Below are 57,671 nucleotides of genomic sequence, written 5' to 3' on the forward strand. Positions count from 1 at the left end.
CAGGATATCGCAATGGCCGGGATAGCGGATCGAGCGGTACGACACCGCCCGCGCCTTGCCGTCCAGCGTTTCAGGCAGCGTGCCCAAGCCGCCGGATGTGTTGAAACACTCATACTCGACCCCGTCATGACCCAGCAGTTCGTAATCTTCCAGCGGCGCGGTCTTGACCCGTTCGCCATTCACGATGGCATCGCACGGGTTGCAGTATTCGTTGATCAACCCGTCAGTGGACCATGTCAGATTGTATTTCAGCGCATTGGTCGGATAGAGCGGCAGAGCGCCGACCCGCATATGCAAACTGTCCAGCTCATCGAACTCCGACGCCAGCGCAGCCCCGGCGATACCGACAAAACCGGGGGCCAGTCCACATTGCGGCATGAAGGCTGTTGCGCTGTCCTTGGCCAATTCGCGCACGGCGTTGGTGGCCGCGACATCCTCGGTCAAGTCAAAGTAATGCGCGCCCGCAGACTTGGCTGCCTTCGCTATTTGCGGGGTCAAAAAGAACGGAGCGGCCGAGATGACGGCGTCGAAACCCGTCAGCGCCATAGCCAGTTGTGCCGCGTCGCTGACGTCGATCTGCCGGGTCGCTATACCTTGCCGGTTCAGCACCGACAGCGCTGACAGATCACGATCCGCAACCGTGACCGAGTAATTGGACGAAGACTTCAGCAGGGTCGCGATCATCTGACCGATCTTGCCTGCTCCGATGACACAGATATTCCAGCTCAAAACGCGCCTCCTCTTTCGTTTTTTTGAAAGTATGACGGGCGGCTTGTTCGATCCGCAGGGGCAATCTTGACGAAAAGACAAAAACTTCCGACGTTTTGGCGGGCATACCGACACAATGACAAGTTCGTAAATCTGTCCAGCCTAGCCGACTGGATCACGCAGCTTCACCCGAGGCCGTTCGGCACAGCAAAGACGCGCAGACATATCAACAATATCAGTGATTTTTACCCGTGAATAGGGTAGGGTTCGCTCTATTGGGCCGAAACCTTCGCGCTAATTCCTTGCAAAACCTCGGCCCGGCCAGCGCTGGGATCCGAATGGGCCGGTCTTGTTTGCGACAGACCGAAGGATGCCCGTCGCCAGCAAAGACCCGGTGTTGGTTTTGATGCGTTTCAAGACGAGTTCAGGGGGGAAAAGCGTGCCAAAAGATCCAATTGATAACTCAAAGACGTTCAATCCAACGGATGATGACTGGAAGCTCATCTACGCTGTGCTGTCCTCGGATGACACGTCTGCGATAAATTCGCACTTTGAATTCATCGAAGTTTCGCAGGACACGGTACTGCCCCCGCAAGGTATGTATGTCGTGCTGTCCGGCATCGTTCAGTTGCAGCAGGACGGGTCCGTTCTGGCCACCGCCGATACCGGCGACTATTTCTACGAAGAACACCTTGAGATTTTCGACATTCCCGTCAGCCTCGAGGCCGTGGCAACGCCCGGCACCAGGCTGGCCTACCTGTCCAGCAACCTGTGGTTTGAAATCCCGGTCAAAATCCGCGAAGCCTGTTATGCAACTCTGTTCGGCGATCTGGTCAGCGTGCATTTGCAGAATTTCCAGCAACCGATCAACTGTTGCAGCGTCACGGCGGCCGCGCTCAGCATGTCGGCCTTGGGCTTCAGTTGTGAGGTCAACGACATCTTCCGCGAGTGTGCCCTGCCCACATCTTTCGTGGTGAATGACGGGATTTCCTTGGGCGAGCTTTATGACGTCGCCTGCACGTTCATCCACTCGCAAGGCCTGCGCAAGAAGATACAGGTGCAGGCCTATTTCATGGATGAGGCCACGACCTCGGCCCGGTTGCTGCTTGAGGCGATTGACGAATCCAACCGGGTGGGCGGCGACAACGACATTCTGGTGGCGAATTTTCAGGTCGGCGTGGCGCATGGCAAACTGAACATGCCCGGCGGTCACTTTGCCATCATCGCCAAATGCAACCCCAGCACCGGTTTGGTGCACATGATGGATGTCCACCCCGAGAAATACGGCAAGCTGTGGGTCACGACGATTGACCGGCTTTGGGCGGGGATGTCGGACCGTGACGGAACCTCGATGCGGTCGCGGGGGATTTTGCGGTTCTCGGCATTGGAGGCGGTGAAGACCACGCTGCAAACGCTGCAACAGGATTGCAATTACGTGGACAGCACCGAATATCTGGCGAAAGACCCCAAGAAACGCCGCAACCTGTTCCGGCGGGCCAGCCCGAACATGAACTCGATGGGGGTTCTGGCCGAAAGCCTGAACATTCTGGGCGACCAGCAGGTCGACGAAGACAAGCTGCTGATTGCAACACAGGCCAATCTGACAGACGCGCTCAGCCGAGTGTCCACGGCCAAGGAAATGCACGCGCTGGCGCAACGCTATCTCAGCCAGACGCCTCACGTGCATTTAGGCAGCACCTTCCGTAGCTATGCGGAACGACCGAGCAAGGACGCCAAAACGCCCGAGGACTGGTTCCGGGATCAACTGCACAGCCTGAACGAGCACGACGATCGCCATCTGATGATCAATATCGATTTCAACCGTGTGCTGGGGTTCGAGGTCATCCGCCCCCCCGCGAATGTCTATCGCGAGACGGCCCTGCTGGAGGAGTTCTGGTGCCTCTGCATCGCCTATGACGAAAAGACCGATCTGGTAACGGTCGTGGACATGAGCCCTGCAACCTCGCAAGTCTGGCAGGCTCCGCGCGGGCATATTTTCCGTGGGCTGCGGGACCTCGGGAACCCGGCAATGCTGGTGATCGAGGAACATGAACCGCCCGAAGATCCCACGGATGTCGAACGCATCGTCAACACCCATCCGATTGTGTTGTTCTATGCGGACGAAGACCCGTGGTCCTATATGCTGCGCAGTATGCTGGCCAATATCGGTATCACCAGCGCCCGGCTGATCGACGTCGAAGGTCACGGGGCCAACGTGATGAAGATGCGGCGGCAGTTGACGATAATGACCGGGAAGGAAAACCCACCCTACCTGTTCTTCAAGGGCGAATGTCTGGGTCGCAGAAAAGACATTGTCGATGTGGTGCTGGATGGCAGCTTTCAGAAAAGCGTCAAGGAAGCTGGGCTACCGGTATTGCTGCGCCATGAATCGCCCAGTCTGGACAAGAACATCTTTGGTTACCCCAAGGGCGGGTTGACCGATGCGCCCAGCGAAAAGCGCAACGTACTGCTGTGTGCCTGCGGGTCATCGGCGGCGGACAAGGTTCCCGATCTGGTCAAGCGGATCAAGGATGCGGGGCATAACGTCAAGCTGATCCCCTCGGTCTCGGCCGAGAAGTTTTTCCGCGATATCGAGGTCGAAGAAGAAACCGGCAATATCAGGAAAACCAAGCCAAAGACGATCGAGGATTATATCTCGCATCACGACTATTACCGCGACGATGACGAGTGGAATTTCCGCTATACCGAGTTCGGCATGCCCCTGCGCGCCTCGCATCTGGCGCTGTGCGATTGGGCCGACTGCGTGATCGTGGCGCCGGTGACCTGCAACACGATGGGCAAGATCGCCAACGGGATTGCCGATAACCTGCTGACCTCGGTCTTTGTGGCATGGCAATACCGGAACAAACCGGTGATCCTCTGCCCCGCCTGCAACACAAACATGTGGAACAACATCACCACCCAGAACAACGTCGAAAAGCTACGTGATCTGGGGGTCGATATCGTGGGGCCACGAAAGGGCCGTTTGTCCAACGGCATGATGGGGATCGGCATGATGGCCACTCCGGACCAGATCATGGAGGTTCTGGACGAGGCGTTCGAGGAACTGGCGGATCAGGAACACAACATCTGCAAATGGGCGCAAGAGGCCGCAGCCTCGGACGAGTTCGCGCAGTGGACCCGTGTTTTCGACGCAATCGACAAGGGCATGGCCGGGATCGACATCGTGGATGACAGCAACGGCGATACGCTGCTGCACTATGCGGCGGGGGGCGAAGGCGAGCTGCACGAAAACGGGCAGGACCTTGGCAAGCCCGATCTTGAGGCCGCGCAGGAGTTGATAGATCGCGGCATCGACGTCAACGCCACCAACGACCACGGGTTTACCAGCCTGCATGTGGCGGTGATGAACAACTCGGCCAAAATGGTCGAAGTGCTGCTGGGCGCGCCGGGTATCGACGCCAGCAACTGCATCAACTTCCTGCGGGACCCGAAAAACGCCAAGGACGTGAAACAGGTCAAACCCAAGATACGGGCCATGCTGGACGACTGGGCCAACGCCCACACCGTCATCGCGCCTGAGGAAGACCACGACAATGATCTGATCGACGACCGCGAACGGACCTATCTGTATTTCACTTACGGGTCGCTCAAGAAAGGGTTCCCCAACCACGATGCCCACGCCGAGGTGCTGGACGATTTCGTGGGAGAGGCCGTGACCCGGCAACGTATGCCCCTGATCGTCCCGCACGAGCCGCATTGCGACAATCCCAACTGCGGTTACCTGCACCGGATGGCCACGCTGGTCGATCAGAAAGGGCGCGGCGAACCGATCCGGGGTGAGGTCTATCGCGTCTCATCCTCGGGGCTGAAAGAGTTGGACAAGCTCGAAGGCTATCACGGCCCCGGCTCGCCCGAGAATGTCTATGTCCGCAAGCGGATCAACGTGCTGATGGACGGGGTCAAGAAGCCCGCCTATGTCTACGTCATTGCACATCCGACCAAGTATCTGGACCAATGGGCCGACGGCACGTCGGGCATCGTGGCGGAATACACGCTGGACATGGCCACGGGCACGCCGAAACCGGGGTTTCATCCAACGCCCTAGTTGAGCATCTCGATCACGACTGCATCCTCGGGGTCAGCCTTGAGGCTGAGGTTGTAGGCCGTGATCGCCACCGTGCACAGCAATACAAAGGGCCAGAACGCGGCCTTTGGGATCAGGTTGTCCCGGTAGTGAATGAACCGCAGGGACGGCACGGCCTCGGACGCGAACAGGTAGGTGTTCACTGACACGGCCAGCAGCAGGAAATACATCAAGAAAAAGAACGACTCCATGTAGATCACCGGCGATCCGGCAAAGCCTTCGCGCAGTTGCACATGCGCCAGCAGGATCACGAAGAACAGAACCGAGCAGGTGCCGATCACGCTGGAGGTGCTGAAATCATGCCGCTCGATCAACTCGGGTCGGCGCGTCACGGTCATGACCGCCCCGAACAGCAGCATGGTAACGACGATCAGGGGGATCATGTGAACGACGAAAGCGTTGCCGAAGTTGCGCTTGATGACAAAGTTATAATGCAGCTCGGGCAGGTTGGTCTGGAATTCGGTATCGCTGATGCCCAGCGTGGTGCCCAGATCGGACAGGCGATAGTCGAAATAGGTATTCTCGCGTTCCCACGTGCCCAAGACGATGCGGTTGTCGATCCCGAATATGTCGTCGGGGCCGGTGGCCGGATATGCCGCGAAATCGGGGATCAGTGCCACGGAGGTGTCGAAACTGGCAGGCCAGAACCGGACCCACACGGTTTTATGGTCGAAGGGATAACTGGTGTAGTCGAAATTCTGCCGTAGGGTTTGTTCAAAATACCAACCGATCAGTTCTTCGCCGTCCTGATCCATGCGATAGGCTTCTTCGATCATCCCGCTGGCGGCGTCCGAGGCATCGGGCAGCACGAACCCAACCGCGTCGCCTGTCGGTTTGATCGCGTCATGCACGCCGTCTTGGTAGTGCTGCCAGACATATCCGGTGACATGGACATCGCTGGCATCGGTGAACACAAAGGACTTAATGAATATACCGGTCCTGACCTGATACTCCGGCACATTTTCCAAGTCTTGCAGGTAGTCGTCGACCGATGCCTGATCAGGCAGTTGCGTCGGGTCGCCCTCGAAATGGTTCAGCGCTACCAACAGCCTGAACAACAGCACAAGCAGTCCAAGCGTCAGGGCACCGGAGATAAACCAAACCTTCTTTTCGATGCTCATTCAGCCCCTCTCAAACATGGTCCAGTCGTCCGACCAGGGACTGTGTGATGCCCATTTCAGAGAAACCGGCGCCCAGCGCCTCGAACTCTTCATGTGCGCTTAGCGGGATGCCCCAGCCACCGCATGCGGCCAGAACCTTGGTGTGCTGGATCGACAGGTTGACCATCGGCAAAGGCTCATCGGCGGTGAACCGGGCTAGGGCGTCGGCATACTCGGTGGCTCTGTCCCATTCCTGCCGCGCCAGCATGACGGCGCTTGCGTCGGGATAGAAATGCAAATGGCTGTGCCCAACGCAGCCCTCGGCAATAATCTGTGCGCCCAGTTTCAGGTGTTGATCCTGTTTGTCAGGGTCTGTTTCAGCCAAGGCCAGTGCCGACAGCGCCTTTGGCCCCACGAAGTTGCGCCCATGTTCCAGCGCAATATCCACGGCCCGTTGACCGGTTTCGCGCGCCTGATCCATTTGCCCGGCATAGACCTGTGTCCGCGCCAGATGCTCCAGCGCCTGCGCCTCCAGCCGCTTGGCCCCCACACGGGCGGCGATTTCGGCCGAGACGGTAAACGACTCCAGCGCACCGTCCAGTTCACCCAAAAAGGTCTGTGCCACGCCAAGACATGTTTGGGCCACACATTCCGGCACGAAGGCAAAGTACTTCTGCGATATGTCTATGGCCTCCTGCGCATCCACCTTGCCTTGCGCCACGTCGCCGGAATAGCTGCGCGCAACGCTGAGATTGTGCAGGTTGGCCGCCATGTCCCGCACCAACCCTTCTTCGCGCGCACGTTCCACGGCCTGCGTGTAAAACCCGGTCGCCGACTGCATGGTTGCATTCATGAAATTGGCATCGCCAAACCCGCTAAGCGCGCCAACCTCCAGCCGCGCTGATTGCAGTTTACGAGCCAGATTCAGAGCTTTTTCATTGCTGGCCATTGCCTTTTCAACTTGACCCAGCGGGAAATAGATATTGCCGCGCACATAGTTGATCTGCGCGATGTCCCGTTCCGATCCACAGCGTTCAGCAGCGGCCTCGGCGATTTCGAGACTATCCAAGGCCTCTTGGTACAGACTCGCCTGCCGGTCAGTTTGCGCCAATCCGATATAGGCGCGGCATGTCTGTTCATCGGTCTCGGCAAGGTTGGCCGCCTCTTTGAACTCTCGCAGCGCGTCTTCTGAATATCCCTGCAGCCGGTGCGTTTCCCCCCGCGCGCACAACAGATCGAACCGAACACCAGCCGGGGCCGGTAGGTCCAGGGCGCGCTCGATCAGGGGGCTGGCCTCATCATATTGAAAGCCCTGGATCAGGTTTTCGGCGGCCTCAAGATAGGCTTGTGCTGCGTTGCTTGCGCCTGCACGATCCAGATGCTGGGCGCGCAGGGTCGCATCCCGGTCTTCAAACCACTTGGCAGCCTCGCGGTGCAGCCGCGCGCGTTCGGACTTTACCAGCGTGGCGTAAGACCCATCCCGGATCAGGGCATGCGCAAACATCAGGTCTGCCCCGGCTTCGCGGATCAAGGCCGACCGGATCAGGGTCGAGGTATCCAGATGCCCTTTACCCAGAATGAAGTTCAGAACCTCGGGCCAGAAGCGTTGCCCCAGAACCGAGGCCGCCTGAATCGCGGATCGGCTGGGCGGGTCCAGCGCATCCAGCCGCGATTGAACGATGCCTTGGATACTGCCGGGAACCGAGTCACGCTTGAGCACGTCGATATTGCGCAACAACTGCTCCAGAAACAGTGGGTTGCCACCTGCCCGGCGCACGCAGGCGTCCAGAAGTTCGGGGTCGATGCCGGTGAATTCCTCGACCAGTTGGCGGGCCTGATCATCCCCCATCGGTGCCAGTTCCAGCTTGGACACCAGCGCGCCTTCGGTGCCAAGCTGCCAATCGCGATCAATCGGGTCGCCTTCGACTCGGCTGGTCATCAGCAACACGCAAGGCAGATCGCGCGTTGCGGCCGCGATATGGGCGCAGGCCGTCAGGATGTCGGGCGTCGCCCAGTGAATATCCTCAATCTGGATCAACAGCGGGCTGTCTTGACTACAGGCGGCAATCAATTCGTCAATCACCTGACGCCGCCCACGCAGGCGCGTGGCGTTGTCCATGACCGCATAAACTTCGGCCAGTCCGGGATCCTGCTCCAGCTCCAACAGCGCGTTTAGATGCGTGGCATTGGATGGTGACACCCAGCCCTTGCCGATTGCGCTTTTGGCCACTTCTGCGCAGGTCTCGGCGTTGTCGGTTGCCTCAAGCCCCAACATGCTGCGGGCCACGGATTGAATGGCTGAATGCCCCTCGCGCGCGCCGAAATCCATGACGACACCGGTATGCACGGCGTAAGACAAGCTGTCGGCAAGCTCGGCAACCTGTTCGGACAGATGCGTTTTGCCGATACCCGGTTCACCCAGAACGATATGGACCTCGCCCTTGCCGTGCCGCTGGCACCGGTCAAACGTGGCCGAGAACAAAGACATCTCGCGCTCGCGGCCCACAAACCGATGACGGCGCGAGCGGATGTTCCGCGCCAACCGGTCCAACCGCCAGAGCTCGATAGGCTCGTTCAGTCCCTTGATGGCCTTGGCGCCCATGGACTCGCCCACGAAAAGCGGACCCAACGCGCGCTGAATGTCGTGTGACACAAGCGTTTCACCCGGCGCAGCCATATCCGTCACCCGCGAGGCAAGGTTCACCCCATCGCCGGTTACGGTGTATTCGGTATGGGCCTCGCTGCCGGTTGTGCTGGCGATGACCTGCCCCGACGCGATCCCGATGTGGCAGGACAGGGGCCGGGTCAGTGTGGGCAGAACCGCATGAATCTCTAGCGCCGCCCGCGCCGCGCGTTCGGTATCGTTGGTGTGCGAGATCGGCGCACCGAACACGGCCATCACCGCGTCGCCAATATGCTTGTCGATCCGGCCGCCGTATTTCTCGACGACGTGATCCACCTTGTGAAAGAACTCGTTCAGCAGCGCGTGCATGTCCTCGGCATCCAACTCGCTGGACAGCCGCGTAAACCCGGTCAGGTCCGCAAACATGACCGTGACTTGTCGCTTGGCAGGCTCAAGCGGGGTTTGCGGTTCATAGGGCTGAACAAGATCGACCCGCTCAAGTTCGGAAATCGCGCGCAAAAGACGCCGGCGGTCACCGACGGCGGTCACTCCGATTTCGATCAGGTCTTCGCCCGTCAGATCGGGCAAAATCGCGAAATCAATTTTGTTATCCAAAAAGGCTTGCGCATAGTCAGACAAACCAAGTGCGCTTAGCCAGTCCCTAAGGTCCTGAGACATATCACCCCTCTGAAGCCCCCAACTTCAGACACAGGCGTAGCACAGCAGACCCGTCCGAGTCTGCAATCGTTAACGAATTTAATTTTCGGCGCTGCCCAAGGCCCGTAAACCGGGCGTTGGGGTCAGGTCTCTGCTTCCAGCCCCTCGGTCGACAGATCGTCGAGTTTAGGCATCAGGCGCAGCAACTCGCCTGCGTATTCGGTTTGCGGATTGGCAAACAGATCGTTGGTCTCTTGTAGTTCGACCACCTTGCCCTGTTTCATCACCGCCACCCGGTCACACATCTGGCGCACCACCGGAAGGTCATGGCTGATGAACAGCAGGGTCAGACCCAGATGTTCCTGCAAATCCTTCAGGATGTTCAGGATTTGAGCCTGAATCGACACGTCCAGCGCACTGGTGGGTTCATCGCAGATCAGGAACCGCGGTTGCGTGGCCAAAGCCCGTGCAATCGAAATCCGTTGGCGCTGACCGCCCGAGAACTCATGCGGGTATTTCGTGCCCGCTTCATGACCCAGACCCACCTGATCCAACAACTCATCCACGCGGCGCTTGATGTCGGACCCCTCCATCAGCTTGTGATGTCGGATCGGTTCGGCCACGATCTCATCCACGCGCATCCGAGGGTTCAGCGAGGAATACGGATCCTGAAAGATCATCTGGATGTTTTTGCGATAGGCATCCAGCGCGGCCTTGTTGGTCAGGTCGCTGACCACCTGCCCCTGAAACGTGATCGACCCGCCATCGACCGGATACAACCCCGCAATCATCCGCGCGACGGTGGACTTGCCCGAGCCGGACTCGCCCACAACGCCGAACACTTCACCGGCGCGAATGTCAAAGCTGACATCGTCCACGGCGGTGAAATAGGTGCGATCCCACGGAAGCAGCCCGCGCTTTTGCAGGAACTTCTTGGTCAGGTTGCGAATTTCAAAGACCGGTTTGCTGGTGTCATTGTCCACCTTGGGCCAGTGACGGGCCATATCCTCGATCGCAAAGCGGGTCTCGCGCCCGCCATAGCTGATCTGCGGAAAGCGGTGCAGCTTCAGCGTCGGACGCGGCACGGCGGCGATCAGCGACTTGGTGTATTCGTGGCTGGGCTGGCCCATGACCTGCGCGGTCGGGCCGCTTTCGACCACTTTACCCGCATACATCACCGTCACCTTGTCGGTGGTGTCGGCAATCACGCCCATGTCGTGGGTGATCAGGATGACGCCCACTTGCCGTTCGGTCGCCAGTTCCTTGATTAGGTCCAAAATCTGCGCCTGAACGGACACATCCAGCGCTGTGGTCGGCTCATCCGCGATGATCACGTCGGGTTCCGTGCACAGCGCCAGCGCGATCACCACCCGCTGCCGCATCCCGCCCGAGAACTGGTGCGGATACTGATCCAGCCGCGTGTCAGGATCAGGAATGCCCACCCGGTCGATCAGGTCACGGGCGCGTTTGTTCGCCTCGGCGTCCGAACCACCCAGATGGGCCTGAATCGTCTCGACCAGTTGCTCACGCACGGTAAACAGAGGGTTCAGCGAGGTCAGCGGGTCCTGAAAGATCATCGAGATCTTCTTGCCGCGCAGCCCACGCATCGCCTCGGCGTCCAGGCCGCTGATCTGGTCTCCGCTCAGCTTGATCGTACCGCTTGCGATGCGACCGGGGCGGTCCAGCAGCCCCATGATGGCAGCGCCGATGGTGGATTTACCGGCACCGGATTCGCCCACCAGCCCGTGGATTTCACCCGGTTCCACCGACAGATCCACATGATCCACAGCGGTGAACAGTTTACGGCGGGTCGGGAATTCGACCGTTAGGTCATTGATCGTCAGAAGGCTCATGAAATCACCGCAGCTTGGGGTTCAACGCGTCGCGCAGCCAGTCGCCCAGCAGGTTTACGGACAAGGCCAGCGCCAGAAGGGTGCAGGCCGGGAAGAACAGAATCCACCACTCACCCGAGAACAGGAAGCCCTGCCCGATGCGGATCAGTGTCCCCAGCGAGGGCTGGGTCGGAGGCGCGCCGACACCGAGGAAGCTCAGCGTAGCCTCGGCAATGATCGCCAGCGCCAATGAGATCGTGGCAATCACCAGAACAGGGCTGAGAACGTTGGGCAGGATATGGCGGAACATGATCGGGACAGACCCGCGCCCGATCAGGCGCGCGGCCTGAACGTATTCCTTGTTTTTCTCAACCAGAGCCGCGCCGCGTACCACGCGCGCGAATTGCACCCAGTCGGAAAGCGCAATCGCGATAATCAGAACATAGATCGCCATCTCGTCGCGATATTCCGGCGGGGTGACGCCCTTGGCGATACCAAAGATCAGCATGGCGACCAGAATAGCCGGGAAGGTAAGCTGCACATCGGCAATCCGCATGATCAGCGTCTCGATCCAGCCACCGAAATAGGCCGCGACCAGCCCCAGCACGACACCAATGATCATTGCCAACAGCACCGCAGCCGCGCCAACGAACAGGGAAATCCGCATCCCGTACAGGATGGTCGAGAAGACGTCGCGCCCCTGATCATCCGTTCCCAACAGGAATGTCTCTTGCGTGAACGCGTTGGGCGTGCCGGGCGGCGTAAACCCGTTCATAAGGTTCAGCGAGGCCGGGTCGAACGGGTTATAGGGCGCAATCAGCGGTGCAAAGACCGCAGCCAGCACCAGAACAATCACAACCAGAGTCGCGATGATCGCCACGGGAGAATGCCGGAAGGACCACGCGAAATCACTGTCCCAGAACTTGGCAAACCGCGATTTTTCAGAGGCTTTGGGGGTATCGAGAGTATCGGTCATGTGGCCCTCGCGTCGACACGCAGGCGCGGGTCAATGGCATAGTAAAGAAGATCGACAATCAGGTTGATCGTCACGAACATGACCGAGATCAGCATCAGATAAGCGGCCATGACGGGAATATCGACGAACTGGATCGCGTTGATGAACAACAGACCAACGCCCGGCCACTGGAACACCGTCTCGGTGATGATGGCAAACGCGATGATCGAGCCCAGTTGCAGACCGGTGATGGTGATCACCGGCACCAGCGTGTTTTTTAGCGCGTGGCGGAAGTTGATAACCCGGTCCGACAATCCGCGCGCACGGGCAAAGCGAACGTAATCGGCACGCATCACCTCAAGCATCTCGGACCGCACCAGCCGCATGATCAGCGTCATCTGATACAGGCCCAGCGTGATCGCCGGAAGGATCAGCGCCTTGAGCCCCGAGGTCGTCAGGAACCCGGTGGACCAATTGCCAATCATAACGGTTTCGCCCCTCCCAAAGCTGGGAAGAAGGTCAAGTTCGACCGAGAAGATATAGATCAGCAATATCCCGATCAGGAAAGTTGGCAGGGACACCCCGATCAAACTGACCGTCATAATGACATTCGCGGCCACCCCTTGTCGTCGGATCGCGGTGAAGACGCCCAAGGCAATGCCCAATGTGATCGCCAGAAAGCCCGACACGAAGGCCAGTTCCAGCGTCGCGGGTGCGCGTTCTGCGATGATGGTCGAAACAGGGCGGCCCTGACGGTACGAGACACCAAAGTTCCCTTGCACAGCCCCCTTCAGAAACTTGAAGTATTGAACCGGAAACGGCTGATCCAGACCAAGCTCGGTGCGCAGGCGATCAATGTCAGCCTGCGTGCGTTCCTGTCCCAACATGTTGTCGATCGGATCGCCGACAAAACGGAACATCGAAAACGCGACCAGACCCACGACCAGCAACACGATCACGGATTGGAACATCCTTCGGACGATATATGCGAACATTCACTTTCCCCATTGATCTTTTTGTCTACGCACGCCTTGACCAGATGGTCAAGATGTCGCGGGTAACAGCGACCGTCTATCCTGCTGGGCCGTCCAGTCGACCTCTGGCCCCAGCGGGACAATACCCAGAGGATTTCTCAGCTCGGATGGTGAGAAATACCCTGCCTTATAGATGTCTGGCTTGACTGTCCGCCCGATCTCGGGTCGTGCATAGAGATCTCGCGCGTATCCCCACAGGTTTGGGTAGTCAACCAGTCACCGCAAATTGCAGCGGAATGCATAGTGATACGCCACATCAAAGCGCGCAAGCGTCGGAAACAGGCGCAGGTCGGCTTCGGTCAGAACGTCACCGCAAAGATAGCGGTTGGTTTCCAGATGCGATTCGATCTCGTCCAACATGGCAAAGACGTCCTGAAACCCGGCTTCATACGCCTCTTGCGTGCGCGCAAACCCGGCGCGATAGACGCCATTGTTCAGGCGCGGATAAATCTTTGCGTTCCAGTCGTCGATCTGGTCCAGCTTGTCCGGCGGGGCAAGGTTCGCCCCATAGCCTTCAAGCGTGCCCAGCATTCGCACCAGATCGGCGGATTCATTGGAAACAGCGCGGTTTTCGGCGCGATCCCACAGCAGGGGCACCGTAATCCGCCCGGTATAGGCGGGATCAACCTTGGCATAGACCTGATGCAGCGCGGTGACGTTGAACAGAGGGTCGGAATACTCACCCTCGGCGTCATAGACCCAACCATCGGGCGTTCGGCGCGGGCAGGCATAAGCGACCGAGATTAAATCCTCCAGACCCTTTACGGCGCGGGTCAGCAAAACCCGATGCGCCCAAGGGCAGTTCCACGCGGCATAAAGATGGAACCGACCCGTCTCAAACGGGCCGTCCGGCGGCGCGTTGCGGATGGTCGACGCCTGACGGCGGTATGCGCCGTCAAGCCTTGTATCCGGGGCGGGGTCTTCCGTGTGGTAGACCCCGTCGATCATCACACCCATGTGGTCAGTTCACCGTCACCCAGCGCAGGATAAAGAAGTTGTCCGGGCGCTGCGTCAGCTCAACATTGCTGCGCGTGCCCCAGACCAATGGCTGCACGTACATCGGAACATAGACCTGTTCGTCCTGATAGATCTGGGTAACTTCGTCCAACATGGCCTGGCGTTTGGTTTCGTCCAGCTCCGATTGAATCATCGGCAACAGCTCATCCACGCGCGCGTTCGAGTATCCACCAAAATTCCAGCTACCCAGCTTCTTTTCTTCGTTCGGCGTGGCCACGAGGAAACGAACGGGGTGCTCGGCGTCGAAGGTGCCCGGGCTCCAGCCCAGCAGGTACATGTCGTAATTGTCCTCGCGCAGTTCCGGCCAATAGTTGCGGACGGGCATGGCATCCAGTTCCGCCGTGATCCCGATCTGCGCCAACATGCTGACAATCGCCTGACAGACGGCTTCGTCATTCAGATAGCGGTCATTGGGGCATTTCAGGCCAAACGAGAAACCGTCGGCATAACCCGCATCGGCCAACAGCGCCTTTGCACCCTCGACATCAAAGGCCGGGCGATCAGCATTGGCTGCGGAATATCCGCTCATGGCCGGACTCACGAGTTGCGAGGCGGCCTCGGCATTGCCGCGCATGATCGTGGCAAGAATGGCGTCGACATTTACGGCTTGTGCAATGGCCTGACGCACACGCACGTCACGGAACGGGTTCGGGTTGCCCGCGTCATCGGTGTATTTCAATGCTTCGGCTTCGTGATCAAAGCCCAGCATGATCACGCGCGCCTCGATCCCCTGAATAACGTCGACATCGCCATTTTCCTTCAGGCGCGCAACGTCCTGAATGGGGACGGGGTTGATCATATCCACATCGCCCGACAGCAACGCCGCCACAGCGGTCGCAGGATTCTGGATCGGATTGAACTCGGCGCGGGTGATGTTGTGCTCAACCTCGCCCCACCAGTCACCATGCGGCTCTAACACGGTCTTTAACCCCGGTTCCCGCGCGGTCACCTTGAACGCGCCGGTGCCATTGGCGTTGATCGTGGCATAGTTGCCGGATTCCTTGTCGGGCACGGCCGCGTCATTCGCTTCGGTCCAGCCCTGATCCATGATCATCCAGTTGGCGATTGAGGACGGAAACAGCGGATTGGGTGCAGTGGTCATGATGTCGACGGTGTAATCGTCAACCACAATCACCTCGCTAACCGGCGCGAACCAACTGCGGGTATCGGCGGCCTCGCCCGAGGCGCGCTGATAGCTGAACAGCACATCCTGCGCATCAAAACTGCTGCCGTCATGAAAGGTCACACCCTCGCGCAGCTTGAACCGCCAGCCGTCGCCTTCTCCGATCGGCTCCCAGCTTACGGCCAACGCAGGCTCGACCGTCATGTCCTTGCCGCGCCGCACCAGCCCTTCGTAGACATTGTTGAGAAAGCCCAGAACCGGAGCCGAGTTGACGGCGTGCGGGTCCATTGTTTGCGGATCGGTGGTCGAGGCCCATTTGAACTCGGCGGCCTGAACGCTGGTCGCAGCCAGCAGAGCCAGGCCAATGGCGCTGTTTCTGAGGATCATGTGATGTCTCCCTGTTTTCTGCGGCTGAGTGTTCTTGGTTTTTCGCGTTGGCGCAAGGAATTCTCAGACCGGCTTCAAAACAAAACAGGGCGCGAAGAATCGCGCCCTGCCTGATCACGTATCAGAGTGATTTAGTTCAGAGTGAAATACTTGAACTTAGCGGTGTCATCCGGTGCAACGCCCGTGCCGACATTTGACTTCATACCCCAGTTCAGAACCTGATGGTGGATCGGGATGTAAAGCTGTTCGTCCTGAACGACCTGCCAGATTTCAGCAATCTGCTTGTCACGCTCGGGCAGGTTGGTTTCCGATGCCAACGAGACGATTTTGGCGTCCAGATCCGGGTTAGAATAGCGCGTGCCGTTCCACGAACCGTACTTCTCGCCCTTGGTATGAACCAGGAAGTTGAAGATGTATTCGGAATCGTAGGTCGGAACACCCCAGCCCAGCATGTAGAAGTCGGTTTCCAGGTTGTTGATCAACGGGAAGTGCTGTGCCTTCGGCTTGGCATCCAGGTTCACAGTCACACCGATCTGGGCCAACATGCCGACAGCCGCCTGACAGATCGCCTCATCGTTGATGTAGCGGTCATTCGGGCAGTTCAACGTCAGAGAGAAACCGCTCGGGTATCCGGCTTCGGCCATCAACGCCTTGGCTTTCTCGATGTCAGTGGTCGACGAGCTGTCCATGCCCTCATCCCAGCCGTTCACGAACGGGGGCGAGATCATCCCGGCAGGAGCCGACTGGCCCCGCATCACAACTTGCTTGATCGCATCGCGGTTGATCGCCATCGACATCGCCTGACGCACACGCACGTCGGACAGGGGGTTCTTACCGTCCACGTTGTCCGAGGTCAGATCCGCATCGCCCATGTTCATGCCGAAGAAGATAACCCGGTTCTGCGGCGCGGTACGCACGTCCAGACCGTCAGTGCCCGCAACACGCTCGAGGTCTTGCACCGGAACGTCCTGAATGAAATCAACCTCACCCGACAGCATGGCCGCAACGCGTGTAGCTGCGTTCTGAATCGGGGTGTAGATGATCTCGGTCACCTGCATGGGGAATTCGTCTTTGCCCCAATAGTCTTCGTTGATCGACAGAACCGTCTTAACGTCTGGCTCGCGGCTGATCAGCTTGTAGGGGCCGGTGCCGTTTGCGTTCTTGGCTGCATAGGTGTCTTCGCCGCCTTCATAATCCTGCACCTTGACGGCGTTGTTCGCCTCGGCCCAGTCCTTGTCCATCATGAACATGTTGGTCAGGTTGTTGGGCATGATCGGGTTCGGACCATCGGTCTCGATCTCGACGGTGTATTTGTCGGTCGCGCGCACCTCTTTCACCGAGGCCAGCAGTTCCTTGTAGTCCGAATCCGGCGTCATCGCGCGGTTCAGCGAGAACACGACGTCGTCGCTGTCGAACTCGGCACCGTCGTGGAAGGTGACGCCTTCACGCAGTTTGAACACCCAGATGTTCGGGTTTTCTTCGGACGGGCCCCATTCGGTCGCCAGAGCGGGCACCATCGCGCCCGTCATGTCGCGCATGACCAGCGGTTCCATGATCTGGTGCGCCAGAGCAGAGGTCGGGCCTTCGTTCTGCGCATGCGGGTCCAGCGTCAGTGCATCACCAGCACGCGCCCAGCGCAGGGTTTCCGCCGATGCGCCTGCCGCCATCATTGCAGTCGCGCTGGCGGCAAGCATCAGGTTTCTTAGGATCATTGTTTTCTCCCCAGTTTTCGTTAACGCCGTCGTTTCAACGGCCGACCTTTTCTTCGGTCTTGGTGAACCTGATCATCCAGATCATTTTGACAGTTGCAACAACAGATTGTGCGCGAACCGAATTGTTGGGCCGTCAATGCGTGTTTTGCTCAAATCAATATCGTGATCCACGCTGAGGGCTACAGGGCAATCCGGCAGCGTGGCCAAGTTGCACGACCAAGAACCGGTAAGGATTTCCTGCGGTTGCATTAAAATTTCAAGCGGCCAACTATCCTTGGAGCATTTCGGCTTCTTGGATTGGGGACATTCAGTTCGTGTCGTATTTACTGTCGGGAGAACCCTGCCCATGACGAATTTCACCAGAAGGGCCGCCCTGTTTGCCGCTGGGGGGCTTGCCGGATGGGGGCTTTCGCGTTGGTTAGGCTCTGATCTGCCGGTTTATGACGGGACAAACCGAACCGTTGCCTCAACGTCAGACACCATCATGAATGACGCCAGCGGGCTGTCTCCGACACCGATCAACAAACATCTGGTTCTGACCGAAGACGCAGGGGACCAGCTGATCGCAGCGCTTCGCAACAAACTTGCCGAGGCTCGCGCCGAGGGTCGCCCTGTCAATGTGGGTGCAGCACGCCATTCGATGGGCGGGCAGGCCATTCCGCGCGACGGGACGGCAATTACTTTTGACAATGGTGCGGTGCAGATCGACAGCACAGCCCAAACCTACCGCGCGCATGCCGGTGCGCGCTGGTCGCAGGTGATTGCCGCGCTTGATCCGGCGGGGTGGTCGCCCAAGGTGATGCAGTCGAACCATGATTTCGGCGTTGCGGCCACGTATTCGGTCAATGCCCACGGCTGGCCCGTACCATTTGGTCCGATGGGCTCGACCGTTCGGTCGCTGCGGATGCTCCTGCCATCCGGAGAGCTGGTGACATGCTCGCCCACCGAAAACGCCGACCTGTTCAATCTTGGTATGGGCGGGTACGGCCTGATTGGGATCATCGTCGATATGGACGTTGAAATGGTTCCCAACACCCGCCTGTCTCCGTCCTTTGATGTGATGGAGGCGCGGGACTTCGCGGTGGCCTTTCAATCCGCGATCGACGACCCGGCGGTCACGATGGCTTATGGCCGGCTCAACGTGGAGCGCGAGACGTTTTTTGAGAAAGCGCTACTGATAACCTATCGCGAAACCGCTGACCAAACCGATTTGCCACCGGCGGTGGGCTCGGGGTGGATGTCCCACGCGGCCAGCCGCCTGTATCGGGCGCAGTTGGGAAGCGAAGCGTTCAAAAGCTTCCGCTGGTGGAACGAAACAACGCTTGGGCCCGCACTGGGCGGCGGCGACGCAACCCGCAATTCCCTGATCAACGAACCGGTCGTCACACTAGATGACCGCAACCCGGACCGCACCGATATCCTGCACGAATACTTCGTGGGTTTCGATGCGTTCGACGATTTCCTGACCGTCTGCCGCGAGGTGATCCCCGCCTCGTATCAAGAGTTTCTGAACGTCACCTTGCGCTATGTTGCGCAGGATGATCAGGCGGTTCTATCTTTCGCGTCCGAGCCCCGGATCGCCGCTGTAATGTCGTTCAGTCAAGAGATGACCCAACGCGCCGAGGCGGACATGGCCCGGATGACGCAGGCTCTGATTGACCGGATCGTCGAGATCGGAGGGGCATATTACCTGCCCTACCGCCCGCATGCACGGCTGGATCAATTAACCTCGGCCTATGCGCGGGCACCGGAATTCGCGCAGGCCAAACGCCGGCTGGACCCCCAGCTTGTGCTTCGGAACAACCTTTGGGACAGCTATCTGGGGCAACTATGACCAATCTGCAAAAACTGTGCCTTGTGTATTTCGTCGCGCTGATGATCGCGGCATCGCTGAACTATGTCCCCGGCCTGACGGACGAAAACGGGCTGGCGTTCGGGATCTTTGCGCTGGATATCTATGACGATGCGCTGCACGTCGCCTCGGCGGTCTGGGCGTTGGTGGCCGGGCTGTGGTCGCACCGGGCCGCGCGCACCTTTCTGATCCTGTTCGGGCTGGCCTATCTGGGGGATGGCATCTTCGGGTTCTTCACCGGCTATGGCTATCTGGATCTGGGCATCTTCACCAACGCGTCGGCGGGAATTGACCTGTCGATGGGACGTATCTTTGCAAACCTTCCCCATCTGGCTCTGGGCGGTATCGCGGCTTGGGCCGGTCTGCGCGATATCAGGAGAACGACATGAGATTTCTTCTGCGCTGGATGCGCCGGCTGGTTCTGCTGATTGTGGTCGTTGCACTCTGCTTGGTTGCCCCGATCATCTATGTCGAGACAAGCTGCAAGGGAACCGCGCAGTTTCAGCCCTATAACGCCCTGCTGCCACCCGAACACCACCGGTCTGAGACCCGGACGCTGATGACCTATCCGGAATGGCACATCGTGCACGCTTATGAGGATTACGCCGAGGTTCTGCGGCAGGGTGATCCGCATGACTATGGGTTCTGGCAGGGGATCACGGGATTCTGGAGCTCGCTCTGCGCGCTGTCGCAAAGCGCATCGGCGCATGGCGAGGTGGATGCTGCGACCAAGCAGATGATCTATGTCATCGGCACCAGTTTCACGGCCGAGCTTGCTCTGAAAGCTGAGTATGAAGAGACGTTGGGGCGTTTGTTCACGGCCTTGCGCGGACCACAACGTGCACCGCTGGATGATCTGTCGGCGCAACAAGCCGCAGAGTACGCCCAGTTTCTGCAACAGGTGCCTTGGTACAAATGGCCCTTTGCCGAGGATGCTCAGGACCTGTTGAACCAGTCCAGCGGATCATTGCGCGACAGCGAACGCGCAATCGCCTTGGGGCTCGAATACACAGTCAAGGACGGCTACGCTGGCCTTATCGAACAGGCGGTCGGTCAGGTTGGCGCGGATGAGCTGACCCTGCGCATGATCGTCATCGGGCCTGAAGACCTGCTCGCTTACCCGGACGTGCAGGTCATCAGCTCTGGCCCCGACGGGATCGAGATTGAGACGCCCCGGTATCGCGAATTAACCAACCTTCTGGTCGATATGGCGCGCAATGGCGTTGATCTGGTCGAAATCGCGGGGAATGATGACATCATGTTCACCGCCCTGTCCGAGAAGCCGACCGAAGAAGGCGCGGTTTTCAGTGCGCCGCGCCAGGGTTTTGACGACTATCGCCACCTGATCGTGGTCAAAGTCCCACAGCTTGCCGAACGGCTGCGCCAGTTGGACGGCTCTGGCCTGACGCTGGAACATATTCATGACTATTAGGTCCGTTCTGATCGCCCTACCCCTTTTGGTGCTGGGCTGGCTATCGACACTCGTGGTCGTAGCTTTGCTAACAGACGAAGCGCCAGCCTATGTAGTCCTGTTGCCGCAGGACACGTTGCTGGACGGACTGCCCGAGGATACAGCGGTTCTGGCGGCCTCAAGGCTGAGTGTGACGGTCGCCTCAGAAGCGCCCGGCTTTGCCAAATCGCTTTACGCCAACGGTGCGCGGTTGGTTCTGCCGGCGGGCCTGCCCGGTTGCCTGCCCTTGCCCAAGGTCTGACGTTTACTCTTCAAACGGCACACGTGCCTCGTCCAAAGTCCTTTGAACGGAAGGCAGGTTCAGCGTGTGCGTCACCGGGGCCGAGCGCGAGATCACCCGCCCCTTGCGCACCACGGCCAGACGATGGGCGCGCAGGCGGATCGCCTCGATCGGGTCGGCGGCCTGCAACAGCACGAAGTTCGCGTCACAGCCCTTGGCGACGCCGTACCCCTCAAGCCCCATGATCCGGGCCGAGTTCTGTGTCACCGCGTCAAAGCACCATGTCATATCGGCACGGCTGGACAGTTGCCCAACATGCAGGCCCATAAAGGCCACATCCAGCATGTCGGCCTTGCCCAGCGAATACCACGGATCCATCACGCAATCCGACCCAAAGCCAACGGTGATCCCCGCATCGCGCAACTCACGCACGCGGGTTTGTCCGCGCCGCTTGGGATAGGTGTCGTGGCGGCCTTGCAGCATGATGTTGATCAGAGGGTTCGGGATCGCATGTACTCCGGCCTCGACCATCAAGGGGATCAGCTTGGACACATAGTAATTGTCCATCGAATGCATCGAGGTCAGATGCGACCCCGCAACCCGCCCATTCAGACCCAAACGCTGGGTTTCATAGGCCAGCGTTTCGATATGGCGGCTGTGTGGATCGTCGCTTTCGTCGCAATGCATATCGACCATCAAGCCGCGCTCGGCCGCGATTTCACACAGCAGACGCACGGATTCGGCCCCGTCCGCCATGGTGCGTTCAAAATGCGGGATGCCGCCTACCACATCCACGCCCATATCCAGTGCGCGGATGGTGTTCTGCATCGCGGTCGGGTCGCGCAGCACGCCGTCCTGCGGGAAGGCCACCAGTTGCAGGTCAAGGTAATCCTTCACATGTTCGCGCACCTGCAACAGCGCCTGCACGCCCTTCAGCTCATCATCGCAGGTGTCCACGTGGCTGCGGATCGCGCCGATACCCTTGGCCACAGCCAACTCGCAATACCGCAGGGCGCGTGCGACGATGTCGTCGACCGATTGCAGTGGCTTCAACTCGCCCCACAGCGCGATCCCCTCAAGCAGAGTACCCGAGACATTCATGCGCGGATTGCCCAGTGATAGGGTCGCATCCATGTGAAAATGCGGATCGACAAAAGGGGGTGAGATCAACTGACCTTCGGCGTCTATGACCTCGGCGGCATCAGCAGTGATCCCGGCCTCGACCGCTGTGATCTTGCCGTCCGTGCAGGCGATGTCCATCCCGGTCTGACCGTCGGTCAGTGTGGCGTTTTTGATAAGCAGATCGACCATTTTCAGCGTTGACCTTTGAACCATGGGGTAAGCAATGCCCTTGGATAGTCCGCCGAGCGTGCGGCGATCACAAGGGCGATGATCGACAGGACATAGGGCACCATCAGGAAGACCTGACCGGGCACCAGCGCGCCAACCTCGGTCTGCAAGCGAACCTGTAGCGCGTCGAACGCACCGAACAGAAGCGCACCCAGCAGCGCCTTGCCCGGACGCCAACTGGCGAAAATGACCAGCGCGATACAGACCCAGCCGCGCCCATTGACCATGCCAAAGAAAAAGGCGTCAAAGGCGCTCATGGTCAGAAAAGCTCCGCCCAGCGCCATCAGAGCAGACCCAACGACAATGGCCCCGATCCTCAGCCCATAAACCGACAGACCTTGCGCATCGACGCTGTCGGGGTTGTCGCCCACGGCCTTGATCGCTACGCCCAGCGCGGTGCGGTTCAGCGCATACCAGACCACCGCAACCAGCAGCAGTGCCAGCCATGTCAAAGCCGTCTGCTGAAACAAAACAGAGCCTAAAAAGGGCAAATCGGACAGAACTGGATGGTCCAGCGGCTGAAACGGCTCGATCCTTGGCGGCGACGACACGTTCGGAAGCGCCGTGCGATAGGTGTAGTAACTGACCGAGGTCGCAAACAACGTGATCCCCAGCCCAGAGACGTGTTGTGACAATCCCAGCGGCACTGTGAGGATCGCGTGGAGCAAGCCAAAGAACGCCCCTGCCAGCGCCGCGACCAGCACACCGCCCCACAGACCCGCGCCCAGCCAGACGGCCATCCAGCCGCACATGGCACCGACGACAAAGATGCCCTCGATCCCGAGGTTCAGCACACCCGCGCGCTCACAGATCAGCGCGCCCAGTACGCCAAAGATCAGCGGTGTCGCGATGCGCAAGGACGCGGCCCAGAAGCTTTCGGACAACAGAATATTGAGAATATCCATCATGACGCTGCCCTCGCAGTGCTGGCCCGGACAATTCGATAGCGGGCGACAAACCCGCCGACCAACACACAGAGCAACGAGACCGAGACCACCAGATCCGCCAGAAAAGACGACACGCCCATCGCGCGGCTCATGCTGTCAGCGCCCACAAAGACCGAGGCGATGAACAGCGCGGCAATCACCACGCCCATCGGCGAAAGCCCCGCCAGCATCGCCACAACAATGCCGGTATAGCCAAAGCCGGGCGACAGATCGGCGGTAAGGTATCCTTTCAGACCCGCGACCTCGCTCACGCCCGCAAGCCCCGCCAGTCCACCCGACAGGATGGCCACGCCGAACAGGGACCGGTTCACGTTGATCCCCGCATGGCGCGCGGCGGCGGCGTTTTCACCCACAGCGCGCAGTTTGAAGCCCCAGACAGAACGCGCCAGCATGATTTGGGCCAATCCCGCCAGTATTAGAGCCAAAACAAGCCCTGAATGAACCCGCATCCGCTCCATTAAAGGTGGCAGCATTCCCTGATCCAGAACCGGTGCCGATTGCGGCCAGCCCAGCCCCATCGGGTCCTGCAACGGCCCTTCCAACATCATCTGGACGAAGATCAGGATGATGAAGTTCAACAATAGCGTCGTCACCACTTCATCCGCGCCAAAGCGGGTTTTCAGATAGGTGGGTGCAACCATCCCCGCCGCCCCTGCCGCTGCGCCCATCAGGACGATCAGCGGTAACAGCAGGATGCCCGAGATATCCAGCACCCCCGACCCGATGGCCACCGCAGCCATCGCGCCCAGATACAACTGACCCTCGGCCCCGATATTCCACAGCTTGGCGCGAAAGGCCAAAGCCGCGGCGAGGCCGGTGAATATCAGCGGCGTGGCGCGTGTCAGCACCTCGGAAAAGGCAAAGACCGACCCGAAGACGCCCCGGAACATCTCGGCATAAGCGGCGATCGGGTTCGCACCGGCCGCCAGCAGCGGAATTGCGGCAAAGCCCAGTGCGATCACGGCCGACAGGATGGGAACGCCCAACGTAAAAGCCCGCGATTGAGTCTGACGTGGTTCAATGCGGATCATGCCGGTTCTCCTGCCATCATCAGCCCGATCTGTTCACGGTCGCGCCCCGGTGCCTCGTGCAGTTCTCCGTCTCGGATCACGACGATGCGGTCCGCAAGGCTCAGCAATTCGTCGAGATCCTCGGAAATCAGCACCACGCCCGCGCCGCGCGCCCTTGCGTTCAGCAGGCGCTTGCCCACTTCGGCTGCGGCACCCATGTCCAGACCGCGTGTCGGCTGGTTGGCCAGGATGAGGCGGGGGGAAAGGTCGAAGACACGCGCCAGAATGAGTTTCTGGATATTGCCCCCGGACAACAGACGCGCGGGCGCATCCACGCCCGGCCCGCGCACGTCGTAGGTTTGGGACAAACGCTCGGCGTTGTCCTGGATGTCTTCGCGGCGCAACAACCCGTATGACTGAACCTCGGGGTCGTTCAACCGTTCGATGACCATGTTTTCGGCCACACTCATGGCGCCAACGATGCCCTCGTGGTGGCGATCTTCGGGGATACGGCCAACCCCTGCACGCACCATCTTGACCGGAGTGGGAGAGGTGATTTCGACCCCGTCCACCTTGATTAGACCCTGTTCCGGGCGCGCAAGACCTGCGATGACATTGGCCAGCCCGCTCTGCCCGTTGCCGGAAACCCCGGCGATCCCCAGAATTTCATGCGCGTGTACCGTCAGGTCCACCTCTGTCAGCGTATCGCGTTTGGACCGCCCCGCGACCGATACGCCCGACATGGTCAGGACCGGATCACCGGGCGTTAGGTGTGATCCGGCAAGCTCGGGCGTTTCGGCACCGACCATCATCTGCGCGATCGACTTTTCGTCCGCTTCGGATGTGGCCATCTCTCCGACTTTCTGCCCATGCCGCAGAACGGCAATGCGATCCGAAAAGGCCAGAACTTCGCGCAGCTTGTGACTGATAAAGATGACCGACAGCCCTTCGGCGGTCATCAGGCGGATGTTTTCAAACAATGTGTCTGCTTCTTGCGGGGTCAGAACGGCGGTTGGTTCATCCAGCACCAGAATACGGGCATTGCGGTATAACGCCTTGAGGATTTCCACCCTTTGCCTCTCGCCCACCGACAAACGACCAACCGGCGTATCAAGGGGGGCAGACAGGCCGCTTTGCGCCATGATGCCTTGGATCCTGCGCCGTGCTGCGCGTCGGTTGCGGCGCAGGGAAAACAGGGGTTCCGATCCCAAGGTTATGTTGTCGAGGGCCGAGATATTCTCGGCCAGTGTGAAATGCTGGTGCACCATACCCACGCCCGAGGCCAGCGCCACCTGCGGGTGGCCCAGCGGCAGAGGATGCAACACCCCGCCTTCGTCTGCGACTTCGATCGAGCCTGCATCGGGCAGGTAATGCCCGAACAGCATATTCATCAGCGTGGTCTTGCCCGCGCCGTTTTCGCCTAGCAGCGCCAGAACCTCGCCTTTGTTCAGGGTCAGGCTGACATTGTCATTGGCGATGACCGGGCCGAAATGCTTGCTCAACCCGTTGAGTTTCAGAACCGTGGAATCCGTCATTGGAGATACGGGCCGGTTTTGAGGCCGGCCCGAACGCGATCAGTTGTCGGAAACCGGCCGGTCGTCGTTCACGTTGACGCGGAACAGCCCGTCCATAATCTCGGCCTGTCGTGCGTTGACCGCTTCGACCACCTCGGCGGGCACCAGTTCTTCATCCAGAACCATGGAACCGCCGCCATATCCCATAAAGCTGTACTGGCCGTAATCCGCGGCCTCGAACGACCCGCCGGCGACATTGGCAATGGCCTTGTCGATGGTGGGCTCCATGTGCCACAGGGCCGACGCCATGATCGTACCCGGATAGTCACCCGACGTGTCGATCACGTTGCCCACGGCTTTGACGCCACGCTCCACTGCCGCGTCCGATACGCCAAAGCGTTCGGCATACATGATGTCCGCACCTGCATCCATCATTGCAATCGCGCTTTCCTTGGCCTTGGGCGGGTCATACCAGCTGTCGATGAAGGTCACGAGGAATTTGACATCCGGGTTCACCTCGCGCGCGCCATCCATGAAGGCATTCATCAACCGGTTCACCTCGGGGATGGCGTAGCCGCCGACCATACCAATGACATTCGATTCCGTCGCCGCACCAGCGACCATACCGGTCAGGTAGGACGGTTCGTGAATCCAGTTGTCAAAGACCGAGAAGTTCGGACCAACCGGTCCAAAGGACGAGCCCATCAGGAACGCCGTATCCGGGTAATCCTTGGCCACCTTGCGCGCGGCGCGCTCCAGCCCAAACACTTCGCCCACGATCAACTGCGATCCCTGTTCGGCATATTCACGCATCACGCGCTCATAGTCGGTGTTCGCCACATTCTCGGAAAAGACGTATTCGATGTCGCCCCTCTCAGCCGCCGTATTGAGCGCCTTGTGGATACGGCTGATCCATTGCTGTTCCACGGGCAGCGTATAAATCGCAGCAACCTTGACCGTTTCAGCCGCAGCCACGCCGACAGAGTATATCGTTGACGCCGCCGCAACAGCGGCAAGCAACAGTCTTCTTGTCATGTTATTTTGGGCCATCACACTCTCCTGTTTTGAGGGATGGCAGCATTTTTTTACTGTTCAGTCAATTTTTTCGACCATCCGGCGATGGACAAGACAGCACTGTGGTCATTTTTTGCGCAGGAATCGTAGCCCACATGCCAGAAAGCCAAACCGCTTTGAGTTTACCTAGCGGCAAGTCGCGTCATATCGATCTGTATAAACGGAGAATCTCCTTAAAAGTGTAGTATTACCTTGCGTAAACATTTCCTCTTGCCGCTAATTCACGGTCCTCGCCCAACAATTGGGACCACCGGTAGACCTGCCGCTCGAAATCAAGCGACAGGGGCCGCAGCGGGTCCCCTACGGGAAGGATGCGGTGTCATGGAATTATCCCGACTCAGCTTTGTGCGAGCACCATTGCGTGGATGCCTGCCGCTGTCGTGCCGGTTGTGTACACGCGTAGTACACCAACGGGCAGGATCGAGAAATCCGCCACATCGACTGTGCGCGTCTGCCCGCGAACGCTAGTCAAGACAACGGTGCCGCCCGTTTCGACATACAGCCCGATGGCCGCGTCCGGCAGGTCTGTGGTGTCGGATGGCGTGACCGGTACAATGTCGCGCGCGGGACCGGACAGGCTGGATACGTGGTTGGAGAAGGGGTTCGTCATGGTTCAGATCTCGCTGTTCTATTCAATCAGCGGGACACTAGGAAAAACCGATTAACGGCCTTAAAGCACTGCGTACGTTGCTAGTTCAGACATAATGTAGCGTTCGGGCAGCCAAGCCCGACATCTTTTCCTCGAAAGCGGGCGTATCGAAGCCCTGCATAAGCACGCGCGCGCCCTGCAGCAAACCAATTAGCGCCGGATCTGCTTCAAACCTGTCGATGGCGGCATTCAAGGCTTCGCAGGGGATGATCCCGGAAACCTCCTCAGCGGAGAAGATCAGGGGGCAGGATAATCCCCTTTGCAGGCCCGGAGTCACTGGACGGGGTCAAATCGAACTCCTGCTTACCCAAAACGCCTCAAGCACCGTTTCATCGCGGCGCACACCGACAAGCCAATAGTGGACAATCGCGATTTTCACATGGTTCAGCCCTTTGCGCCCTGACCGCGCGCGTATTTGTCTTCGTACCGAACGATGTCGTCCTCGCCTACATACACGCCTGTTTGCACTTCGATTAGGACCATCGGCACCTTGCCCGGGTTCTCCATGCGGTGGACGGCACCTAACGGGATATAAACAGACTGATTTTCCGTCACCAACTGATCAGTGTCGTCGATGATGACGCGCGCCGTGCCTTCGACCACGATCCAATGTTCGGACCGGTGAAAATGGCTTTGCAGGCTGAGAGACGCACCCGGATGCACGCAAATGCGCTTTACCTGAAAGCGATCGCCAACAACAAGGCTCTCAAACCATCCCCAGGGACGGTGATCTTTCGGAAATGCGGTGGCCTGCGGCACGTCTTTCTTCTTCAGCGCAGACACGGCTTGTTTAACGTCCTGAGCCCGCGACGCGTCCGCAACCAGAACCGCATCGTTCATCGCAACCGCAATGATATTGTCCAGACCGATACCTACGATTTCAAGTTGTTCGCTGTCCGACCGCAAAAGCGTATTCTGGCAGTCAATCGCTGTGGCACCGCCACTTGTGACAACGCCCTGCTCGTCTGGTCCGCTCTCGCGCCAGACCGCGTCCCAGCCGCCCAAGTCGGACCAGGCCGAGTCAAACGGAACCACGGATAGGTTATCGGCTTTTTCCATCACCGCGTAGTCGATCGAAATGTCCTTGGCCTTTTGCCAATGATCCGGGTTCAAACGCAGAAAGCCCAGATCGGGCGTTGCGGTGTCGACCGAAGCCTGGACAGGCTCAAGCAACTCAGGGGCATGCTGTCGGAATGCTGCAATGATGTCGGCGGCGCGGAACAGGAAGATACCGGCGTTCCATTTGAAATTCCCGGCGGCAAGCATCTCGGTCGCGCGGGCCAAGTCCGGTTTTTCCACAAACTGTTTCAGCGGAACCGGAGATCCGTCGCTATCCGGCGCCGAGGCCAGTTCCAGATACCCATAGGCAGTCTCCGCGTGCGTCGGAGTAATTCCAAACGTCACCAGCTGACCGTTTGCCACCGCGTCCAATCCACGGGCAACCGCGGCCTGAAACGCGTCGGAATCTGGCACAACATGATCGGACGGAGCAACCAAAAGGATCGCATTCTCGTCTTCGCTAAATGCCTGAATCGCAGCGGCCAGAACTGCAGGCGCAGTATTGCGACCTTCCGGTTCGATCAGGATTTTTCCCGGATCTATGCCAATAGATTGCAGTTGTTCCGCAACGATGAATCGAAAGTCCGAATTGGTAAGCACAACAGGCGCCGCAAACTGCAATTTTGCGGTTTTCCCGGACAGACGTCGCGCCGACGCCTGAAAAAGGGTTTCCTCGCCAACAAGAGGAACGAATTGTTTTGGATAGCTTTTCCGGGACAAGGGCCAGAGGCGCGTACCGGAACCACCACAGAGAAGGACAGGTGTTATCAACATAAAAAGCCCGAAATCTGATCTACTTAGCGTGGTCCTATAAAAGGAGCCTCACGCTGACAAGAGTTTGGACCGGCAGCTCCAAAAAAGAATTATAGGCTGCGCATAGCAAAGTCGAACACCCCCTTTTTTGCGCAAAATCTGATTTCTGCAAGGGCGCAGTCGCGTGAGGCCACCGAAACGATCTGCGAACGCGCGGCGCGATCATGTCAGGGCTCAGGGACGCGCAGACATGAACTTGGGTTCTGTCCCATCAAGGCATACAGCAGTCAGAACACCTGTTGCGAAAGCGCCGGTGTCGATGGCAATACGACCACGAACAGCGCTTGGTTCTTTCACGATTGTATGGCCATGAACGACCCATACTCCATCATTTCGGTCAGTGGTTGGGAATGACGGATGCCCCCAAATCAAAGTGTCTGCAGATTGCTGATCGGGCAGTTCCTTTGGGTCGGCCCCTGCATGAGTTACAAGCACATTGCCAGACAGTTTATAGTTAACCAGACCTTCCAACCACGAACACAGATCTTGGCCCATGACATCCTGCAACTTGTCGCGACAGTCTTGCAGTTCGCCCTTGTTCATTTCCGCTCGCACGCCACGCACGCCGAATGACGCCAAAGTCTGCAACCCACCATACCGCAGCCAGCGCGGTCCGTGACTTTCAGGGTCTTTCAGAAATTTCAGCAGCATTTCTTCGTGATTTCCCATCAGGCAGGTGAAATCAGGACGTCCCTTAATCAGTTGCAGCACTTCGGCACTGTTCTCTCCGCGATCGACATAATCCCCGACCAGAACGACCCGATGATCCTGCGGGATTTTGTCCAGCAGCTTTTCCAACTGCACAACGCAGCCGTGAACGTCTCCGATGACACAAATTGGACTTTCGGGTTCGGGGTTTGAAAAGGTCGCGGACCGGGTGAACCTCTGGAGCAGGGAAGAAAAGATAATGGAACAGCTCCGTCTCGAACAGTTTGGGCAAACACAGAAGGTCAGTTCAACCGCATGTGGATTGGGATTTGATAAACCTGTCCGTCAGCCTGGGCAAGTCAACGCCAATCACGCAGTTCTGCAAGGCGCAATCCCCATACGAATTATTTCGGCCCCCTTGATTTTATACACGCCCGAAATGCGATTGCGCCCTTTGTTCATGAACCAGGACTTCAACGGCTCGGGGTAAAAATCAGCCATCACCTTGCTGAAATAGTCGAAATCCTCTTGCGACAGTCGGCGACCGCTTTGCGATGGCCCGTGGAAACCAAACGTGGTTTCAGGATCGACACATGTGTCTGGCAAACCAAGAAACATCGTACACGTAGAAAAGCAAACGCGTCCGCGAATTTCGACCGATACCCTGTTTCGCTGCAGATTCTCCAATTCTATCAGCCGGTCATGCAGGTACCCTCCTCGGTCGTTGCCGACTACATAGGGCTTCTGGACATCGGCGAACCCCTGAAAAGCTGAGATAAGAAAAAGAAAACAAACAGCAGGAAGAAGCGCCAAGATTTTAGCTGCGCGCCGGACAGACGATCCGAGTTTACTCTCAGAATTAACAGGTGGCTTCGCACACAGGTTCAGCATCGCAATGTCTCCGTTCCAGATTGGTATGGATCGGAACTAGAAAGGCGCGACGCCTTGCTTGCGTGCTGTCAGTGTCAATTTTATGCCTTAAATCAACGATTTAAGGTTTATTTATCCCAAATTTTCTCGAGTCACAGGAGGCGGGGCGTTGTTTCAAAGACCAAGTGTGGCTTTCCACGACATTGCGCAATCAAGCGCAAAGCCCTGTGACATCTGCCTGTTTCCACCCAAGGATGGCTCTGCTCGACCAAAGACGGCACTGAGATCCAAACACGTTGATTGGGCTTACATATGAACAGTCATAATGACCGAAAAGCCGCCAAAATGCAAAGGATTACAGCCTGATACCGAATAAAGCCGGAACGCCGGAAGTTCTATCCGTGGCGCAGCACCAAAACTCTGCGCCACGGCTCAGGTCTATTTTTTGAACCCAACGGCAAGCAAAACAGCGGCCCCGATTGCTGCAACCGCTGAGAAAAATTCTGCGCCGTGTGTGTGAAACGACGTGTCAGTATGTGCAAAAGCCGGGGTTGCTGCACCCCAAACCGCAAGCGTCAAGAGTTTCGCTTTCATCTTTCAATTTCCTGCTTTCGCTGATGAAGAAAGTCGCGGATATCCAGAACGGATTTTTCATCCATCGAGACATAGACAAGCGACATATTGGTGCGTTCCTGAACCATCTACCCCGGAAAAGGCAGATAGCTGAGTTCACGGGAACCAAATGAAGGTGAGGCCGTGCCCACCTGCCAATCGGTTTTCAACTCGACGTCAATCAGCTTCAACGCCGTTGCCCCGCCTGCCCCCGACCTCTCGAACGGCACGCCCGCCAGCTTCAGATAACTTGTCTTGTCAGCGGCCTGCAAAAACCCGTCAATAAACTGGGTTGCCAGAACCTGCAGGTCGGCCGCTTCGTCTTCGTGATGCATATGGCTGTGCAGGTGGTCCCCATGCGCGTGGTTATGACCATGCCCGTGGTGGGCATGGTCGTGATCGTGGTGGTGATGGTGCGAATGATCGTGCGGCATTACGAACCTACCTTGTGCGGTTTGCCATTTGACCATCGTTTGCCTTCAAATTCGCCATGAGGCGTTTTCACAGGTTTATCGATGAACTTTTTGTGGGCACCCAACTTGCCGTTGGACACCAACGCGCCAAGCACGTCGACAATCACCCGCGTGCCCATCAGTGCCGTTATGTCGGACGTATCGTAAGGCGGCGACACTTCAACCAGTTCAAGTCCGCAGATTCCTTCGGCCGCAATACCCGAAGCCAGCGCCAATGCTTCGCGCGGTAGGAAACCGCCGGGTTCGGGCCAGCCTGTTCCGGGGACAAAACCACAGTCGAGGCTGTCGATGTCAAATGACATATAAACCATGTCCACGTCTTTCCAGGCCATCTCAAGCGCCACTTCGATGGTCTTGTCGACGCCCATTTTTTCCATATCGCCCATGGTGATGATGTTGGTGTTGCGCTTTCGCGCGACCTTCACGGCTTCGCGTGGAACTTGCCAGCCTCCGATCCCGATTTGTACGAGGTTGGTCGCCGGGACATTGGGAAGGTTGGTCGAATGAAACCACGGCGTTGTGTGCATCCGCTCATCCAGGTCTTTTTCCTGTATGTCGGCATGTCGGTCAAAATGAACGATTCCGATCTTTTTTGACGTGCATTCCGCGATGCCGCGCACGCAAGGGAAGCCGATGGAATGGTCGCCGCCAATCATGATCGGAAGTGAGCCAGAGCTGAACACGTGGCTGACCGCCCGGCTTATCTGATCGAAACTCTTTTCAATATTGGCAGGGATCGTGAAAACATCACCGGCATCACAAAGTGTCATCTGTTCGCGAAGGTCGACGCCAATTTCGTAGTTGTAGGGCGTGTACAGCGCAGAAATCTTGCGAACCCCCTGAGGGCCGAACCGGGTGCCGGGCCGGTAGGTGGTACCGCCGTCAAACGGAATCCCAAGGACCGTGGCATCATAGTCCGCGACCTCCAGAACATCCTCGGCATACGGAGCTTTCAGAAAAGTGTTGATCCCTGCAAAGTGAGGCAGTTCGCCTCGTGCAAATGTCGGGATCGACTTGTCTTCGATGCTGTCTGCTCCGGTAAGGCCCATACGCAGCGCCCATTGGCGTTCTTCCTCCATTCGGCCTTCCGGCAGGTCAGCCTCCAAATGCATCGCCTTCCAGCCCGCCAATTTGCTGAGGTCTGGATGGTGATGACGCTGCTCACGCAGTGCAATACGGTCGCGCTGGTCACGCGGGTGGTGCGACCGGCTGCGCTTGAGATCCGAAAACACGTAGTTGTCTCCTAATCAATGTCCCGTCGAATTTGGCCGGGACGCTTCCGAGCTTTGGTGAACACAACATGCGGAGCCCGGGAGCGCATGCCGTGCAAGGGGTCATGCGGCAGCCAAAGACGGATAGTGGTCAAGCAGATCCTGAAACGGTATTCCGCCGTTGCGCGCATCGAAGTCATAGGTGAGCGTTGCCCCGAAAAGACCCGGGTCCTGTGGATCCCAGCGCGGTTTATCGAACACCAGAACGCGGTCACCCAGCTTGAACCCTTCGTCCAGATCGTGGGTGACCATGAAAACGGTCATGTTGGTTTCCTCTCGCAGCTCCAAAAGGAACTCATGCATTTGAAGCCGTGTTCCCGGATCGAGCGCTCCGAATGGTTCGTCCAGCAACAGAATGCGTGGTTTTGCGGCCATCGCCTGCCCAATCGCCAACCGTTGCTGCATACCGCCCGACAAAGAGGACGGGTATTGATGGGACACGTGATTTAACCCAATCCGCTCCAACATCTCGTCAGCGCGATTTTCGGCTTCCTTGCGGAGTGAACCGTGCAAACGACCGAACCGGGTACGAAACCCTTCACCGGCGATCAGGTTTTCGCGAACCGACAAATGTGGAAAAACGGAATAGCGTTGAAAGACCACGCCGCGCTCAAGGTTGGGTTCTCTGGCGGTTGGGCCACCATCGATGCTTATCTCGCCACGATAGGGGCGTTCTTCTGCAAGAAGCATGCGCAGAAACGTGGATTTCCCGCAGCCAGACGCGCCGACGATAGAGATGAATTCGCCTTCATCGACCGTGACATTCACACGCTCCAAGATCGAGCGACTACCGTACTTCTGCCAGACGTTTCTTACACTTACAAAGCTCATAGACCTGCCTCCATCCACGGAAATGCGCGGCGGGACAGGGTTTTGAGCAACCAGTCTATCGTAAATGCCAGCACCGTGATCCAGATCACGTAGGTCAGAATGACATCCATCGCGAGGTATCGGCGGACGAGGAAAATCCGGTAGCCAAGGCCCACATTGGACGCAACCGCCTCGGCCGCGATCAAGAACAACCATGCGGACCCAAGCGACAGCCGAACGTTCGAGATGAGCCTCGGCAGTATTTGCGGCAAGGCCACTCGCAGGGCAATCACCCCGCTGGAGGCACCCAGCGTCTGCGCCTTGACGATTTGTTCTTTCGGGATTTCCATGACCCGTTGCGCCAGGTCGCGGGTCATAAAGGGCGTAATGCCAATGACGATCAACGCCACCTTTGAAACTTCACCCAACCCGAACACGATGAACAAAATCGGCAAAAGAGCAAGCGGCGGCACCATGGACAGCACAGCAATGAAGCCTGAGAGAAACGACCGCGCATACGGCAAAAGCCCAATGGCCAAACCAAGAACCAAGGACAGCATGGCCGCGATGACTACGCCACCAAGCAGACGGGCAAGGCTTGCGGCTGTGTCGTTCCACAAGAGTATTTCTCGCGACCGGCGATCCGGTTCGGTAAAGAGTCGCTCCGCGGTTTCCGCAATCGTCGTCAGGGCCGGAAGAAGTTTATCCTGAGGGTTGGCCTGCAACCGAATGTCCGAAGCGATGTAGTAGCTCAGGATAACCGCGACAAATGGAAGGGCGGCGATGAAAATGCCCGCAGGCTTTCCGGGAATCGTGTTTATCAGTCGCATGCGTGCCGCTCCTTGACTGGCAAAACATGGGGTGAAGCCCACAGGCTTCACCCTGTCCGTTCATTTACAGGGCGCCATCCGCAGCCATCTGCATATACGTCGTGTCGAACCGGAATTTGACGTTTTCCGAACTGCCGGAAACGGACCCGTCCGGATACTCGATGCCAACGAAATCAGCGCTTGGCGCGCCCTCGCCAAGGATGCCTTTCTCAAAAAGGAACTCGGCCACATTCGTCATGGTTTCCGAAAGATCACCCGCGCTTGCCTGAGCTACAGCGTCAGCAGGGTCAAAGAACAACTCGGTTGACGCCATCTGTGCCTTGTAGCCAGCAAGATCCGTGCCGGACGCCTCGGCCATCGCGGTCAGCGCTTCCTCGTCGCCAGCGGCCATAAGCGCCATGACCTCATACCAGGCACCGGCGACCGCTTTGCCGAAATTCGGATTGTCGGCCAAGGTTTCAGTGTTCACGACCATCAGATCCAGGATTTCTCCGGGGATCATCGAACTGTCAAAAAGGCTCACAGCGTCGGAACTGGTATCGAGGATTTCCGACACCAGCGGGTTCCAGGTGACGACTGCCTCAACATCCGGTGTTGCATAAGCCGCGATCATGTCGGCGTCAGAGGTGTTGATCACGGCATCCAGATCAAACTCCTCCAACCCGACGCTATCGAGGCCACGCGCAAGAAGGTAATGCGACACCGACAACTCAACGAGGTTGACCGGCTTGCCCTTCAGCTCTGACAGGCTAGTGACCCCTTTGCCAATAACCGCATCGTTGCCGTTTGAATAATCACCGACGATCAAAGCTGTGGTATCGACACCGCCGCCGGAGGGAATGGAAAGCGTGTCCATGTTCGTGGCGGATACACCGTCAAACGCCCCGGCAGTGTATTGGTTGATGGACTCGACATAGTCATTGAACTGCACGATCTCGACATCAATGCCGTACTTGTCCGCCCACTTGTCCATGATCCCGCTGTCTTCAAGATAACCCCACGGCATCCAGCCGACGTAGATCGACCAGGCGAGTTTGAATTCGGTCTTTTCTGCAGCAGCCACAGGTGCGGACGCTCCTGCCAATACACCCAGCGCAAGGGCGGTTGCGGACATTAGTTTTGAGATATTCATGTCTTTCCCCGTTGTTGCGTCCCGCCGAGGTCTTCGGTTTTGGGTCCGCTGGCGGAACAAAGAGATCGGGCGCGAACAAACCTGCGCAGTAATCTCCCGGGATTTTGCCCCGCCGTGTGCCTCGCCGGAGTTTGCCGGCTAGGTGACGCTTCTCGGACCTGACCCGCTGAAATGGCGGCGGAACCCTAAGCGTCCTGCGCCTTCAGCAAAGCTCAAGGCGTTGTGACTGGGCAAGTTGAGGCCAGTTTCATTTCCGCCCTCGCATCGCTTTAGCCAAAAATGCACCGTTTTTTTGTCCCGATGCTTAATAAAAGGGCTGGAAGCGGCCTGTTTTCGTGCAAAACAGCGTGCTTGTACGGGCGCGCCGTTCGCAACAAGACAGGTCCGCCCTGCCCCTGTGCTGTAATGCGTCGGTCCTAAAGGCGCTTTTGTCCGCATGGTTCCGTATCGCTCCGGCAAAAGACTGAAACACGCGTCACTTAATATTCTGCCTGCAAGTCCGCGACCGCGTTCGCGAACACGACGCCGCCCAGAACAACCAGCACCGCAATGACAATCCAGCCGCTATACTTTGCCATGGCATCGTTTAACCGGGTCAGTGCAGGTTCTGCCCGCACGCCGAAAAATAGCGATAAAATCCAAGGGCTAGCCAAACCCATGCTGGACACGACAACAAATCCCAGCACTGCCCCGATCTGCTCGACCGGAGCGTATGTTGCTGCGGCTATGGTCAGCGCACCAGATATGAACAAGGCTGCGTTCTTGGGGTTGAGGGCCGCCAGAGCGGCGCCAAGCCCAAACGTCCTGATTGGTTGCATCCGCTCTAGAACACGCATCCATTTTGGAGGCGCGTTTTCGTCCGAATAATATTTTAGGCTCAGTTTGCGAAGGGCCAAAGCAACCAAGCCCAGCCCCAGAAACAGGCGAACCCACACGACCCAAACAGATGGTGCCTGCTGACCCGGTGTGCTCAGGTCCGACATTGCAATGGCGGCAATCCCGATGGTGAGTGCACCAACGATCCAACCGCAAAGAAACGCGGTATAGGATTTTTTGCTCGGGCCGTCGGCTCAATAAAAGAGAGACGCTGACCAGTGGCAACGAAGCAAGCAGAATACCCACCGCGATTGGCATTGCTTTGATAAACGCAGTCAGCATGTGCTTCTCCGCCAGAGACAGACATCAGGAAAAGACCAGCACCTTTACTGGCAACAAGATCGCTTGCGCTCGGAGCACGATGGCGTTTGCAATCCCCATACCGTCCACAATCCGGGCGATAAATGCTGAAAACCCGGTGATCTCACCGGCATCGATTTCCTTGGCGCGACTTGTGTACGCGACGCCAACGCACGCACTGCCCGGCGGAATACCTTCCAGGTGCTTTGGGAAGATCGGCGCAAGGAAAACTGTCACCGTTCCCGGTCGGGCACGATCCTGCTGATCCAAAAGCGCATCCCCCGGCCGGAATTGGCCCGCGGCAATGGCGTCCTGAACCTCGTCAACGAACATAGGCACAACAGTCAGCGGCTTGGAGGCGCAGGTGATTTCCACGAGCATTCCGGGTTTGAGAACATTCACCGATATCTGTCCGAAAGCCGCAACAAACCGCCCTTGCCCCGTGACGTCGGGAACCAGAATTCCCGCAGGGCGCAGGATCGGATTTACGATGTCGCCAGGTTTCAAAAGAAATTGCGTCACTGTTCCGTCCACTTCGGCGAACACCGTAGACTTTGCGATTTCATTCTCTGCCTCCCTCACGACGGCGAGGGCACTTTCTTTCTGAGCGGGAAGCAGAGTGGTCTGCCGCAGCTTGGCACCATCAAGGGCCGCAATCGCGGCAGTACGCTGGCTTTCTGCACTGGATACGTCAGTCTGCAGACGCTCCAGTTCCTGCTCGCTCACGACTGTGTCGTTTCGCTCGGCAAGGGACAGTCGTCTCTGCAGATCGTTCGCAGCCTGACTCAGATCGGCCTCGGCCGCCTCGACCCTCGCTTCTGCGGCGGCAATTTCCGTCACGATCAGACCCAGCTCGGCGTCGATTTCGTTGATGCGGCTCTGCGCGGTTTCCACAGCAGCTTCTTGCCGCGTGGTATCCAGCCTGAAAATAGCATCGCCCGCTTTCACGGATTCGTTGTTGGCGACGTAAACTTCGGCGACCCGGCCGCCCCTGTCCGACAGGATCGTGACGGTGCGAAACATTGCGGAAACATTGCGGGTCGAAGGGTGAAAGTAAAATATGACGGTGATTAAGGTAACGGCCAAAATTGCGCAGGCGGTCAACCCCCAGCGCAGCTCGTACCAGACATTGAAAAGCGTAATTTCATGACCCCACCGCTTACCCTGTTTGTATCTGCGATAGAGATAGTCAGGAACAATAGTGATCAGGGCGGAAAATATCAGTTCAAGCATCGGTGCGCTCCGGGCCGTTCACCTCTGGCTTTAGGGGAAAGATTTCATGCAAGGGCACGGCGGCTATCAAGATTGCCGCGATCCAAAAAGCGTTGTTCAAAGTGAAAAGAGAGATCAACCCAAGCACCCCAACAAGCTGCATTTGCACCTTATGGGCACCCGCCGCCATACGATCCGGAATAGCCTGCACAGTGAAATAGAGTGCGCCAAAACCCAGCAGAACGACAACAAGACACAATCCGACCACGATCAGGAAACCATCTGTCTCGCCGGGCGCAGTCACCCAAAATGGAAGCCGTGACATCGCTTCGTCAGAGATAGAGCTGTTCACAAGAACCTCCTGTTTCTTGACGAACCCCTCCAAGGATAGACGAATGAAATCAAAAAGATCAATCATGTGCAAAGCCGCCAAATCCAAGCGGAACGGCTTCCAGTCGCAATTGTCTTGACCAAATTTCAGTACAGCCCGTCACCCTGTGTGACGGCAAAAGACTTTTGGTTTTGCGCCTTCGGCGGACTTTTTTGCAAATGTTCCGCCCATACTAATGTGGTCGCACAAACAGATCGGCGTCTGTGCCAACTGGCAACTTTCCGATGTTCAATAGACGGAGAATTTCAAACGAATTCATATGTTTGACTTTGTTCTGTATGGGCGTACACTTGCGACTAAGTTCAAGCGCTAAAGCACGATTTTGGTTGGCCACTTTGGGTTCAGACAAAGGGCAACAGCCAAAACGGGAGGGGAATGTGAAGAGATTTTCTATCGGGTTGGCGGTCTTTTTGGTGCTGGCCGCGTGCTGGGAAAAAGAAGAAGAAACCGCCGAAACAGTCATCCGACCCGTCCGGACAACCGAGATTGCCGATCTCTCCAGCATCCATGATCGTTATTTCGTAGGCACAGCAAGGGCCGCGCGCGAGGTGTCGCTGGCGTTTCGTGTGCCGGGCAATGTGGTCGGCGTGAACGTTCAGGTTGGCGATCCGGTCGCGAACGGAGATGTCGTGGCAGCTTTGGATCCCGCCCCGTTTCAAGCAGAGGTGGACAGGCTGACTGCGGAATTGGAAAGCGCGCAGGCAACGTTTGACAATGCGAAGCTGCAAACTGACCGGCAGCGCTCTTTGGTGGAAAAGGACGTGGCAGCGCAGGCAACGCTTGACCGGTTCGTTGCGGGCGAGACGTCGGCAAGGGCCGCGATCAATTCTGTGCAGGGCGCGCTGGACCGTGCGACCTTGGACCTGACCTATACAAGCCTGGTCGCACCCTTCGATGGTCGTGTGGTCGCTAAGTACATTGAGGATTTTGAAGAAGTGGCAGCGCAGACTCCGGTTCTTCGGATACTGGATGCCGAGCATATCGAAGTGGTGATCGACATCCCCGAGCGGTATATCGCCCTGATCCCACATATCGAGGATATCACGGTATCATTTGACGCCCTGGGAGACGTCACCCTGCCCGCCGAAATCAGCGAGATCGGCTCGGAGGCTTCGGCCACGACCCGGACCTTTCCCGTCACCTTGAAAATGAAGCAACCAGAAGGCTCGCCGGTTCTTCCGGGTATGTCTGGGCGGGTTCGCGGCAAGCCGAAAGAAGGGTACGAGCCCTTTGACTCGATAATGGTTCCCGCCAGCGCAGTATTTGTACCCGAAGGTGAGACCGATCCGCATGTCTGGGTGTTCGATACCAATTCCGAAACGGTGGGCGCACGAAAGATCACATTGGGAACGCCCCGATCGCAGGGCGTTGCCGTCAGCGAGGGCTTGGATTTCGGCGATGTGATCGTCACCGCCGGAGCGAATTCCCTGAGAGAAGGCCAGAAAGTCTCGCTTTTGTCTGAGGACGCTGAGTAATGGGGCTCGCTGCGTTTTCGATTCGTAACTCCAAATTCGTATGGTTTGCCGTCGTGATGCTGACATTGGGCGGCATATCCGCCTTTTTCAGTCTCGGACAATTGGAAGACCCGGAATTCACCATCAAAACGGCGGTGGTGACAACACTTTATCCCGGCGCAAGCCCGGAAGAAGTTGAGCAAGAGGTCACCGAACGGATCGAAATCAAGCTGCAGGAAATCAAGGAGATCGACTACATCTCAAGCGAAAGCCGGGCCGGGGTGTCGACAATCAAGGTAGAAATCCGGCCGAACTACTGGTCCGAGGAGTTGCCCCAGATATGGGATACGCTGCGGCGAAAGGTCAGGGACGTTGAGACCCAGCTCCCGCCCGGCGCAGGTCGGCCCGCGATAAACGATGACTTCGGCGACGTGTTCGGTCTGCTGCTTGCGATGACATCCGATGGGTTTTCGTATCAGGAGCTTGACGCTTTCGCAGATGACTTCAAACGCGAGCTTTCGTTGATCGACGGTGTCGGAAGGGTTGATCTTTGGGGCGAACGCGACAGGGTCATTTACCTTGAGACCCGAGAGGAAGTTTTGGCCGCACTTGGTGTGTCCGCACAGACCCTTCTGAGTACCCTGCAAACGCAAAATTCAATTGTGGATGCCGGCCGGGTCAACATCGGCGATTACCGCATGCGTATTGCGCCCAGCGGCACGTTCGGCAGCCCCGATGACATCGCGGACCTGGTGGTACGGCCCAGCGGTTTGGATCAGGCTCAAAGCGGCCAAGGACGGGGTCCAGAGTTATTGCGGCTGGGCGAAGTTGTTGACGTTGTTGAAGGGTATGCCGATCCACCGACAACACTGATGCGGTTCAATGGGCTTCCCTCGATTGGGTTGGCGATATCCTTCCAGTCCGGGGTCAACGTTGTAAGCGTGGGACAGGCCGTGGACGCCAAGGTATCCGAGCTTATCGAACGCCTCCCCGTGGGTATCGAAGTCGAGCGTGTGCATTGGCAATCTGATGACGTAAATCTTGCTGTCAGCAGTTTTCTGGTAAGTCTTGGTCAAGCCGTGGCAATCGTTCTGGTCGTTCTGACTTTGGCGATGGGCGTTCGGATGGGTATCATCATCGGCAGCGGGCTGATCCTGACGATCCTTGCAACCTTTATTCCCTTGGCGATGTTGGGCATTGATCTACAGCGCATGTCTCTGGGCGCGCTGATCATTGCCCTTGGCATGATGGTCGACAACTCAATCGTGGTCGCGGATGGCGCGATGGTTCGGATGTCTCAGGGAATGGACCGCGCAAAGGCCGCGATTGATGCAGCCACGCGACCCGCAATGTCGCTGCTTGGCGCTACTTTCGTTGCGGTTATGGCCTTCTACCCGATTTTCGCATCGGTCGAGAGTGCTGGCGAATATTGCCGGACCCTCTTTTCAGTCGTCGGCATTGCACTCTTGGTTAGCTGGCTTCTGTCAATGACGGTAACACCCCTGCAATGCGTCGCCATGCTGCCAGAGCCCAAAGGAGAAAACAGTGAGAACTTCGACACCGGTCTTTATGCCGTTTACCGTCGTTTCCTGGCCGCTGCGATCCGGGTTCGGTTCCTGACAATCGGCGTCGCTCTGGCCGCTTTGGTTGTGGCGGGGGTCGGCTTTGGATCTGTCACTCAGTTGTTCTTCCCAACCTCATCCATGACGAAGTTCATGATTGACTACTACGCGCCCGAAGGAACGCGGATCGAAGCCGTATCCGAAGCCATCACGCGCATTGAAGAACAGGTGGAGCAGGACGAGCGTGTCACCGGAATCGCCAGTTTCATCGGAGCCGGGCCTCCTCGCTTCTATCTTCCAGTCGACCCGGAAGGCACCAACCCGTCCTACGCGCAAATCATCGTAAACGTCGATGACTATCGTGATATCCCTGAGATGACTAAGAATATCTCGCTTTGGATTTCGGCCAATATGCCCGAAGCGACCGCGTTCACACGTCAGTTCGGCGTTGGACCCAGCAATACCTGGGCCTTTGAAACGCGGATTATCGGACCTGCGGATGCGGACCCGGAAACTCTGCGAGACCTTGGCGACAGGGCCGTCGCGATTTTGGACAATCATCAATGGACCAAGGTTGCGCGCACCGATTGGCGCAACCGCGTTCTGAAAACCGTGCCGGACTACGATCAGGATCGCGCCAGGTGGACAGGCATTACTTACGAGGATCTCGGGAATACGACGAAACGCGCATTTGATGGGCGATCAGTTGGCCTCTATCGCGAGGGCGACGAACTTCTGCCGATCATCGTTCGCCCCGGCGCGGATGACGTCGCTGCCGTTGACAATTTTGAGCTGCTGCAACTGCAATCTCCGTTTTCGGTCGAACCTGTGCCGCTGGCCCAGGTCGTTCGGGGCGTCAATGTCCAACCCGAGGATCCCACAATCAATCGCCGCGACAGGCGGCGGGTGCTGACCGTTCAGGCGAACCCGATCGACAGCGTGACCCTGCCAAGCTATCGGGCAGCCGTTCTTGCCGACTATGACGCTTTGGCAGCCGAGTTTCCGCCCGGCTACAGCTTGGAATGGGGCGGAGAATATGAGGATACGGTATCTGCACAAGCGTCCCTGATCCCTGGCATGATACCCGCATTTTCGATCATGGCGCTTATCGTGGTCGGGCTATTCAATTCCTACCGCAGGCCGCTGGTCATTTTCCTGACTGTGCCGTTCGTTATCATTGGCATCGTCCCCAGCCTGCTACTTACGAACACTCCGTTCGGGTTCGTCGCACTGCTTGGAGGAATGAGCTTGGCCGGTATGATGATAAAGAACGCAATCGTTCTTATTGATCAGATCAACGACAATCTGGCCGAGGGTCAACCGGGCTATGACGCTATATTGAATGCCGGTGCCTCAAGGCTTCGGCCGGTCGTGTTGGCTGCTGCAACAACTGTCTTGGGTGTTATTCCACTTCTGCCGGACGTGTTCTGGGTGGGCTTGGCCATCACAATCATGGGCGGATTGACGGTCGGCACGATGCTGACAATGATTCTGGTTCCAGTATTGTTCGCAACCCTGAACGGCATCAAAGCCACTGCGCCCAATGTATAATACGTCTTTCAAAAAGGACGCCGATCATAAAACGAGGCACAGGCGGAAACGCATAAACTGCTAAACCAATAAACGGGGGCTACGTTGGACAATACGGTTCTTTTCTTTCTGGTCGGTATCTTCGTCGTTGGCCTTCTCATGCTGGGGTACTTCGCCAAGGGCAACGGAGCTTTGATGGTGGTCGCAATCCTAGTTGGCGTGCTACTGGCGTTCCTGGCATTCTTTGCTGGTTACTTGGGTTAACCGCCCCAAGACAATAACCTCGCGCTGCGTTCGTATCCTTCACGGCCCTTTGCCAACATTCTAAGCAAAAATTGAGTATGTCCGCTCGATCATCCAGTAGGTTGCAACAGTTCCAATTCCGTAGACGAGCATCATTTGAGCGTAGTTCTCCAAACGTCTTGCGGAAGGAATACGCAAAAACAACCACCCGACAATGAGGGCCGCCCCGACAAAAAGTAGCTGCCCAAGCTCCACACCGATGTTGAAAAACAAAAGCGCAATCGGGATTTCAGACGGGGGTAGTCCGATTTCAGCCAACGCACCGGCAAATCCAAGCCCGTGCAAGAGCCCGAAAGCAAACGCGACGACCCACGGTGCCCTTATCGCCAGAGACAAACGACCACGTGATTTCCAGACAATCTCGGACGCAAGAAACACGATCGAAAGGGCGATTGCCGCCTCTACCGGCGCTGAGGGTAGCGAAACAAACCCTAACGTTGCCAACCCCAAAGTGATCGAGTGGGCAACCGTAAACGCAGTTATTGTCTTAACGAGCATCCACCAGCCTTCCACAAGAAAGAGCAAGGCCAAAACGAACAGCAGGTGATCCAATCCCTCAAGAATGTGTTCTACGCCCAGAACCGTGTAACGTTGGGCGGCGCGCACCGCCGACCCCGAACCAGCCAGCCATTCCTCCAGATTGACTTCGATGGTCGTCCCTTCTCGTTTTACCAATCGCGTAACCGGTTCCTGCCCATACCAACGAACTGTCAGCAAAGCGCCTTCGCGATTCCAAGGAAGCGACAGCCGATCATCGGATGTAAGAGAGGCCGAACATGCAAAGTTGAAAGTTACGGAATAGGAACCCCTTTCACCATTCGGGTTTCCCACAAACTCACAATGCTCGGGCAAGTCCGGAGACAATATCGCTGCGGATATGCGACTGGGCACTTTAGAAATCAGCCGATACTGGCCAGGTGCCGTTTCATTCAGTTCCGCGCGATCCAAGCCAAGCGTATGCGCGTGGGCACAAATCCCCTGAATCGCGATCAAAGCCACCGCCCACAAAATGATCGGGAATAGCTTACTCACCTTCCCTGTCCCCTTGCAGCGGCGCAATTTCGACCTTGTAGTCAATTTCAACGGATCGCAGTTCTTGCTCTAACAACTCACGAGACTTGTCTGTCATCCACCGGGTCGCCACCCAATCCTTGGCCTGCTCAAACTCAGGCAACTGAGCAGGGTTTTCCCTGATAACCCTGAGAAAGTGGATCGACCCGGTCTGAGATTGAAACGGCCCGTGCCATTCGTCATTTTGGGCAATGGCTGTCAAAACTTCATTTGCCGTTTCACCGCCGAACGCCTGCACCAGGCGCTTTTGATCCATGTATCTCAAGGTGCTTCCAAAGGTGATGTCAGCATCGCCAAGCGTCTTGGGATCAGCGCCTTCATTCAACGCGTCCAGAATATTGGGGGAAACGTCGTTGACCGAGTTAAACATCACATGATCAAGGTCATAGCTGGGCGGGCTCCGAAAGTTTTCCGGGTTGCTATCAAAGTATTCTTTGAGTTCCGCCTCGGTCGGCTCTGCCAAATCTCCAGCTATGAAAAACCGCATATTCTGAAGAAGCAACGCGCGAATACGAGAGCCGTCAGAAAAACCTCGCTTTACTGCTTCACGGACCAGGATCTCCTCCTCAACGAAGTTTCTGACCAGCTCCTGTTTTTCATCTTCACTCAGAGGGCGCAAAAGCAACTCCGCCTCTCGATCAAATAGATATTCCTGTGTCGCCGCGTCCACCACGATCAGATCTCGGTCGTCCTTTGCAAACAACGCCTGTCCGATAAACAGAAGCCCCGCGAGGACGAGAAACTGAAACAAGGGTTCTCTGACCATATTGGAAAGGAATGAGTTCGGGTCACCTCTGTCGGTACCGGCTGGATTTCCCGTTCGATTGCTTGAAGTGCTAATGGACATTCTTGAACCTGTTTTACGTCACCCGAAAAAGACGCCTCAATTCAAGGCGCCTTTCCCGACAAAGGCAAGCGTAAGGAGTGCAACGCACCGATTACGCGGCTTGCAATGCTACTTGCTGTTATCCTGAAGCATTGCTGGGTGAACATAATTCGGGTCAGTTATGCCCTCTTTCCGAGCCGCCATAGCGGCGAGTGTATGTCTCTGCAAACGGCTGATGACGTTACCTGTCGAGCGACGGCGGTCATCCAGAAGCGGAGAGTACTCAACCCAATCGATCAGCAGTATCTCATTCTGCAGCGCCAGCTTTCGGAGGATCTGCATGAACTGTAGCGTAGTGAAACCACCAATTTCAGGGTTCGACACACCCGGAGCCAAAGAGCCGTCCAAAACGTCCATATCGATTGAGATATACAGTCGGCGTCCTTCAAGTTCCGCGATCAGCTCGTCAACCGTTGCGTCAAATCCGTTTTTTTCAAACTTCGGCATAAAGTAGTAGTTGGTCTGATTGTTGAACATCCAATCCATTCTCTCGACGCTTTCATACGCACCGCGCAGGCCGATGTGAAAAATCTGATCTCCTGTCGTCCACCCCTGTTCATGCGCAAAGCGGAGCGCCGCTCCGCCGTGGGTAAACATGCCAAGGCGTCCGTCTGGCGGTGCAAGATCGGTGTGGGCATCAAAGTGAACTGTTGTGAAACTCTGCGGACCGTAGTGGTCAATCAGCGCCATGAGCGAAGCGACCTGAGTACCGTGGTCGCCACCAATGACGAAGGGTATCGCACCGCCATCCAGGATTTCCTTGAACACGCCAGCCTGGTCGGCAAAGTTCTGCATCATCAAAGACGGGTGGGCGTTGGCGTTTCCATAGTCCACAACGTTTAAAATGTCGAAATACTGGTTGTTGAACCACATATCATGCCCCGACTGGGCAAAATCGTAGTTGTGGTTGACGCGCATGTAGTTCGCGGCCCAGCCATTGCCGTCTGCGGGGTTAAACTGACTTGGCGCGCCAACGATGGCCACGTCGACCTCTCCGGCAATCAGGTCTTCTGTTGTCAGCGCGACCGGAAGACCAAAATACGTTGGGAAAGCGTGTTTGGTAGGCACAACATAATAGCGCTGCAAGTCAATTGGTCCCGGTTCCCGCGGAGGATTGTCCCCCACCATGTCCTTGCGCAGATAGTATTTGTTCCAACCGGGATCGAGGATCTGAACATTCGGATTGCTTGGATCCCTCCACGGCTGCATGGAAGACGGGAACCCATCGACCACCGGATCAGCTGAAAAATCCGGGGCTGGGTTGTCTTCTGCATAGACCGCTCCACCCACGGTAACTGCGAACAGAGCGGACCATTTGAACAATAGAGATAAGCGACGCGCCACTTTCTAATCCTCTCATTTTAAGACTAAATTTAACTTGACTATGGAGAGGATAATTTCTCAGGCTATCTATGACTGTGCAAAAAGTGCAATTGGTACGCATCTTTGCAATCAGCCGGCATACATTACCTGATCCGGTGTCGGCGCTCGAACGGGATAACAAATCCCCGAGACTGTAGTGATGGTGAGGGAACGGCTTTGGCTTTCGATCGTTTTTCCATTGATCTTGCAGATGAAGACACGCTCGAAAAATTTTATCTTGAGCAAACCAATACTGACACCAACTTCATGCAATTCACTTCTGGCCCCGCAATCCTAAGCGCCCACAGTATCGATTTTGGCGACATCAGGCTTTTGCAGGTGTCCGGTGAAGGCAGGCATCTGTGGACAGACACCATGCTTGCACGTGAATGGCGTTTCGCGATCATGGTCTCGGCCAATGGCAGCCCACGAATTGGACGGTCTGGCATTTCTCGCACCACCGCGCATCTTCTGAGACCGGGTGAAACAGCCGAACTGTTTACCAGCGGCAGTTACACGACCCTCGAATTTACCTTCTCGGAAGAACTTCCCGAAAAACTGGGGTGGGGTTGTCGCGGTGGCCAAACCGCGGATGTTTTTGAAGGCACCGTTAGAACCTTGACCGCAATAGCAAAGGCCGGTTTTTGCGCAGCTTTCAAGTCCGGTTCCGGCGATTGCAGCTCCGCCGCTCTCTCAGATATTCGGTCTGAACTGATCGATGCGCTTGATATTGCCCTGCAACCTTGGGCTCCGCCCGAAAACCATCGCGGCAAAGTTCTTTCGCGTGAGGCACAGGTCGATTTGCTTCGCAAGGCCCGCAGGCTGCTACAGGACAACGACAACAACTTGTGTTTCAGTGTTGAGGATTTGGCTCAGGAAATTGGTGTCTCCAAGCGCAGCATCTTTCAAGCCTTCAAAAGAGAATATGGGCTTGGCCCCAGAAGATTTCGAGAAATCGTGCGTTTGAACGCGCTTCGCGCTAGCCTCTATCGTAGCGAACCGGATGCCTCGTCAGTAACTTTGCTGGCGAATGACCACGGTTTCTCAGAGCTGGGACGCATGGCCGGAAAGTACCGGTCTCTGTTCGGAGAACTTCCAAGCGAAACTCTCAGACGTCCAAGGCAGAGGCTGTTGAACTAATGGCGTAGCGTTTGGCTAGGGTACTCTCCAAACTGTTGACGGTACTTTCCGGCCATCCGACCGAGATCACCAAACCCGAATTCGATTGCCAATTCTGTAACGGTAGTTTCATCAGGGCTAGAGTTTTTCAGCCGGTTTCGCAGTTCTGCAAGGCGCCGGATCTCTACATACCGCCTCGGTGTAATTCCAAGCGACTGGCGCAGTGAATAAAACAACGTGCGACGCCCCACTCCGAGTTCTTTGGAAATGGAGCCGAGATCAGGCATAGCGTCGCCCAGTTCGGAAAGAAGGTGATCGAAGTTTTTAAGCACTGAATACCGGCTCGTGCATTCGCTAAGTTCCGGATGCGATCCGGCACCGTGGGGCAACCATGGAGCCAACGCACATTCCAAGGCGTCCAGAACCATCCCCTGCGCCGCCGCTGTTGATGCAGCCCCTGTCCCTTTGCCTTTGAACCCAGCGATTTTACTTGCTTGGCGGCACGCAGATTCAAGCCGCTTCAACGGCGTTCCGTGGATGCGTGCCAAAGGCGCTCCTGAAAAGGTCCACCCAAGACTGTCTGCAATTTCCTTGGACACGCCGATTTCCAGCGTTTCAACCGGCCCCAGAAAAACATAGTCCATCTCCTGACCCGGGCGAAACAACATCGCATCTTCAGGACCAAGTTCGTGGCCAAGCGATCTGACGCCGTTCCGTGTGTTCAGGACAATCCCGAAATGCACGCGACCGTCATCAGACATCTGGTCTTGCCACCTGCAATGAGCAATTCCCGAAGCCCACAGCAACGTAACGCCATCTAGATCCACAACCTTGTATTCAAGTTTGGCCGGGCCCGCTGAAAATTGGGTATAGCCGGGCATCATCCCAGTGGCCCGGAACAGAAACTCCGAAATATCTTCGGCTTCGTGCAGAAGAATACGCTGTGTACCCATGCCCTTAGTCTGTATGCGCGGCACGGCATTCGGCAAGAATTAATTCTGCAAAGATAGGTTCCAAATGCACTTATTACGTAGCACACTTGCTACCTGTCCGACAAAATCACACGCAATCTAATGACAAAACCGGATTGCCTTGAATTTGAAAGGACAGACGATGAATTACTGCAAGTTGTTGTCCACCGCTGTGTTCACCGCCGCACTTGGTGCCCTTCCTTTAGAAACTTCGGCGCAAATGTTGAAGGATATCGCCACGTCCTCGCCAAATGAGAACATCGGACCGATGCCCCACGAGGTCCCTGACGATCCGACAAAGATGAATATCAAACAAGACAAGTCCACGGATATCTGGCGGGCAGAACGTGAACCATCTGGACGTCCAGCCGGACCGATGGATGTACAGCGATACCAACTCCAGATGGAACCCGTGGGAATTCAGACGTTCTTTAAGCTGCCCGTCGCTCTTACACCCGAAGACCTGCAGGCCGGTGAAATTGACGTCGCGATATTTGGCGCTCCTACCGGTGCCTTGCCGCATTCGGCCGGAAATATGTGGGCACCGGCCGAGGTACGGACAACCCGTGACTATGGCGGCTACGGCGACCCCAAGTTCCCACTAAGCTGGGTAGAATACGAAACCCTTCTCGCTCCATTCACAATCTTGAATGCTGTCGACTACGGCGATGCTGGCCTGAACGCCTATAATCAGGCGGCAACGTTAGAGGAAATCCGTCGTATGACACGAGAGGTTGCCTCCGTCGGCGCAATTCCCTTCATCGTTGGTGGGGACCACTCGGTTCCAAACGGTACTTTCCGAGGTATCGTCGACGTCTACGGAAAGAACAACGTGGCTTTCGTGCATTTCGATGTCCATTTGGACCGAGATGCCGGCATGGGTAAGTTTGGTGCCTATTACCATTCAGGCAGCTTTATGAATCGTGCGGTTCAGGAAGGAATGGTCGAAGGACGACATGTCATTCAATATGGTATGTCCACACCAGTCTTTGGCCCCGAAGAATGGGATCAGGTGGCCTCGGAAGGTGGCAAAGTTTATCACATCCACGAAATCCGCCGCGACGGGGTCGAGGAAACATTCAACAAAATCTACGAAGACCTCGCGGACATCGATTTGGTCTATGTGAGTTTTGACATCGACACTTTTGACATGAGCTACGCTCCGGGCACCGGCTCCTCGTCGCCCATTGGCTCACACCCAGAAGACCTTTTCCCGATGCTGCGCCAATTTGCGGCAACCAAGACCATCGTTGGCGTTGATTTTGTAGAGTTCAACCCCTTCTACGATAACCGCGGCCAGCAGACCGCGCGGCTTGTTCGGCGAACGATGTTTCAGTTTCTAACTGGTATCGCGATGAAAAAAGACGGGATCGCACCGGACTATATCCACCCGCGCATCTCTGGCGAACCGTAAAGAAGATCCTGCACCGGCGACAATTGGTGGCAACTACCGGGCAGACCCAGAGGGTTTTCATACGGGGTCAAAGGTGCCCTTTCACCGGTACGGATGCGCTGCTGGTCTGAACTGAGGCTTTACACATCGCCGGAGCAGGCTGTGAACGAACATCTATCCAACGATTGGTTCAATCAGTATAACTGCGTTGGGGGATGACAGAATAAATCCTGCCGGACCCTCAGAGACTGTATGAAAAAGCAAGTCTTTGTAAAAACAGGAAGACGCAAGGCAACCAAAGCGAGTGGAAGCAAGGTAGTATGTCGGCTACGGCGCAGAACGTCGAAAGCTCAGCCCTGAGGGTTGGAATGATAGGCAACCTTGTTATGGGGTTTGCCGGTGTCTTGGCTTCTATTCTATCGAACTCTCAAGCCCTTCTTGTCGATGGCCTATTCTCTCTTGTGGGGTTTTTTGCTGCAATTATAGCTGTTCGCGTCGGAAAACAGTCATCTGCCCGACCTGATGATGTCAGACCGTTTGGCTACGCTGCCGATGAAGCCGTTTTCACCACGTTTCGTGCCCTGTCACTTTTGGGTTTGGTCGCGTTTGCTTTTACCAACGCGGTGGCCAAAATTGCGTCGTATATTGGCGGCACAACGCCCGCGCCGGTGAAGTTTGAAGTCATTGGAATCTACACCATCGCGATTTGCCTCATATGCGCAGCGCTTTGGGCAAACCACTTACGGTGCTGGCGAAAAACGGGAAAACAGAGCGATATTTTGAAGTTGGAATCTCGGGCCGCAGCCTTTGATGGGGTCATCACCGGCACAGCCGGCATCGGTTTTGGCTTGGTGTATTTGTTTCAAAATGGTCCTCTCGCGATAATTGCTCCGATCGGAGACTCGATTATCGTCGTTTGTCTGTGCTGTGTCGCGTCCGGCACCTATTGGTCTGATTTCAAAAACAGCCTGGGTGAGTTGGTCGGCATCTCAGCGGGAAAAGAAATCGTCAAAGACGTGAGAGTTGCCGCAGAAGAACATCTTGCCGACGAAGACTTAGAGCTTGTTGACGTCGTTGTCCTGAAAGCAGGCCGGACACTGTCCGTGGTCGTTTTCGTGGATCCCCAAAAGCAGGTCTCAGGAAGCGGCATGGACAAACTGTCAACGTCGCTGAACAAAAGTCTAAATTCAAAATTTGCCCGGGTAGAAGTCCTGATTGTGATTTCGGAAATCGGCCGCCAGGTGTTCGTACCGTCGACTGAATAAGTTCAGACATCAATGAGCCGTTCTGATTTCGGGCGCGTCTCTGTCTTTGCGTATTCTTTCAATGAACGCACGGCAGAACTGACCCGACCGAGGAATTGTCACTCTGCCAACAATGGTTCCAGACATTTTATCCTGCGGGACGCGCTCAGGCCTGAAGGGTCATCACCAAAGTCTTCTGCAATTTTTGTATATGCTTTGATCATTTCTTCCGGGTTCTCGACATCTCGCAGAATGACGCCGACCACTTCCAACAGATACGATTGTGACAACCTTGTTTTGATGCTCAGTTCTTCAATCAAGGGCCACTCCGCCTCGATTAGGCACTTCGCAGCTTCGCTATATTGCGCTTTTCTCTCCTCTTGGGCCAGTAGCCCGGCGCTTGAAAACAGGATCGCAAACACCGCTATCAATGTTGGTCTCATCTTATCCTTCCAACTCACTTGTTAAAATTCGATCCGTTTTACAGCAACCTTAGCACTTGCCCCCATCGCGGCAACTTATCTCTTGGTAGACCGATTCACTCGGCAGACGAGACGTCAGGAATTGTTGCCGTAACGATATCCAAAGCTTCAATCCTGTAGATTGAAGGTGCGAGTTCGCTTTGGTTTTGGCGAATGAATATTTGTCCCGTAACCCAAACCGGATCCGCCGTTATGTCGATGCCGTCCGGATACTTAACGGAAATAACTTGATCCGGAAGTGGAGCCGTTGGATGTCGGCACGTCTGAGACAACGGAGGAACCAACAGAAAGTTTTCTACATCTTTGAACTCGAATTCAACAGGATGAGCATAACCAGCAATGAGGACAAGATTACCCTCCAAACTTGAGTTTCCTGGGACGCACTCGGCGATCTGCATCGACAACATGCGATCATTCAAGTCCCGCGGTTGGCAACTTGGATTGGACAGGTAGTCGTCTAAGAACTCAGAGCACTCGGCAAGGCGACCTATTTTTAGATCCGACCAAGAGATTTTCTGTGGCTCAGAATGTGCCGCCAATCCGATCAAAGACACCAGAACAACTGAGCAGCCCAGAAGTCTAGTTTTCATTTTGACCGTGCGAAACAGTAAGCGGGCTCTTGTAGTCCGGTTCAGTTAGCCCCTGTTTGCGCATCGCGATGCCCGTCAAGCATTCTCTTATTGTCCGATTGGCATTCAACGCGGAAACGTAAGTCGGGTCCATTAACGGAGCAAGCTCGACGATTTCAAACCCGATCACATTTGATTCAGCGCAGAGACGGCGAATAATCGGAAATATCTCGCGCGGCATCAGCCCACCGGGTTCGGGCGTCCCCGTTCCGGGCACAAACGCCGGGTCAAACGTATCGATGTCGAACGAAATATACATGTACTCCGGCCCTTCATTTGCCTCGGCAATGACGTCTTCCATAACGGCGTCCCAGCCGCGATGTTCGATTTCAGCCATGGTATGATACCGAAACCCGTTCATACGCATCCATTCAAATGCATTTTCGTCCGGGTAGTATCCGCGCAACGCGACTTGAATAAAGTTTTTACCCTCGACCAAGTCTTCTTCGATCAATCTGTAAACAGGCATGCCATGATTGATCAGGTGTCCAAAGCCATACTTTCCGGCATCGTAATGTGCATCGAAATGAACAACACCCACATTACCCTTTCCGTAAACGTCCGTCATCGCAGCGACGTTCGGGTACATCAAAGAATGATCGCCACCGACGATAAAGGGGATCACATGGCTACCGTCAGCGTGTTGCACCGACGCGGCCTCGCCAACAAATGAACGAACGGCATGAATTGTACGCTCGGTGCTCATGATGTCGTTCGGGGCGTTTCCGTAGTCGACTACTGTCATTTCTTGTAGAGGGTCGACCATGACGTGCATATGCGGCTGCCGCGCCCCATAACCCAAGTAAATCGAAGAGCTACGAACCGCATTCGGCCCGCGCGACGCCCCGCGTGCGCCGGTCCCCATATCAGTAAATGCACCCATGATGGCAACGTCGACTTCAGCGGCAGCCAAGTCGCCGGGCGTGAATGCTAACGGTTGATGTAAAAACGTCGGGATTTGCATAAAGCCCTGACCATAGAAACGCTGAGGATTGACAAGTCCCGGCTCTCGTCCTTCACGCTCTCCTTCAAAACTTGGCAGAGGCGTGCGCCACGCATTGTATGTTGGATCCTCAGTATCCAGAGGAATAACGGGTTGCTCCCCCTCTCGAATAGGAGACTGAGTGCCCTCAAACTCATGGCCATAAAGCTGAGCATTCGCAGCCCCAGAAAGACCAACACATAGAATAGCAAGCGCAGTATGGAGATTTTTTAACACCGGAAAGCCCCCAACAATTTTCAACTAATTCTGAAACTATCGCCGAAACCTCTGTTTGAGGCAACTTTTTCGTCAGTCGTTCTAATGCACCGCCACTGACTTGAGGCTGGTTCTATAAAACCACTTTTCGAGCTGACAGAGGACAGCCAGAATTTTTCCTGATCAAAGGGTTTGGCTCGGCGCAGGGTTCAAGCGCTCAACCTGATCAGTTAGACGCTTTTGTGGTTCTTCTATTCCTTCGGACGTATTGACACATCCGCCTAGTCCGGCATGCGGAGTTGGCGAAACTACCCTGTGCTTGTGGGAATGTCGGCTTCCAATACTTGCCAACCACATTTTCGTCCATTGTAGATACCAGTTTCAGCAAGTTGGCGGTTAATTTGCAGGTCGCTCTGGAAAATGCGTCGGAGCCCATGATTGAGTTTTCGCCGGAAGAAACGTCCTAATGACGGTGGGTTTTGCTTCACCTCAGATTGCTTAGTGACAGGAGTTTTCCAGGTCGCGCGCAACCCGGACACCAACCGGACAAGACAGAGAAGCTTGGAACGCAAGAAGCGCCCCTTGGGGCGCTAAGTGTTTGATATCTAGCCGAGAGTATTGGTTGCGGGAGCAGGACTTGAACCTCTGACCTTCAGGTTATAAGCCTGACGCGGTGAAGACGTTAAGCGATTGATCCGGTGGATCAATTGTAGTCTGCACGGGCTGTGTTGGGGTTTTCTGACGCTGGTTGCGGGAGCAGGATTTGAACCTGCGACCTTCAGGTTATGAGATAGCTTACGCCCACCTGCACCAACTACGCCCGAAAACGTTGACTTACCCTATCTTGTTGGAATCGTTTCTTTATTATTGACGACCGGCACGCTCCGTTCCTACTTCCTACGCCATGAACCGCTTCCAGTTGCTTCCATAATGCTTCCACGGGGCGATGACAGAGAAAGGACGAGGGATGCCCAAACTGACCAAACGCGCCGTAGAAGCCTTACCGGTTGAAGCGAAAGACTACTTCGTATGGGACAGCCAGATTGCCGGGTTTGGTGTCCGCGTCATGCCCTCCGGGGCCAAGACCTATCAGGCGCAGTATCGGAAAGGTGGAAGGACACGGCGTGTTTCCATCGGACGACATGGCAAGATCACCGTCGACGAAGCGCGGAAGCTGGCAAAGGAACTCATGGGGCAAGTGGCTAAGGGTGAGAACCCTGCCGAAGAGATTGCCCAGCATCGCCGCGCACCGACGGTTGCGGCTCTGTGCGAGCGGTTCTTTGATACCCACGTCCAGGAACGCTGCGGAGGTCACATATACTGTTGCACTACTCAATAACTTTGTCTTTTGCGCCAATGTTTTGCGATTGTCGGTCAGACGCGCCCAAATTTTCACCGATAGCGTCTGAAGAACGCGAATAGAAATTTGAAAACTCAACCTTGCCGCGGCTGCATTGACAGGCAGAAATGTCCACCTAGCGGCCATTTGTGCGCGCCTGCATTGGTGTCACGTGACTTACATCGTTGAGCAGACCGCAATTAGATCACACTCTGCAAAAACAGGTTGAAAGCGCCCGACCTAGCCCCTACCCGAGGTATACCCCGGGTAGGAAGTAATACTTAGACCACGCAAACAAGACGAGGCGCGCAGGTGACTGATTACATCGAGCTATGGAAGCGATCCCACTGGTTGTGTAACTCCGCTAAGACTTACGCGACCCATTTTTTCAAAGACGAATGGCAAGCTGCACTTGAACACCGTGGGGACCAACCATGGATGGAAATTCTAAAAGAGACCTCGGACGAAGCGAGAGCAGCTGGAAAAACCGGGTGGGGTACAGCAGAGCAGATGATGGGCACAATTGTGGTGAAGAATGCTCCACAAACAGACTTTTTGAAGCGAGCGGAACAACAGATAACAAACTACCTGTTGGATGGCACTTATAGAGGCTATGGATTTGATCGGCCCCGAACGTTGGAGACTGAACCGGTTCGCATTCCCGCAGAGTGTTGGAAAGGTCCCATCTCATGGGTTGGAAACGAGCTATCTTATCAATCTCTGAAATTTAGCCAAGTGCGTGTGCGCATGATGCCCGAGGACCGCGATCCAATTTTGAAGAAACCGTTTGAAGTAACTGTCGCAAAAGCGGGACGCCCGACAGTTGGACCTGCAATTGAGGCAGCATTCCACGCACTACTCAAGATAGGCGAAATTGATCCGTCGGCATCGCAAAAGTCACACTATCCAAAGGTAAGAAAGTGGATTGAATCGGATTACGCTGACTTAAACGTACCGCCCGCGAGCATTTCGGACAAAACAATAAACAAATATTTTTCGCTACTTTTCAACGAGTTAAAAGAATCTTCCAATCTATAAATAGATTGGAGATTTATAGACATTTTTAGAGATTGGGATTGGTCCAAGTCTAGAGCATCGAAACACACACCGGAGTAAACAGATGCTCACGAACGAACCCGCTAACGACAACAACCGACCTGCAACAGACTATTTGGACGGCTTTATTGATGAAAGCACTGCCGCCGACTTTCTGTGTCAGAGCGTGCGCACCATCCAAAAATGGCGCGTGACGGGGTTCGGCCCGAAATTCTACAAGTCGGGCCGTTCTGTCCGTTATCGCCGCCGTGACCTTCTGGAATGGGCCGAGGCACGCCGCCACGGCAACACCAGCAGCTACGCCGCAGCCTGAGTTTTGCCCGCGCGGGGTTGGCAGCGCCGTGCGGGATTTTGGGGCCGGAATGGCTCTGTAGGGGCGCGGGCGAAACGGTCCTGCGCCCCTTTCCTCAAACATCAACAGAAAGACACTGAAACATGGCAAACCAGCCTGTACAGAAATTCAAGATTGGCCTGATCACCGCAACCATCTGGGACAATGACGGCTTCTACTCAGTCGATATGTCCCGCGCCTACAAGACCGATACCGGCGAATGGCGCAACTCAAACAGTTTCCATCATTCAGACCTGCTGAATATCGCCAAATGCGCGGAGCGCGCCGAAATCTGGATTGGCCGTCAAACCAATTCCAGGTGATGGCAGCGCCGGAGCGTCTTCGCTCCGGCCCCAAAACAAATGCTGCCCCGCCGGAGGCACAAAGGGGGCGTAAACCCCCGCATTCTTTTCCCCAACATCGCCACACAACCCAACGGCAGGGCATGCCACGCTAGAGGGGGGTCTTGTAACACCCCCCTCCACGAATACGAAAGCGAAGGTCAGCGCAAATGGAAGCAACGATCCTGCATTCAGGCTTCGATGGGCTAAAATTCACTATTGAAGCCGATATCCCAGAGGTCTTTCGCGAAGAACTGGCATCGGCCAAGCAACATGCCAAAGAGTCCTATAGCGATTGCGTCCTAGAATTTGGCTCTGTGTCACTCAACGTGACCAGCAAGGGCGCACGCGGCTTCACCGCCCATACCGGCGACCATGGGGCCGTGTGGCTGTTCCAAGACCCGCAGGACCGCATTTCCAATAACCCCGGGATCACCGTTGACTTCCGTGCCTTCGGGCTGGCTACAGGCAGCCTTGAAGGGGCTGAGCAGCACTTTCGCGAATGTATGGAAGCGTTTGGGATCAAATATGTAGAAACCCAATTGCGGGTCGCGCGGGCTGACTTCGCAGTGGACTTGCTGGCCCCTTGGTTTGAACCCGACCGCGAAGCCTTGGTGGTTCCTCCCGGCACCAAAGTCACGGAATACACAGGCGTTGATGAGACCGCGACAGTATCCAGCGGCGCGCGCGTTGTCGGCTTGCGCGCCGGGGCCGTCGCCAACCGGCAATTGTCGATCTATGACAAGCGGGCCGAAGTGAT

Annotated in this window: 48 protein-coding genes, 1 pseudogene and 1 riboswitch (2 of these 50 running past the window's edge); of the genes and pseudogenes, 16 read left to right on the plus strand and 33 right to left on the minus strand. The window is 56.5% G+C overall.

The genetic code is table 11. The features are described 5' to 3' along the window. Positions 1-729 carry the 5' portion of a saccharopine dehydrogenase family protein gene (locus ACR0LH_RS18850; protein ID WP_480722056.1) on the minus strand. Its footprint begins 378 nt before the window's first position, so the window shows 729 of its 1,107 coding nt (coding positions 1-729); its start codon is at positions 727-729; its stop codon lies off the left edge, out of view. A 418-nt stretch (positions 730-1,147) separates the two neighbouring features. Here ACR0LH_RS18850 and ACR0LH_RS18855 point away from each other — a divergent pair, with 418 nt between their 5' ends. Next, a complete protein-coding gene (locus ACR0LH_RS18855; RefSeq protein WP_480722058.1) occupies positions 1,148-4,777 on the plus strand; it encodes a flavoprotein in 3,630 nt (1,209 codons plus the stop codon). Here the strand turns inward: ACR0LH_RS18855 and ACR0LH_RS18860 are convergent. The 8 genes from ACR0LH_RS18860 to ACR0LH_RS18895 all read right to left on the minus strand — a co-directional run bounded on the left by ACR0LH_RS18860 (position 4,774) and on the right by ACR0LH_RS18895 (position 17,256). Then, positions 4,774-5,937, minus strand: coding sequence for a hypothetical protein (locus ACR0LH_RS18860; RefSeq protein ID WP_480722059.1), 1,164 nt, complete (start codon positions 5,935-5,937; stop codon positions 4,774-4,776). The genes ACR0LH_RS18855 and ACR0LH_RS18860 overlap by 4 nt on opposite strands. 10 nt (positions 5,938-5,947) lie before the next feature. Continuing rightward, the gene (locus ACR0LH_RS18865; protein WP_480722060.1) at positions 5,948-9,217 is read right to left on the minus strand and encodes an adenylate/guanylate cyclase domain-containing protein; all 3,270 of its coding nucleotides are present in this window, start codon (positions 9,215-9,217) and stop codon (positions 5,948-5,950) included. Between the two features lie 122 nt (positions 9,218-9,339). Then, complete coding sequence (locus ACR0LH_RS18870; protein ID WP_170567462.1) at positions 9,340-11,049, minus strand: ABC transporter ATP-binding protein; 1,710 nt, start codon at positions 11,047-11,049, stop codon at positions 9,340-9,342. A gap of 4 nt (positions 11,050-11,053) precedes the next feature. Next, positions 11,054-12,004, minus strand: a complete 951-nt coding sequence (locus tag ACR0LH_RS18875; RefSeq protein ID WP_480722062.1) for an ABC transporter permease — start codon at positions 12,002-12,004, stop codon at positions 11,054-11,056. Next, a complete protein-coding gene (locus ACR0LH_RS18880; RefSeq protein WP_170388651.1) occupies positions 12,001-12,978 on the minus strand; it encodes an ABC transporter permease in 978 nt (325 codons plus the stop codon). Before ACR0LH_RS18880 ends, ACR0LH_RS18875 begins: the two co-directional genes overlap by 4 nt. A 255-nt stretch (positions 12,979-13,233) precedes the next feature. Further along, positions 13,234-13,974 carry a glutathione S-transferase C-terminal domain-containing protein gene (locus tag ACR0LH_RS18885; RefSeq protein WP_480722063.1) on the minus strand — a complete coding sequence of 247 codons (741 nt, stop codon included), beginning with the start codon at positions 13,972-13,974 and terminating at the stop codon, positions 13,234-13,236. A 4-nt stretch (positions 13,975-13,978) separates the two neighbouring features. Next, a complete protein-coding gene (locus ACR0LH_RS18890; RefSeq protein WP_480722065.1) occupies positions 13,979-15,544 on the minus strand; it encodes an ABC transporter substrate-binding protein in 1,566 nt (521 codons plus the stop codon). A 131-nt stretch (positions 15,545-15,675) separates the two neighbouring features. Continuing rightward, on the minus strand, positions 15,676-17,256 hold the full coding sequence (locus ACR0LH_RS18895; protein ID WP_480722067.1) for an ABC transporter substrate-binding protein: 1,581 nt from the start codon (positions 17,254-17,256) through the stop codon (positions 15,676-15,678). A gap of 346 nt (positions 17,257-17,602) precedes the next feature. Here ACR0LH_RS18895 and ACR0LH_RS18900 point away from each other — a divergent pair, with 346 nt between their 5' ends. The 4 genes from ACR0LH_RS18900 to ACR0LH_RS18915 are packed head-to-tail and all read left to right on the plus strand — an operon-like array spanning position 17,603 to position 20,820. After that, positions 17,603-19,090, plus strand: a complete 1,488-nt coding sequence (locus ACR0LH_RS18900) for an FAD-binding oxidoreductase (protein WP_480722068.1) — start codon at positions 17,603-17,605, stop codon at positions 19,088-19,090. Then, complete coding sequence (locus ACR0LH_RS18905; RefSeq protein ID WP_480722069.1) at positions 19,087-19,497, plus strand: DUF4383 domain-containing protein; 411 nt, start codon at positions 19,087-19,089, stop codon at positions 19,495-19,497. Before ACR0LH_RS18900 ends, ACR0LH_RS18905 begins: the two co-directional genes overlap by 4 nt. Further along, entirely contained in the window at positions 19,494-20,540 is a 1,047-nt protein-coding gene (locus tag ACR0LH_RS18910; protein ID WP_480722070.1) for a hypothetical protein, read from the plus strand. Before ACR0LH_RS18905 ends, ACR0LH_RS18910 begins: the two co-directional genes overlap by 4 nt. Continuing rightward, on the plus strand, positions 20,530-20,820 hold the full coding sequence (locus tag ACR0LH_RS18915; RefSeq protein WP_170559833.1) for an SGNH/GDSL hydrolase family protein: 291 nt from the start codon (positions 20,530-20,532) through the stop codon (positions 20,818-20,820). Before ACR0LH_RS18910 ends, ACR0LH_RS18915 begins: the two co-directional genes overlap by 11 nt. 3 nt (positions 20,821-20,823) lie before the next feature. Here ACR0LH_RS18915 and ACR0LH_RS18920 read toward each other — a convergent pair whose 3' ends face one another. From ACR0LH_RS18920 to ACR0LH_RS19000, 17 genes and pseudogenes are all read right to left on the minus strand, one after another. Then, positions 20,824-22,110 (minus strand): amidohydrolase family protein, encoded by a 1,287-nt coding sequence (locus tag ACR0LH_RS18920; protein WP_480722071.1) that lies wholly within the window; start codon positions 22,108-22,110, stop codon positions 20,824-20,826. A 2-nt stretch (positions 22,111-22,112) separates the two neighbouring features. After that, positions 22,113-23,054 carry an ABC transporter permease gene (locus tag ACR0LH_RS18925; RefSeq protein WP_480722104.1) on the minus strand — a complete coding sequence of 314 codons (942 nt, stop codon included), beginning with the start codon at positions 23,052-23,054 and terminating at the stop codon, positions 22,113-22,115. Continuing rightward, on the minus strand, positions 23,054-24,124 hold the full coding sequence (locus tag ACR0LH_RS18930) for an ABC transporter permease (RefSeq protein WP_480722105.1): 1,071 nt from the start codon (positions 24,122-24,124) through the stop codon (positions 23,054-23,056). The genes ACR0LH_RS18925 and ACR0LH_RS18930 overlap by 1 nt, the downstream gene beginning before the upstream one ends. Further along, positions 24,124-25,641 carry an ABC transporter ATP-binding protein gene (locus ACR0LH_RS18935; protein ID WP_480722072.1) on the minus strand — a complete coding sequence of 506 codons (1,518 nt, stop codon included), beginning with the start codon at positions 25,639-25,641 and terminating at the stop codon, positions 24,124-24,126. Before ACR0LH_RS18935 ends, ACR0LH_RS18930 begins: the two co-directional genes overlap by 1 nt. A gap of 39 nt (positions 25,642-25,680) precedes the next feature. After that, entirely contained in the window at positions 25,681-26,670 is a 990-nt protein-coding gene (locus ACR0LH_RS18940) for a BMP family protein (RefSeq protein ID WP_170486175.1), read from the minus strand. A 361-nt stretch (positions 26,671-27,031) separates the two neighbouring features. Then, positions 27,032-27,304 carry a spike base protein, RCAP_Rcc01079 family gene (locus ACR0LH_RS18945; RefSeq protein ID WP_480722073.1) on the minus strand — a complete coding sequence of 91 codons (273 nt, stop codon included), beginning with the start codon at positions 27,302-27,304 and terminating at the stop codon, positions 27,032-27,034. Between the two features lie 85 nt (positions 27,305-27,389). Continuing rightward, positions 27,390-27,620 (minus strand): hypothetical protein, encoded by a 231-nt coding sequence (locus ACR0LH_RS18950; RefSeq protein ID WP_480722074.1) that lies wholly within the window; start codon positions 27,618-27,620, stop codon positions 27,390-27,392. A 107-nt stretch (positions 27,621-27,727) separates the two neighbouring features. Next, positions 27,728-29,176, minus strand: a complete 1,449-nt coding sequence (locus tag ACR0LH_RS18955; protein WP_480722075.1) for a mannose-1-phosphate guanylyltransferase/mannose-6-phosphate isomerase — start codon at positions 29,174-29,176, stop codon at positions 27,728-27,730. Positions 29,177-29,389: 213 nt separating this feature from the next. Then, positions 29,390-30,169, minus strand: coding sequence for a metallophosphoesterase family protein (locus ACR0LH_RS18960; protein WP_480722106.1), 780 nt, complete (start codon positions 30,167-30,169; stop codon positions 29,390-29,392). A 1,265-nt stretch (positions 30,170-31,434) separates the two neighbouring features. Further along, on the minus strand, positions 31,435-31,779 hold the full coding sequence (locus tag ACR0LH_RS18965; RefSeq protein WP_480722076.1) for a hypothetical protein: 345 nt from the start codon (positions 31,777-31,779) through the stop codon (positions 31,435-31,437). After that, positions 31,779-33,050, minus strand: a complete 1,272-nt coding sequence (locus ACR0LH_RS18970; RefSeq protein WP_480722078.1) for an agmatinase family protein — start codon at positions 33,048-33,050, stop codon at positions 31,779-31,781. The genes ACR0LH_RS18965 and ACR0LH_RS18970 overlap by 1 nt, the downstream gene beginning before the upstream one ends. Positions 33,051-33,152: 102 nt before the next feature. Then, positions 33,153-33,920, minus strand: coding sequence for an ABC transporter ATP-binding protein (locus ACR0LH_RS18975; protein WP_480722079.1), 768 nt, complete (start codon positions 33,918-33,920; stop codon positions 33,153-33,155). Continuing rightward, entirely contained in the window at positions 33,917-34,729 is an 813-nt protein-coding gene (locus ACR0LH_RS18980) for an ABC transporter permease (protein WP_170603183.1), read from the minus strand. Before ACR0LH_RS18980 ends, ACR0LH_RS18975 begins: the two co-directional genes overlap by 4 nt. A 64-nt stretch (positions 34,730-34,793) precedes the next feature. Then, positions 34,794-35,861 carry a putative urea ABC transporter substrate-binding protein gene (locus ACR0LH_RS18985; RefSeq protein WP_480722080.1) on the minus strand — a complete coding sequence of 356 codons (1,068 nt, stop codon included), beginning with the start codon at positions 35,859-35,861 and terminating at the stop codon, positions 34,794-34,796. A gap of 91 nt (positions 35,862-35,952) precedes the next feature. After that, positions 35,953-36,061: riboswitch (guanidine-I (ykkC/yxkD leader) on the minus strand. A gap of 279 nt (positions 36,062-36,340) precedes the next feature. Then, positions 36,341-36,892, minus strand: a pseudogene (locus ACR0LH_RS18990) (GAP family protein); the annotation flags it as partial. Positions 36,893-37,043: 151 nt separating this feature from the next. Continuing rightward, positions 37,044-38,270 carry an HlyD family secretion protein gene (locus ACR0LH_RS18995; protein WP_480722081.1) on the minus strand — a complete coding sequence of 409 codons (1,227 nt, stop codon included), beginning with the start codon at positions 38,268-38,270 and terminating at the stop codon, positions 37,044-37,046. After that, positions 38,263-38,667, minus strand: coding sequence for a hypothetical protein (locus tag ACR0LH_RS19000; protein ID WP_170486556.1), 405 nt, complete (start codon positions 38,665-38,667; stop codon positions 38,263-38,265). Before ACR0LH_RS19000 ends, ACR0LH_RS18995 begins: the two co-directional genes overlap by 8 nt. 350 nt (positions 38,668-39,017) lie before the next feature. On the opposite strand from ACR0LH_RS19000, the gene ACR0LH_RS19005 reads away from it, so the two are divergent. The 3 genes from ACR0LH_RS19005 (at position 39,018) to ACR0LH_RS19015 (ending at position 43,450) form a co-directional block, all read left to right on the plus strand. Beyond that, positions 39,018-40,115, plus strand: coding sequence for an efflux RND transporter periplasmic adaptor subunit (locus ACR0LH_RS19005; RefSeq protein WP_170804933.1), 1,098 nt, complete (start codon positions 39,018-39,020; stop codon positions 40,113-40,115). Next, a complete protein-coding gene (locus tag ACR0LH_RS19010) occupies positions 40,115-43,207 on the plus strand; it encodes an efflux RND transporter permease subunit (RefSeq protein ID WP_170567422.1) in 3,093 nt (1,030 codons plus the stop codon). Before ACR0LH_RS19005 ends, ACR0LH_RS19010 begins: the two co-directional genes overlap by 1 nt. An 84-nt stretch (positions 43,208-43,291) precedes the next feature. Continuing rightward, positions 43,292-43,450, plus strand: a complete 159-nt coding sequence (locus ACR0LH_RS19015) for a hypothetical protein (protein ID WP_170388626.1) — start codon at positions 43,292-43,294, stop codon at positions 43,448-43,450. 60 nt (positions 43,451-43,510) lie between these two features. Here the strand turns inward: ACR0LH_RS19015 and ACR0LH_RS19020 are convergent, their stop codons facing one another. The 3 genes from ACR0LH_RS19020 to ACR0LH_RS19030 form a co-directional block, all read right to left on the minus strand. Continuing rightward, on the minus strand, positions 43,511-44,521 hold the full coding sequence (locus ACR0LH_RS19020; RefSeq protein ID WP_480722082.1) for a HupE/UreJ family protein: 1,011 nt from the start codon (positions 44,519-44,521) through the stop codon (positions 43,511-43,513). Next, positions 44,514-45,311 (minus strand): peptidyl-prolyl cis-trans isomerase, encoded by a 798-nt coding sequence (locus tag ACR0LH_RS19025; protein WP_480722083.1) that lies wholly within the window; start codon positions 45,309-45,311, stop codon positions 44,514-44,516. The genes ACR0LH_RS19020 and ACR0LH_RS19025 overlap by 8 nt, the downstream gene beginning before the upstream one ends. Before the next feature lie 204 nt (positions 45,312-45,515). Further along, positions 45,516-46,790 carry an arginase family protein gene (locus ACR0LH_RS19030; protein ID WP_480722084.1) on the minus strand — a complete coding sequence of 425 codons (1,275 nt, stop codon included), beginning with the start codon at positions 46,788-46,790 and terminating at the stop codon, positions 45,516-45,518. A 195-nt stretch (positions 46,791-46,985) separates the two neighbouring features. Here ACR0LH_RS19030 and ACR0LH_RS19035 point away from each other — a divergent pair, with 195 nt between their 5' ends. Next, the gene (locus ACR0LH_RS19035) at positions 46,986-47,948 is read left to right on the plus strand and encodes an AraC family transcriptional regulator (protein WP_480722086.1); all 963 of its coding nucleotides are present in this window, start codon (positions 46,986-46,988) and stop codon (positions 47,946-47,948) included. On the opposite strand, the gene ACR0LH_RS19040 is transcribed toward ACR0LH_RS19035, so the two are convergent. Beyond that, on the minus strand, positions 47,945-48,880 hold the full coding sequence (locus tag ACR0LH_RS19040; protein ID WP_480722087.1) for a helix-turn-helix domain-containing protein: 936 nt from the start codon (positions 48,878-48,880) through the stop codon (positions 47,945-47,947). The two genes, ACR0LH_RS19035 and ACR0LH_RS19040, sit on opposite strands and share 4 nt — an antisense overlap. Positions 48,881-49,040: 160 nt before the next feature. Between ACR0LH_RS19040 and ACR0LH_RS19045 the strand changes: the two genes are divergently transcribed. Both ACR0LH_RS19045 and ACR0LH_RS19050 read left to right on the plus strand, forming a co-directional pair. After that, the gene (locus ACR0LH_RS19045) at positions 49,041-50,312 is read left to right on the plus strand and encodes an arginase family protein (protein ID WP_480722088.1); all 1,272 of its coding nucleotides are present in this window, start codon (positions 49,041-49,043) and stop codon (positions 50,310-50,312) included. 347 nt (positions 50,313-50,659) lie between these two features. Beyond that, positions 50,660-51,556, plus strand: coding sequence for a cation efflux transmembrane domain-containing protein (locus ACR0LH_RS19050; RefSeq protein WP_480722090.1), 897 nt, complete (start codon positions 50,660-50,662; stop codon positions 51,554-51,556). A 98-nt stretch (positions 51,557-51,654) separates the two neighbouring features. Here ACR0LH_RS19050 and ACR0LH_RS19055 read toward each other — a convergent pair whose 3' ends face one another. The 3 genes from ACR0LH_RS19055 to ACR0LH_RS19065 form a co-directional block, all read right to left on the minus strand. Next, a complete protein-coding gene (locus ACR0LH_RS19055; protein WP_480722091.1) occupies positions 51,655-51,978 on the minus strand; it encodes a hypothetical protein in 324 nt (107 codons plus the stop codon). A gap of 95 nt (positions 51,979-52,073) precedes the next feature. Further along, complete coding sequence (locus ACR0LH_RS19060; RefSeq protein WP_480722093.1) at positions 52,074-52,607, minus strand: DUF3299 domain-containing protein; 534 nt, start codon at positions 52,605-52,607, stop codon at positions 52,074-52,076. After that, positions 52,597-53,865: an agmatinase family protein gene (locus ACR0LH_RS19065; protein ID WP_480722095.1), complete on the minus strand. Its 1,269-nt coding sequence runs from the start codon at positions 53,863-53,865 to the stop codon at positions 52,597-52,599. Before ACR0LH_RS19065 ends, ACR0LH_RS19060 begins: the two co-directional genes overlap by 11 nt. Before the next feature lie 946 nt (positions 53,866-54,811). Here ACR0LH_RS19065 and ACR0LH_RS19070 point away from each other — a divergent pair. From ACR0LH_RS19070 to ACR0LH_RS19090, 5 genes are all read left to right on the plus strand, one after another. Then, positions 54,812-55,183, plus strand: a complete 372-nt coding sequence (locus tag ACR0LH_RS19070) for an Arm DNA-binding domain-containing protein (RefSeq protein ID WP_480722096.1) — start codon at positions 54,812-54,814, stop codon at positions 55,181-55,183. Positions 55,184-55,495: 312 nt separating this feature from the next. Next, entirely contained in the window at positions 55,496-56,221 is a 726-nt protein-coding gene (locus tag ACR0LH_RS19075; protein ID WP_480722098.1) for a hypothetical protein, read from the plus strand. 82 nt (positions 56,222-56,303) lie between these two features. Beyond that, positions 56,304-56,552 carry a helix-turn-helix transcriptional regulator gene (locus ACR0LH_RS19080; RefSeq protein ID WP_480722099.1) on the plus strand — a complete coding sequence of 83 codons (249 nt, stop codon included), beginning with the start codon at positions 56,304-56,306 and terminating at the stop codon, positions 56,550-56,552. A gap of 122 nt (positions 56,553-56,674) precedes the next feature. After that, positions 56,675-56,893, plus strand: coding sequence for a hypothetical protein (locus tag ACR0LH_RS19085; protein WP_480722100.1), 219 nt, complete (start codon positions 56,675-56,677; stop codon positions 56,891-56,893). Positions 56,894-57,081: 188 nt separating this feature from the next. Then, a protein-coding gene (locus tag ACR0LH_RS19090) for a hypothetical protein (RefSeq protein ID WP_480722101.1) crosses the window boundary here: on the plus strand, positions 57,082-57,671 show its 5' portion. It continues 559 nt past the right edge of the window; 590 of the gene's 1,149 nt are visible here — the first part of the coding sequence; its start codon is at positions 57,082-57,084; the stop codon falls past the right edge of the window.

The sequence above is a fragment of the Ruegeria sp. CL6 genome (genome assembly GCF_056536465.1).

Excerpts from the sequence above, each read along its gene's own strand:
- ACR0LH_RS19055 (WP_480722091.1), bottom strand. The coding sequence starts at position 51,978 with ATGAGACCAACATTGATAGCGGTGTTTGCGATCCTGTTTTCAAGCGCC.
- ACR0LH_RS18870 (WP_170567462.1), bottom strand. The coding sequence starts at position 11,049 with ATGAGCCTTCTGACGATCAATGACCTAACGGTCGAATTCCCGACCCGC.
- ACR0LH_RS19080 (WP_480722099.1), top strand. The coding sequence starts at position 56,304 with ATGCTCACGAACGAACCCGCTAACGACAACAACCGACCTGCAACAGAC.
- ACR0LH_RS18875 (WP_480722062.1), bottom strand. The coding sequence starts at position 12,004 with ATGACCGATACTCTCGATACCCCCAAAGCCTCTGAAAAATCGCGGTTT.
- ACR0LH_RS19010 (WP_170567422.1), top strand. The coding sequence starts at position 40,115 with ATGGGGCTCGCTGCGTTTTCGATTCGTAACTCCAAATTCGTATGGTTT.
- ACR0LH_RS18940 (WP_170486175.1), bottom strand. The coding sequence starts at position 26,670 with ATGGCCCAAAATAACATGACAAGAAGACTGTTGCTTGCCGCTGTTGCG.
- ACR0LH_RS18995 (WP_480722081.1), bottom strand. The coding sequence starts at position 38,270 with ATGCTTGAACTGATATTTTCCGCCCTGATCACTATTGTTCCTGACTAT.
- ACR0LH_RS18935 (WP_480722072.1), bottom strand. The coding sequence starts at position 25,641 with ATGACGGATTCCACGGTTCTGAAACTCAACGGGTTGAGCAAGCATTTC.
- ACR0LH_RS18910 (WP_480722070.1), top strand. The coding sequence starts at position 19,494 with ATGAGATTTCTTCTGCGCTGGATGCGCCGGCTGGTTCTGCTGATTGTG.
- ACR0LH_RS18955 (WP_480722075.1), bottom strand. The coding sequence starts at position 29,176 with ATGTTGATAACACCTGTCCTTCTCTGTGGTGGTTCCGGTACGCGCCTC.
- ACR0LH_RS18905 (WP_480722069.1), top strand. The coding sequence starts at position 19,087 with ATGACCAATCTGCAAAAACTGTGCCTTGTGTATTTCGTCGCGCTGATG.
- ACR0LH_RS19045 (WP_480722088.1), top strand. The coding sequence starts at position 49,041 with ATGAATTACTGCAAGTTGTTGTCCACCGCTGTGTTCACCGCCGCACTT.
- ACR0LH_RS18920 (WP_480722071.1), bottom strand. The coding sequence starts at position 22,110 with ATGGTCGATCTGCTTATCAAAAACGCCACACTGACCGACGGTCAGACC.
- ACR0LH_RS18880 (WP_170388651.1), bottom strand. The coding sequence starts at position 12,978 with ATGTTCGCATATATCGTCCGAAGGATGTTCCAATCCGTGATCGTGTTG.
- ACR0LH_RS18895 (WP_480722067.1), bottom strand. The coding sequence starts at position 17,256 with ATGATCCTAAGAAACCTGATGCTTGCCGCCAGCGCGACTGCAATGATG.
- ACR0LH_RS19050 (WP_480722090.1), top strand. The coding sequence starts at position 50,660 with ATGATAGGCAACCTTGTTATGGGGTTTGCCGGTGTCTTGGCTTCTATT.
- ACR0LH_RS18925 (WP_480722104.1), bottom strand. The coding sequence starts at position 23,054 with ATGGATATTCTCAATATTCTGTTGTCCGAAAGCTTCTGGGCCGCGTCC.
- ACR0LH_RS19085 (WP_480722100.1), top strand. The coding sequence starts at position 56,675 with ATGGCAAACCAGCCTGTACAGAAATTCAAGATTGGCCTGATCACCGCA.
- ACR0LH_RS18980 (WP_170603183.1), bottom strand. The coding sequence starts at position 34,729 with ATGCGACTGATAAACACGATTCCCGGAAAGCCTGCGGGCATTTTCATC.
- ACR0LH_RS18890 (WP_480722065.1), bottom strand. The coding sequence starts at position 15,544 with ATGATCCTCAGAAACAGCGCCATTGGCCTGGCTCTGCTGGCTGCGACC.
- ACR0LH_RS18860 (WP_480722059.1), bottom strand. The coding sequence starts at position 5,937 with ATGAGCATCGAAAAGAAGGTTTGGTTTATCTCCGGTGCCCTGACGCTT.
- ACR0LH_RS19070 (WP_480722096.1), top strand. The coding sequence starts at position 54,812 with ATGCCCAAACTGACCAAACGCGCCGTAGAAGCCTTACCGGTTGAAGCG.
- ACR0LH_RS19060 (WP_480722093.1), bottom strand. The coding sequence starts at position 52,607 with ATGAAAACTAGACTTCTGGGCTGCTCAGTTGTTCTGGTGTCTTTGATC.
- ACR0LH_RS19040 (WP_480722087.1), bottom strand. The coding sequence starts at position 48,880 with ATGGGTACACAGCGTATTCTTCTGCACGAAGCCGAAGATATTTCGGAG.
- ACR0LH_RS18900 (WP_480722068.1), top strand. The coding sequence starts at position 17,603 with ATGACGAATTTCACCAGAAGGGCCGCCCTGTTTGCCGCTGGGGGGCTT.
- ACR0LH_RS18865 (WP_480722060.1), bottom strand. The coding sequence starts at position 9,217 with ATGTCTCAGGACCTTAGGGACTGGCTAAGCGCACTTGGTTTGTCTGAC.
- ACR0LH_RS18915 (WP_170559833.1), top strand. The coding sequence starts at position 20,530 with ATGACTATTAGGTCCGTTCTGATCGCCCTACCCCTTTTGGTGCTGGGC.
- ACR0LH_RS18985 (WP_480722080.1), bottom strand. The coding sequence starts at position 35,861 with ATGAATATCTCAAAACTAATGTCCGCAACCGCCCTTGCGCTGGGTGTA.
- ACR0LH_RS18885 (WP_480722063.1), bottom strand. The coding sequence starts at position 13,974 with ATGGGTGTGATGATCGACGGGGTCTACCACACGGAAGACCCCGCCCCG.
- ACR0LH_RS19000 (WP_170486556.1), bottom strand. The coding sequence starts at position 38,667 with ATGATTGATCTTTTTGATTTCATTCGTCTATCCTTGGAGGGGTTCGTC.
- ACR0LH_RS18975 (WP_480722079.1), bottom strand. The coding sequence starts at position 33,920 with ATGAGCTTTGTAAGTGTAAGAAACGTCTGGCAGAAGTACGGTAGTCGC.
- ACR0LH_RS18965 (WP_480722076.1), bottom strand. The coding sequence starts at position 31,779 with ATGCCGCACGATCATTCGCACCATCACCACCACGATCACGACCATGCC.
- ACR0LH_RS18945 (WP_480722073.1), bottom strand. The coding sequence starts at position 27,304 with ATGACGAACCCCTTCTCCAACCACGTATCCAGCCTGTCCGGTCCCGCG.